General features: G+C 69.6%; 45 protein-coding genes and 1 tRNA gene (1 of these 46 only partly in view). 23 read left to right on the top strand and 23 right to left on the bottom strand.

What is annotated here, in order from left to right; genetic code table 11:
- The 3 genes from V5F61_RS16565 to V5F61_RS16575 form a co-directional block, all read left to right on the top strand.
- Positions 1 to 319, top strand: the 3' portion of a protein-coding gene (locus V5F61_RS16565) for an acyl-CoA thioesterase (protein ID WP_393989830.1). 122 nt of this gene lie to the left of the window's left edge; the window shows 319 of its 441 coding nt (coding positions 123-441); its start codon lies off the left edge, out of view; the stop codon is at positions 317 to 319.
- 101 nt (positions 320 to 420) lie between these two features.
- Positions 421 to 999, top strand: a complete 579-nt coding sequence (locus V5F61_RS16570) for a DUF1214 domain-containing protein (RefSeq protein WP_393989829.1) — start codon at positions 421 to 423, stop codon at positions 997 to 999.
- Complete coding sequence (locus tag V5F61_RS16575; protein ID WP_393989828.1) at positions 996 to 1,646, top strand: DUF1254 domain-containing protein; 651 nt, start codon at positions 996 to 998, stop codon at positions 1,644 to 1,646. Before V5F61_RS16570 ends, V5F61_RS16575 begins: the two co-directional genes overlap by 4 nt.
- Before the next feature lie 149 nt (positions 1,647 to 1,795).
- On the opposite strand, the gene V5F61_RS16580 is transcribed toward V5F61_RS16575, so the two are convergent.
- The 4 genes from V5F61_RS16580 to V5F61_RS16595 form a co-directional block, all read right to left on the bottom strand.
- Positions 1,796 to 2,038: a hypothetical protein gene (locus V5F61_RS16580; protein WP_393989827.1), complete on the bottom strand. Its 243-nt coding sequence runs from the start codon at positions 2,036 to 2,038 to the stop codon at positions 1,796 to 1,798.
- A gap of 191 nt (positions 2,039 to 2,229) precedes the next feature.
- A complete protein-coding gene (locus tag V5F61_RS16585) occupies positions 2,230 to 2,574 on the bottom strand; it encodes a DUF1491 family protein (RefSeq protein ID WP_393989826.1) in 345 nt (114 codons plus the stop codon).
- Positions 2,575 to 2,577: 3 nt separating this feature from the next.
- The gene (locus tag V5F61_RS16590) at positions 2,578 to 3,327 is read right to left on the bottom strand and encodes a peptidoglycan-binding domain-containing protein (RefSeq protein ID WP_393989825.1); all 750 of its coding nucleotides are present in this window, start codon (positions 3,325 to 3,327) and stop codon (positions 2,578 to 2,580) included.
- Positions 3,324 to 4,805, bottom strand: a complete 1,482-nt coding sequence (locus V5F61_RS16595) for a sensor histidine kinase (protein WP_393989824.1) — start codon at positions 4,803 to 4,805, stop codon at positions 3,324 to 3,326. The genes V5F61_RS16590 and V5F61_RS16595 overlap by 4 nt, the downstream gene beginning before the upstream one ends.
- A 292-nt stretch (positions 4,806 to 5,097) precedes the next feature.
- Between V5F61_RS16595 and V5F61_RS16600 the strand changes: the two genes are divergently transcribed.
- From V5F61_RS16600 to V5F61_RS16610, 3 genes are all read left to right on the top strand, one after another.
- Complete coding sequence (locus V5F61_RS16600) at positions 5,098 to 5,505, top strand: DUF5330 domain-containing protein (protein WP_393989823.1); 408 nt, start codon at positions 5,098 to 5,100, stop codon at positions 5,503 to 5,505.
- A 197-nt stretch (positions 5,506 to 5,702) separates the two neighbouring features.
- Complete coding sequence (locus V5F61_RS16605; protein ID WP_393989822.1) at positions 5,703 to 6,128, top strand: SufE family protein; 426 nt, start codon at positions 5,703 to 5,705, stop codon at positions 6,126 to 6,128.
- A 230-nt stretch (positions 6,129 to 6,358) separates the two neighbouring features.
- Positions 6,359 to 7,039: a lysozyme inhibitor LprI family protein gene (locus V5F61_RS16610; RefSeq protein ID WP_393989821.1), complete on the top strand. Its 681-nt coding sequence runs from the start codon at positions 6,359 to 6,361 to the stop codon at positions 7,037 to 7,039.
- Positions 7,040 to 7,149: 110 nt separating this feature from the next.
- On the opposite strand, the gene V5F61_RS16615 is transcribed toward V5F61_RS16610, so the two are convergent.
- The 6 genes from V5F61_RS16615 to V5F61_RS16640 all read right to left on the bottom strand — a co-directional run bounded on the left by V5F61_RS16615 (position 7,150) and on the right by V5F61_RS16640 (position 11,591).
- Entirely contained in the window at positions 7,150 to 7,776 is a 627-nt protein-coding gene (locus V5F61_RS16615) for a 2,3-bisphosphoglycerate-dependent phosphoglycerate mutase (RefSeq protein WP_393989820.1), read from the bottom strand.
- An 18-nt stretch (positions 7,777 to 7,794) separates the two neighbouring features.
- A complete protein-coding gene (gene dapB / locus V5F61_RS16620) occupies positions 7,795 to 8,619 on the bottom strand; it encodes a 4-hydroxy-tetrahydrodipicolinate reductase (protein ID WP_393989819.1) in 825 nt (274 codons plus the stop codon).
- A 31-nt stretch (positions 8,620 to 8,650) separates the two neighbouring features.
- A complete protein-coding gene (locus tag V5F61_RS16625) occupies positions 8,651 to 9,292 on the bottom strand; it encodes a DUF1330 domain-containing protein (protein ID WP_393989818.1) in 642 nt (213 codons plus the stop codon).
- Positions 9,293 to 9,312: 20 nt separating this feature from the next.
- A complete protein-coding gene (gene pyrF / locus V5F61_RS16630; protein ID WP_393989817.1) occupies positions 9,313 to 10,053 on the bottom strand; it encodes an orotidine-5'-phosphate decarboxylase in 741 nt (246 codons plus the stop codon).
- A gap of 140 nt (positions 10,054 to 10,193) precedes the next feature.
- The gene (locus V5F61_RS16635) at positions 10,194 to 10,793 is read right to left on the bottom strand and encodes a class I SAM-dependent methyltransferase (RefSeq protein ID WP_393989816.1); all 600 of its coding nucleotides are present in this window, start codon (positions 10,791 to 10,793) and stop codon (positions 10,194 to 10,196) included.
- Between the two features lie 66 nt (positions 10,794 to 10,859).
- Positions 10,860 to 11,591, bottom strand: a complete 732-nt coding sequence (locus V5F61_RS16640) for a TetR/AcrR family transcriptional regulator (RefSeq protein ID WP_393989815.1) — start codon at positions 11,589 to 11,591, stop codon at positions 10,860 to 10,862.
- A 42-nt stretch (positions 11,592 to 11,633) separates the two neighbouring features.
- Here V5F61_RS16640 and V5F61_RS16645 point away from each other — a divergent pair, with 42 nt between their 5' ends.
- Positions 11,634 to 12,632 (top strand): NAD-dependent epimerase/dehydratase family protein, encoded by a 999-nt coding sequence (locus V5F61_RS16645; protein WP_393989814.1) that lies wholly within the window; start codon positions 11,634 to 11,636, stop codon positions 12,630 to 12,632.
- Between the two features lie 7 nt (positions 12,633 to 12,639).
- On the opposite strand, the gene dnaJ is transcribed toward V5F61_RS16645, so the two are convergent.
- Together dnaJ and dnaK are read right to left on the bottom strand one after the other, a co-directional pair.
- Positions 12,640 to 13,812 carry a molecular chaperone DnaJ gene (dnaJ, locus tag V5F61_RS16650; protein WP_393989813.1) on the bottom strand — a complete coding sequence of 391 codons (1,173 nt, stop codon included), beginning with the start codon at positions 13,810 to 13,812 and terminating at the stop codon, positions 12,640 to 12,642.
- Positions 13,813 to 14,077: 265 nt separating this feature from the next.
- Complete coding sequence (dnaK, locus tag V5F61_RS16655) at positions 14,078 to 15,979, bottom strand: molecular chaperone DnaK (RefSeq protein ID WP_393989812.1); 1,902 nt, start codon at positions 15,977 to 15,979, stop codon at positions 14,078 to 14,080.
- Positions 15,980 to 16,201: 222 nt separating this feature from the next.
- Here dnaK and pncA point away from each other — a divergent pair, with 222 nt between their 5' ends.
- Positions 16,202 to 16,873 carry a bifunctional nicotinamidase/pyrazinamidase gene (gene pncA / locus V5F61_RS16660; RefSeq protein WP_393989811.1) on the top strand — a complete coding sequence of 224 codons (672 nt, stop codon included), beginning with the start codon at positions 16,202 to 16,204 and terminating at the stop codon, positions 16,871 to 16,873.
- Between the two features lie 125 nt (positions 16,874 to 16,998).
- Here the strand turns inward: pncA and V5F61_RS16665 are convergent, their stop codons facing one another.
- The gene (locus V5F61_RS16665) at positions 16,999 to 17,379 is read right to left on the bottom strand and encodes a VOC family protein (RefSeq protein WP_393989810.1); all 381 of its coding nucleotides are present in this window, start codon (positions 17,377 to 17,379) and stop codon (positions 16,999 to 17,001) included.
- A 131-nt stretch (positions 17,380 to 17,510) separates the two neighbouring features.
- Between V5F61_RS16665 and V5F61_RS16670 the strand changes: the two genes are divergently transcribed.
- Positions 17,511 to 18,134, top strand: coding sequence for an alpha-ketoglutarate-dependent dioxygenase AlkB (locus tag V5F61_RS16670; protein ID WP_393989809.1), 624 nt, complete (start codon positions 17,511 to 17,513; stop codon positions 18,132 to 18,134).
- Positions 18,135 to 18,256: 122 nt separating this feature from the next.
- Positions 18,257 to 19,219 carry a hypothetical protein gene (locus tag V5F61_RS16675; RefSeq protein WP_393989808.1) on the top strand — a complete coding sequence of 321 codons (963 nt, stop codon included), beginning with the start codon at positions 18,257 to 18,259 and terminating at the stop codon, positions 19,217 to 19,219.
- A 124-nt stretch (positions 19,220 to 19,343) separates the two neighbouring features.
- Here the strand turns inward: V5F61_RS16675 and V5F61_RS16680 are convergent, their stop codons facing one another.
- The 5 genes from V5F61_RS16680 to V5F61_RS16700 all read right to left on the bottom strand — a co-directional run bounded on the left by V5F61_RS16680 (position 19,344) and on the right by V5F61_RS16700 (position 27,771).
- Positions 19,344 to 20,693 carry a protoglobin domain-containing protein gene (locus tag V5F61_RS16680; protein WP_393989807.1) on the bottom strand — a complete coding sequence of 450 codons (1,350 nt, stop codon included), beginning with the start codon at positions 20,691 to 20,693 and terminating at the stop codon, positions 19,344 to 19,346.
- Between the two features lie 611 nt (positions 20,694 to 21,304).
- A complete protein-coding gene (gene hypF, locus V5F61_RS16685) occupies positions 21,305 to 23,959 on the bottom strand; it encodes a carbamoyltransferase HypF (RefSeq protein ID WP_393989806.1) in 2,655 nt (884 codons plus the stop codon).
- Position 23,960: 1 nt separating this feature from the next.
- Positions 23,961 to 25,415: a nickel-dependent hydrogenase large subunit gene (locus tag V5F61_RS16690; protein ID WP_393989805.1), complete on the bottom strand. Its 1,455-nt coding sequence runs from the start codon at positions 25,413 to 25,415 to the stop codon at positions 23,961 to 23,963.
- Positions 25,412 to 26,422, bottom strand: coding sequence for an NADH-quinone oxidoreductase subunit B family protein (locus tag V5F61_RS16695; RefSeq protein ID WP_393989804.1), 1,011 nt, complete (start codon positions 26,420 to 26,422; stop codon positions 25,412 to 25,414). The genes V5F61_RS16690 and V5F61_RS16695 overlap by 4 nt, the downstream gene beginning before the upstream one ends.
- Complete coding sequence (locus V5F61_RS16700; RefSeq protein ID WP_393989803.1) at positions 26,419 to 27,771, bottom strand: sensor histidine kinase; 1,353 nt, start codon at positions 27,769 to 27,771, stop codon at positions 26,419 to 26,421. Before V5F61_RS16700 ends, V5F61_RS16695 begins: the two co-directional genes overlap by 4 nt.
- 156 nt (positions 27,772 to 27,927) lie before the next feature.
- On the opposite strand from V5F61_RS16700, the gene rsmI reads away from it, so the two are divergent.
- The 4 genes from rsmI to V5F61_RS16720 all read left to right on the top strand — a co-directional run bounded on the left by rsmI (position 27,928) and on the right by V5F61_RS16720 (position 30,852).
- Positions 27,928 to 28,905, top strand: a complete 978-nt coding sequence (gene rsmI, locus V5F61_RS16705) for a 16S rRNA (cytidine(1402)-2'-O)-methyltransferase (RefSeq protein ID WP_393989802.1) — start codon at positions 27,928 to 27,930, stop codon at positions 28,903 to 28,905.
- Complete coding sequence (locus V5F61_RS16710; protein ID WP_393989801.1) at positions 28,898 to 29,281, top strand: YraN family protein; 384 nt, start codon at positions 28,898 to 28,900, stop codon at positions 29,279 to 29,281. The genes rsmI and V5F61_RS16710 overlap by 8 nt, the downstream gene beginning before the upstream one ends.
- 100 nt (positions 29,282 to 29,381) lie before the next feature.
- Positions 29,382 to 30,326 carry a glutathione synthase gene (gene gshB, locus V5F61_RS16715; RefSeq protein ID WP_393989800.1) on the top strand — a complete coding sequence of 315 codons (945 nt, stop codon included), beginning with the start codon at positions 29,382 to 29,384 and terminating at the stop codon, positions 30,324 to 30,326.
- Positions 30,327 to 30,354: 28 nt separating this feature from the next.
- On the top strand, positions 30,355 to 30,852 hold the full coding sequence (locus V5F61_RS16720) for a PepSY domain-containing protein (RefSeq protein WP_393989799.1): 498 nt from the start codon (positions 30,355 to 30,357) through the stop codon (positions 30,850 to 30,852).
- Between the two features lie 24 nt (positions 30,853 to 30,876).
- Here the strand turns inward: V5F61_RS16720 and V5F61_RS16725 are convergent, their stop codons facing one another.
- Both V5F61_RS16725 and V5F61_RS16730 read right to left on the bottom strand, forming a co-directional pair.
- On the bottom strand, positions 30,877 to 31,659 hold the full coding sequence (locus V5F61_RS16725) for a class I SAM-dependent methyltransferase (protein ID WP_393989798.1): 783 nt from the start codon (positions 31,657 to 31,659) through the stop codon (positions 30,877 to 30,879).
- 151 nt (positions 31,660 to 31,810) lie between these two features.
- Positions 31,811 to 33,124, bottom strand: a complete 1,314-nt coding sequence (locus tag V5F61_RS16730; RefSeq protein WP_393989797.1) for an MFS transporter — start codon at positions 33,122 to 33,124, stop codon at positions 31,811 to 31,813.
- A 216-nt stretch (positions 33,125 to 33,340) separates the two neighbouring features.
- On the opposite strand from V5F61_RS16730, the gene V5F61_RS16735 reads away from it, so the two are divergent.
- From V5F61_RS16735 to V5F61_RS16745, 3 genes are all read left to right on the top strand, one after another.
- Positions 33,341 to 34,873, top strand: a complete 1,533-nt coding sequence (locus tag V5F61_RS16735; protein ID WP_393989796.1) for a YifB family Mg chelatase-like AAA ATPase — start codon at positions 33,341 to 33,343, stop codon at positions 34,871 to 34,873.
- A 345-nt stretch (positions 34,874 to 35,218) separates the two neighbouring features.
- Entirely contained in the window at positions 35,219 to 36,133 is a 915-nt protein-coding gene (locus V5F61_RS16740) for a helix-turn-helix domain-containing protein (protein ID WP_393989795.1), read from the top strand.
- A 304-nt stretch (positions 36,134 to 36,437) separates the two neighbouring features.
- Positions 36,438 to 36,524 (top strand) — tRNA-Leu (locus V5F61_RS16745).
- Positions 36,525 to 37,008: 484 nt separating this feature from the next.
- Here the strand turns inward: V5F61_RS16745 and V5F61_RS16750 are convergent.
- Entirely contained in the window at positions 37,009 to 38,352 is a 1,344-nt protein-coding gene (locus V5F61_RS16750) for an NAD(P)-binding domain-containing protein (RefSeq protein ID WP_393989794.1), read from the bottom strand.
- 531 nt (positions 38,353 to 38,883) lie between these two features.
- Between V5F61_RS16750 and V5F61_RS16755 the strand changes: the two genes are divergently transcribed.
- Positions 38,884 to 39,609, top strand: a complete 726-nt coding sequence (locus V5F61_RS16755) for a FadR/GntR family transcriptional regulator (protein WP_393989793.1) — start codon at positions 38,884 to 38,886, stop codon at positions 39,607 to 39,609.
- Here the strand turns inward: V5F61_RS16755 and V5F61_RS16760 are convergent.
- Positions 39,593 to 40,879, bottom strand: coding sequence for an ABC transporter substrate-binding protein (locus V5F61_RS16760; RefSeq protein ID WP_394104056.1), 1,287 nt, complete (start codon positions 40,877 to 40,879; stop codon positions 39,593 to 39,595). The genes V5F61_RS16755 and V5F61_RS16760 overlap by 17 nt on opposite strands.
- Before the next feature lie 297 nt (positions 40,880 to 41,176).
- Positions 41,177 to 41,554 (bottom strand): hypothetical protein, encoded by a 378-nt coding sequence (locus V5F61_RS16765; RefSeq protein WP_393989791.1) that lies wholly within the window; start codon positions 41,552 to 41,554, stop codon positions 41,177 to 41,179.
- 33 nt (positions 41,555 to 41,587) lie between these two features.
- Here V5F61_RS16765 and V5F61_RS16770 point away from each other — a divergent pair, with 33 nt between their 5' ends.
- The 5 genes from V5F61_RS16770 to V5F61_RS16790 all read left to right on the top strand — a co-directional run.
- Positions 41,588 to 41,944, top strand: coding sequence for a hypothetical protein (locus tag V5F61_RS16770; RefSeq protein WP_393989790.1), 357 nt, complete (start codon positions 41,588 to 41,590; stop codon positions 41,942 to 41,944).
- Between the two features lie 274 nt (positions 41,945 to 42,218).
- Positions 42,219 to 43,574 (top strand): tyrosine-type recombinase/integrase, encoded by a 1,356-nt coding sequence (locus V5F61_RS16775; RefSeq protein ID WP_393989789.1) that lies wholly within the window; start codon positions 42,219 to 42,221, stop codon positions 43,572 to 43,574.
- Between the two features lie 352 nt (positions 43,575 to 43,926).
- Positions 43,927 to 44,445, top strand: a complete 519-nt coding sequence (locus tag V5F61_RS16780) for a helix-turn-helix domain-containing protein (protein ID WP_393989788.1) — start codon at positions 43,927 to 43,929, stop codon at positions 44,443 to 44,445.
- Between the two features lie 90 nt (positions 44,446 to 44,535).
- Positions 44,536 to 45,255 (top strand): Abi family protein, encoded by a 720-nt coding sequence (locus V5F61_RS16785; RefSeq protein ID WP_393989787.1) that lies wholly within the window; start codon positions 44,536 to 44,538, stop codon positions 45,253 to 45,255.
- A gap of 261 nt (positions 45,256 to 45,516) precedes the next feature.
- Positions 45,517 to 45,749, top strand: a 233-nt coding sequence (locus V5F61_RS16790) for a transposase (RefSeq protein ID WP_393989786.1), incomplete at its 3' end; no start/stop codon positions are given.

Here is a 45,749-nt window from a genome sequence, read left to right on the forward strand (position 1 = left end):
CTTCTCCAGTTACCTGGAGACCGGCCGCTCGCAGATGCTCATCGGCCCCGGCCACCGGGCGGCGCCGGAGGGCTTCTCCTTCGTGATCGTGCGCCTGGTGCTGGACTACCGAGCCGAGATCATCTGGCCGGGCACGGTGGATATCGGCACCCGCGTGTCCAGCCTCGGCCGCAGCTCGGCGGGCATCGTCCAGGGGCTGTTCCAGGACGGCAAGTGCGTCGCCACGGCCGACACCGTGCTGGTGCTGTTCGACCCGCTCGCCCGCCGCGCCGCGGAGCTGCCGCCGGAAAGCCGCGCCTTCCTGTCGCAATACATGTGAGGAGGCGGCCGCCGGGCGGCGCGCCCTTTGCCCCGCCGCGATTGTGCTCTACTTAAGGGCGTCGTGCCTCCTCCGGAAGGAGGCGTAGCCGGAACGGTGCCGTGCGCCTTTTGCCTCTCGCCTTCACCCTTCTCGTCGCCATCGTGCTCGGGCTGGGGGTGACCCTGTTCATGGTCACCCATTCGCGCGGCCTGGACATGGTCGAGGCCGGGCCCTGGAGGGGCTGGCCGCGCTCCGGCACCGTGAAGGCCGACCCCTATGCCCGCGCCGCCGTCGCCCGCTCCGGCGAGCTGCCGCTGGAGTTGGCGGATGGCCTCATCTTCCTCGCCACCACCGACGACAAGGGCCAGCCCATCGACGGGCGCTGCGAGACCCGCATCACCGGCCGGCTGCCCCAGGCGCGGCTGTGGACCCTCTCTCTGATGGACGAGGAAGGCCGCTTCATTCCCAACGATGCGGAACGCTACGGCCTCACCAGCGCCGAGGCGCTCTACAATGCCGACGGCACGCTGGAGGTGCGCCTTTCCCCCCGCGCGCGGCCGGGCAACTGGCTGCCCACGGGCGCGCGCGGACGGCTGCAGGTGGCGCTCCGGCTCTATGACGCGCCGTTCTCCTTCGCGTCGGGCGCGGGGGATGCTACCACCGTGCTGCCGCATATCGCGCAGGAGGCCTGCCCGTGAGCCTGTTCGATACCTTCAGCCTGCGCCTGCCCCCGCGCGGCCCGGCGGGCCGGCGCAACCGCGGCTGGCTCGCCCGTCAGCTGGCGCGCGTCAACTGGCTGTGGCCGGCGGGGCTGCTGCTGCCCATCGCCATGGCGCTGGTGCTGGCGGGCATCGCGCACATCGTGTCCATCCTCGCCATGCCGTCGCTGGCGGAAAACAACGCCTTCGCGCGCCTGTCCGAGATCGCCGACAGCAATGAGATGAAACTGCTGGCGGATCCCTCGCCCAGCGCGGCGGCTCTGCCCATGCAGGACCCGGCCTTCATCTCTGCCGTGTGCCTCTACGATCTCAACGACAAGCCGCTGAAGGTGCGGGTGCCGGCCACGGCAGATTATACCTCCGTGTCCTTCTATACGGACCAGGGGCTCGCCTTCTACGCTCTCTCCGACCAGGCCGCGGGCAAGGTGATCGAGCTCGACCTCATGAACGCCGACCAGAAAGCCGCCCTGCCCGAGGACGAGGAAATCACGGCGGCGGACCGGCTGGTGATCGAATCGCCCTCCGAGGAAGGCATCGTGCTGGTGCGGGCCCATGTGCCCCAGCGCGGCATGCGCGAGATGGTGCGCCGGCAGCTCGAAGCCGCGAGCTGCGCCCCGGCCGGCTAATGCCTCCGCGGGGGATGCCTCCCGGCGTGATGTCTCTGCGGAATGATCCTATGCCGACAGGCGCCGCGCCCGCGCGGCCGCGCCATGCGTCGCTCTCGGCCCCGTTCATGCACGCAGCCGCCCGTCCGTGCCGGCACGCCGGCGACGTCTCAGTGGCGGCGGCCGGCCGGTCCCGCCCCGCGCGGCGCGCGAGTGGAGCGGACGAGATCGAGGCATACCGGTACGCCGGCTCCCGCCGGCCGTGGCGCATTGCCGGGAACATCGGCGTGGCGCTCAATCCGCACCACCGGCAGGATGACGATCTTCGGTCCGGAGAGTTCTTCCCTTCGGCCTACGGTGGCGGCCCGCGCCGCCATGTCCCGCGCCGAGGGAAACGCTATGACAGTGCTCATGCCCCTGGTCCTCCAGTGCGACAGCCATGACCACAACGTCGATCGCGCCCTTATGGTTTCACGAAGCTTAACGGCTCGTTAACAATCCCCCTGCGGCGGCTCCGTCGAAGATCCGGACGCATGGCTCGCAGGCATGAATCAGCCTGCAGACGCCAGCCGGAGCCGCATAGCGATCAAGGACGAAAGCGTCCTCACGGCGTCATGAGATCCAGGAAATGGCGGCCCTGGCGGTCCTCGATCTCCACCAGCCAGAGATCCGGGTCGAAACGAATCTCTTTGACCATGCGCGCGTCGGCCTCCGCCTCGGGGCTGCCGGGCGGCACCAGCACGCGGAACAGGCGATCGGCGGGCATGGCCTCGTCGAAGGCGGTCTGGGGCGCGGGCCCGTAGAGGGCGGCGGTGCCGTCCATGGGCGTGACCTTCACGAATACCGCGCCCGCCTCCTCGACGCCGCGCCGCGCGATCACGCCGAACGCGCCCTCCACCTGGGCACGCCGCAGCAAGGCGGAAACGAAGATGCCGCTCTTGAGACGCATGGCTCAGTTGATCGCAAGGCCGGAGATGAGGCTGAGCTCGCGCACCAGGGCCTCGCTCACCTCGCCGTCCACAGGCAGCCGTCGGTCGCGCTCGAAACGTCGGATGGTCTCGCGCGTCTCCAGGCTCAGCGCGCCGGTGGCCTTGAGCGGGCCGTAGCCGAGCTTCGAGAGCGCGCGCTGCACGGCCGCCACCCGCGCCGAGGCGGGCACATCCGCCGGCGGGCGGATGGCATCGGCGGAGCCGGGCACCGTCATGGGGCCGGTGGCGGCGAGCGGGCCAACCTTCAGCGGCGGGCGCAGGCTCGAGACCGGCCGCGGCGCGGCGATGGCACCGGCCGCTGCCTCGTCCGCGCTCACGGGCTTGAGCTGGGTGGTCATTCCGGTGACGGAAGTCTTGGAGGCGAGGTAGCCCAGCGCGCCGTTGGTCTCGCCGCCGGCACCGCGGGGGCCGGGGTTCGCCTGCGGCAGCGGTGCCGAGAGGGGGATGGAGGTGCTGTGCACCGCCTTGCCCTTGTCGCCACCAGCGGCGGCACCGGCCACACCCGGCGCCGTGAGGGCGGCATGCTGCGGCGGCGCCTGCATCAGCAGGGCGTTCGCCGCCACGGCACCGCCGGCCGCCACCACCACCGCCGCCACCAGGACATCGAGTACCCGCAGCCGGTTGCCGCCGCGCGGCGGCGGCGCCGCGAACAGCCCGGAGGCGGCGCCGAGGGAAGGAGCGGCGGAAAGCGCCGGCGCGGTATCGAGCTTCATGCCATCCTCCTGGCGCGGGACTCGGCGGCGCGGCGCACGGGGAAGGCGGCGACCACCTCCCCCTCCCGCCCCTCGCCGCGCGCGGGGTCTTGGGCCGCGGCGCCGGCGGGCGCGAGCGGCAGTGTCACGGTGACGGTGGTGCCCCGTCCGGGCGCGCTGTCCACCCGGAAGGTGCCGTCATGCAGCTTCACGAGCCCCTTCACCACCGCGAGGCCAAGGCCGCTGCCGCGGGCGCGCTGCGCCACCTCGCCGGTCTGGAAGAAGGGCTCGCCCAGGCGGGCCACGTCCTCCGGCCGCATGCCGGGTCCGGTGTCGCGCACGCGGAGCGACAGGCGCCCCTCGCGGCGGCGGGCGGTGAGCTGCACCCGCCCGCCCTCGGGCGTGAACTTCACGGCGTTGGACAGGAGATTGAGCACGATCTGCCGCAGCGCGCGGCGGTCGGCGCGCACCTGCGGCAGCGCCGGGGCCACCAGGGTGCGCACTGCCACGCTCTTGCGCGCGGCGTCGAGACCCACCATCTCGCCGCAACCGGCCACCAGCTCGGCCATGTCGATGGACTCCGGCTCCAGCGCATAGGCGCCGGCCTCGACACGTGAGAGGTCGAGGATGTCGTTGACGAGCCCCAGCAGATGCTGGCCGCTCTCGTGGATGATGCGCGCGTATTCCGCCTTGCGCGCCTCGTCGAGGGGCGCGCCGGTGTCGGTCGCCAGCAGCTCGGAGAAGCCGAGGATGGCGTTGAGGGGCGTGCGCAGCTCGTGGCTCATGGCGGCGAGGAAGCGGCTCTTGGCGGCGTTCGCCTCCTCCGCGTCGGCGCGGGCGCGGGCCTCCTCCTCCACCTTCTGGGAGGAAACCTTCATCTCCCGCCAGATGAGCCGCGCCCGGCCCTCGGGGGCCGGCAGGCAGCGCAGCTCCAGCGGCAGGAAGGCGCTGCCGGCGGCCTCGGCCGCGCAGCACAGGCGCACATCGCAGGCCACGGGCCGGCGCTCCTGCGCCGCCACCCGCACCGCGGACATGAAGGCCGGCCGGTCCGCCACCAGAACCCGCCCGAACAGGCCCGGCCCCTTCAGCGCCTCGCGCGGGGTGTGGGCGAATGCGCCGCTCTGGCTTTCCACGCGCACCAGGTCGCCCTGGGCATCGTGCAGGCTCACCAGCACCGCGCCGGCGTTGAGCTCGGCCGCGGAAACGCCGCGCGCGGCGCGCGCCACGCCCGCCGCCATGGCCGCGAGCGCCCCGCACAGGAGCCCCGCCGCCAGCAGGGAGAGGGCATCGCCCGGCTCGCCCGCGAACAAGCCCGCGGTCTGGGCGACGAGCACGACGCCCGCGCTCGCCAGCGCCACGGTCCCGAGCACGCCCAGCACCACCGCCATCACCCGCCCGAGCACCGCAAGGCGCGGCAGGCCCTCGGCCTCGGCCTGCGACGCGGCGGCAGGCGCGAAAGCGATATCGCCAAACCCCTCGAAACCGCGTGGCCGCACCATGTTCCTCTCAACCGCCGGCAGGGGAGCGAACGGCCCCCCGTTGTGTCGTGGAATGGACGCACTCTGGCACGCGAGGCTTTAAGCGAACGCTAAGCCCGGATGCGCCGGCCGGGCCGAGCGTTAACGATGTCTTGAAAAGACGTGGGGCGCGAAGGGCCACGGGCCGCCTGCGCGGTGGTATGTTCGCCATGCGTGCGGCATCGGGCACGAAAGGGACCGCGAGGCGGCCTTCCGCCGCTCCGGCCCGCCGGCCGGGCGATAGGATCGGACCGCATGATCTGAAGAGGGCGCCATGTTCTTCCTGCTGCGTATGGCCTTCTGGATCTCCCTCGTGCTCCTGCTGCTCCCTCTCGGCCTGAAGGGGACCAGCGGGCAGGATGTGAGCGTGTTCGACGCCTTTGGCGCGGCGCAGGCCCTGGTGGCCGACGCCCGCGGCTTCTGCGACCGCCAGCCCGAGGCCTGTGCCGTGGGCGGGCAGATGGTGACCCATCTCGCGGAGAAGGCGCAGGCGGGTGCCAAGTGGATCTCCGACACCCTGGCCGCGCACGAGGGCGCCCCCGTCCCCGCCGCCGAGGCGCCCGCCGCCAGTGGGCAGGCCCTCACGCCGCAGGACCTTGCTCCCGGCTGGGGCGGCGGCGAGAAGGTGCAGCCGGCGGCCGCGCCCCAGGGCGTCCCCGTGCCCGCCAAGCGGCCGAGCTGACGCGCCTGCCCTCCACGTCCGGCGCCCTTCCTTCCCTCCTCTCCCATAGCCGCGTGGTGCAGGCCGCGCGGAGGTTCCTTTTGCCCCGCCGGGGCCATCGCGATATGCTGGATGATGCATTGCATCGCACGCCGCCCCGCGGCGCCCATTGCTCGACCATCCACAGGCCCGGCGCATTGGACGAAGGGACCGATTTCATGACCACCAAGGACGACCTGATCTCCGATTTCGAATTCCTGGACAATTGGGAAGATCGCTACCGCCACGTCATCGAGCTGGGCAAGGCGCTGCCGCCCTTCCCCGAAGCCGAGCGCAACGAGACCAACAAGGTGCAGGGCTGCGCCAGCCAGGTGTGGCTCATCGGCGCCCTGAAGACGACGCCCAAGGGCACCGTTCTGGAATTCCAGGGGGATTCCGACGCCCATATCGTCAAAGGCCTGGTGGCGGTGCTGCTCACCCTCGTTTCCGGTCACAGCCCCCAGGAGATCCTGGAAACCGACATACTCGGCATCTTCCGCCAGATCGGGCTCGAAGGGCACCTGACGCCCCAGCGCTCCAACGGTCTGAGGTCCATGGTGGAGCGCATCCGAGGCCACGCGCGCGCGGCCCTTGCCACCGCCTGATCCCGACGACGACGGGCGCCGAGCACATTGGTGCCCGCGCCCGGTTTCCGCTCCGCCCCCCTCGCCCGCCCGGCCGCGATGATGCTATCCACGCGGCTCGGCCGCAGCGGCGCCTGCGCGCCGTCACCGGACGGGGGAGGACAAGCCGTGCACCATCCGCCCTGCTTCCCCTTGTCCGGCCCCACATGGCAGCGGTGGCTGGGGCCGTCCGGCCCCGAACTGGCGGCGCGATGAGCGGGGCTGCGATGGACGAGAGCGCCGGCCGGCGCCGGGCCATGCGCGGAAGGCGGCGGTGGGCCCTGGGCCTCGGCGCCATCGCCCTGGCGGCGTGCCCGCTCCTGGCGCTTGCGCTGCGATCACCGGTGGCGACTGGCCCAGCGCCCGCCCTGGCGCCCGGCGTCATCGCCCGGCAGGCCGCGCCGGTGGGGCTGGAGACCGAGGCGCCCCCCTCTTCGGAAGCCACGCCCTCCTCCGCCGTGCCGGCCGGCCCCTGCCCGCCTGATGCCGTTCCCGCGGACCAGCGCAGCCGCTGCCTGCATGAAACCATCCGTGCCAGTGAACAGGCGCTGGAAGCTGGCATGGCAAGCGCCCTGCGCGCCATTGATGCGCGCTCGGATCTCGCCCCGGTGCAGCGCAACCGCTGGAAGGACCTGCTGGAGGAGGCCCAGTCGCGCTTTCGCCTCTACCGCAACTTCGACTGCCAGAGCGTCGCCCCCTTCGAGGGCCGGCGCGGGATCGGCAATTTCGAGGAGCGGGCCCTGTGCCTCATTGGCGCCAACACGCGCCGGGCGGAGGCGCTCGCCGCCCGCTACCCGCCCCCGGTCGCCGCATCCGCGGGGGCCGCCCCGGCGGACGGCCCGCAACCCCGGCCCGCCACCTGGACCCATCCTTCCCCGCCGCCGCTCGACTGAGCCCCGTCAGGGCATCCGGCGGCGATACGGGAGGCCGAAATGAAAACGTCCCCGCGCCTGACGCAGGCGCGGGGACGCACATGACCATGACAGCGAAACGCGCCCGGGCCTCAGGCGGCCACGAGGTCCTGCTTCTCGGCCACCGTGGAATCGGCGTTGAGGCGGTAGACGATGGGCGCGCCGGTGGCGAGCTCACGCTTCAGGATGCTGTCGGGCGTGTGCCGCTCCAGCACCATGATGAGGGCGCGCAGCGAATTGCCATGGGCGGTCACCAGGGTGCGGTTGCCGCGCAGCACGCTCGGCAGGATCTCCTGCACGTAATAAGGCAGCACGCGGGCCACCGTGTCGCGCAGGCTCTCGCCGCCGGGCGGGGGCACGTCGTAGGAGCGGCGCCAGGCACGCACCTGCTCCTCGCCCCACTTGGCGCGGGCGTCGTCCTTGTTGAGGCCGGAGAGGTCGCCATAGTCGCGCTCGTTGAGGGCGAGGTTCCGCACCGGCTCCAGCGCGCCCTGGCCCATCTCCCCCAGGATGAGGGCGCAGGTGGTCTGGGCGCGGGTGAGGCCGGAGGTGAAGGCGGCGTCGAACACGAGGCCCTGCGCCTTGAGCAGGGCGCCGGCGCGCTTGGCTTCCATTACGCCCTGCTCGGTCAGCGCCGGATCGCGCCAGCCGGTGAACAGGTTCTTGAGATTCCACTCGCTCTGTCCGTGGCGGACGAGCACGAGGATACGGTCGGACATCAAAAGCTCCGAAGGCGTTCAGAAGTCGGAAAGGCCGAGCACGTCGGCCATGGAATAAAGGCCCGGCGCGCGTCCCTTCACCCAGCGCGCCGCCACCAGCGCGCCGTGGGCGAAGATCATGCGATCCTCAGCCTTGTGAACCAGCTCGATGCGCTCGGCGGGCCCCGCGAAGATGACCGCGTGCTCGCCCACCACCGAGCCGCCGCGCAGGCTGGCGAAGCCGATGGCTCCGCTCTTGCGCGCGCCGGTCTGCCCGTCGCGGCCGCGTTCGGACCATGCGTCGAGATCGCGCTGGCGGCCCGCGGCCGCGGCCTCGCCCAGCAGCAGAGCCGTGCCGGAAGGAGCATCCACCTTCTTGTTGTGGTGCATCTCCAGGATCTCGATGTCAAAGCTCTCGTCGAGGGTGGCCGCCACCCGCCGGGTGAGCGCCGCCAACAGGTTGACGCCGAGACTCATGTTGCCGGACTTCACCACCGGAATGCGCCGCGCGGCCTCCACCAGCACCGCCTGGTCGGCGGCGGAAAAGCCGGTGGTACCGATCACCATGGCCACCCCCGCCTGGGCCGCCGCGCCGGCGAGCCGCACGGAGGCGGCGGGGGAGGAAAAATCCACCACCACATCGGCATGGGCAAGCGCAGCGGCGAGGCCTTCGGCATCGCTCGCCACCGGAAGGCCGAGGGCGGGCAGGCCCGCCACCACCCCCAGGTCGGCACCGATATGGTCGCTGCCGGCGTGCTCAAGGCCGCCGGCCAACGCCAGCCCCTTCTGCTCGCTGATGGCCTTGACCAGGGCGCGGCCCATGCGGCCGCCCGCTCCGGCGATGACAATGCGCAGGTCGCTCACGGGCATGCTCCCAGGAAAAATGCCGGCACGCTCACAGCGAAGGCTGCTTGCCGGCATGGCCGGAAATGATGATGAGGTCGCCCTCGGCCGCCAGCTTCCGGCGGGCGAAGGCCTGCTGATAGGCGAAGGAGTGGTAGCACGCCTTCGCGCTGGCGAGGTCGGGGAAGGCGATGACAATGTATTGAGAGCGCCCCTTGCCCTCGACCACGGTGCTGCGGCCGCCGCGCGCCAGGAACCAGCCGCCGAATTCGGCCAGCGCCTTCACGTTGGCGGTGCGATAGGCCTCGTAGGCGGCCGGGTCGGTCACGTCCATGCGCACCATCCAGTAGCCGCGGGGAAACTGGGGGGTGCTTTCGGCGGGCGGCTCGGCGCCCGGCTGCTCGCCGTCATAGCCTTCGACGATCGCGAGGTCGGTGATGGCGCAATCGCCCCGCAGCGCGGCGACGCGCTGGTATTCCGGAGAGCGGTAGGCGTCGAGCGCCTCCTCGTAGGAGGGCCATTCCACCAGCACGTTGCGGTGGCGCTTGATGCCCTCCATGTGCTCGAAATCGCCGCCCGCGACCAGGAACCGGGCCTTGTGCCCGGCCAGGAAGGTCACGTTGGCGTGGGCATAAGTGATGAAATCGACCGGGTCGATCACGTCCACATTGATGAACCAATATCCCTTGGCCATGCCTAGCCCCCTCTCCCTCATCACGCCCCGGCGAGCTCGGACAGGATCTGCACCGCCGCTTCCCGCGGATCGGGCGCGGCGATGATCGGCCGTCCGACCACGATCATGTCCGCCCCGGCGGCCACCGCCTCGGCCGGGCTCGCGATACGCTTCTGGTCGCCCACGGCAGCCCCGCGCGGGCGCACGCCCGGCGTGACGACGAGGCCGTCGGGCCCGAGCACGGAGCGCACCATGGCCGCATCTGTAGGCGCGCAGATGACGCCGGCTACCCCGGCCGCGCGCGCGTCACCCGCGCGGCGGCGCACGGTCTCGCTCACGCCGGCGGCATAGCCGGCGGCGGCGAGGTCGGCGTCGTCATAGGAGGTGAGAACGGTCACGCCCAACACCTTCAGCGGGCTGCCGGCGGCCCCGCGGGCAGCGGCGGCCAGCGTCTGCGGATAGGCGTGAACAGTGAGGAGGCTGATGCCGCGCGCGGCGGCGGCAGCGGTCGCGCGCTCCACCGTATTGCCGATGTCGTGCAGCTTCAGGTCCAGGAACACTTTCTTGCCGGAGCCGATGAGGTCGGCGGCGAGATCGAGCCCGCCGGCGATGGTGAGCTCCAGCCCGATCTTGTAGAAGGAGACGTCGTCGCCGAGCTGCCACACCAGCGCTTCGGCGGCGCCCACGTTGGCATAGTCGAGGGCCACGATGAGGCGCTCGCGCGCCGCGGCGAGGCCGGCCCCGCCGCCCTGCTGATCCTCGCCTGAAAGCGCTGCGCTCATGGCCTCTCCTCAATGGCGCCGGCGGGCCCCGCGCGGCGGGACGCCGCCGCGTCGCCCGATCCTTCTACCGGCTTCAGGAGGCGTAGCCGCCGAAACGGCGGGAGGCAAGGTGCCACGCCGGAAATCCGGCGCGCATGGCCTCAGGGCCGGTGATAGACCCACACGCGCGCCGGCGGGATGTTCATCCACACCCGCGGCGAAACCTTGCCCTCGATCCGCCCCGGCACCAGCGGCACGGGAGTGACCACCGCATAGGTGAACTGGACGAAGGGCGCGCCGGGCACTGAAAGGTCGAACGCCTCGTTGACCATCCGGTGGCGCTCGGGCTGGGGCATGGTGAACAGCGGCAGCGAGGAAATGGTGCCCACCGCCTTGCCGGGGAGCTGGTCACCCAGGGTCTTGCGCATGGCGTAGGCATCGCCGTGAATGACCGTGACGCCAGGGTAGCGGCGGCGCAGCAGGGCGCAGAACTCGGGATTGTACTCGATCAGGAACAGCCGCTCGGGAGCGAACCCGCGCGCGAGCAGCGCCTTGGTGACCGGCCCCGTGCCCGGCCCGAGTTCGATCACCGGGCCGTCCTGGCGGGGATCGAGATAGCTCACCATCATCTTGGCGAGGCCGGGGCTGGAGGGGGAGACCGCACCGGTCTTCAGCGGGTTGCGAAACCACGACTGCAGGAAGCGTACCCCGTCCAGTCCCGGCTTGAAGGCGGTTTTGCGCGGCTCTCGGGAATGCAGCATCAGTGGCACCTCTGGCGCCCGGTCATCGAAGGAATGTCAGGCGATTAGACGGGAAAGGGGCAATGGTCAAGGCTGGCTCCCGCGGCGCAGCACCCCATGAAGCAGGCTGTCGAGCGCCGATTCCAGGAGCTGCTCCTCCGGCAGATGCAGGAAAGCCGAGCAGGTGAGGCGGAGGCTGACGATGCCGTGCAGCAGCACCCACAGGTTGATGGTGAGCGCCGCCACGTCGCTTTCCGCGCGCAGGCGTCCCGCCGCGGCCAGCTCACCGAACACCCCAGCCAGAAGCGCGAAGGCGGAAGCCCCCGCCTCGTCCTTGCCGCCGAGAGCGCTGGCCGCGAAACCGGGCTCCATGAAGATCAGGCGGTAGGTTTCCGGCTCCTCGCGACCGAAGGCGATATAGGCCCGCCCCAGCGCCCCGAGCCGCGCCAGCGGGTCCTTCTCCGCCGCCGCGCGCTCGAGCCGGGCATGAAGGGAGCGCATGCCAGCCCCGCCCAGCTCGCGGGCGATGGCCTCCCGATTTTCGAAGTGCAGGTAGAGCGCCGCCGGCGAATAACCCACCTCGGTGGCGATGCGCCGCATGGTAAGTGCAGGAAACCCCTCCTCCAGCACGATATGCCGCGCCGCCGCCAGGATACGCGCACGCGCGTCTTCCTTACGCCGGGCGCGCGGGCTCAGGCACGTTACCGCCGGGTCGCACGCAGGAAGCTCGCTCGGCAGGGCTTCGTTTGCCGCCGGCTCCTTCGGCAGGCTCTCCTTCACAAAAGGCTCCTCGGGCAGCTTGACTTGAACGCCGTTCATATTATGAACAGTGTTCAGTGAACGTTGTTCAGGAGCCTGTTTATGCCTGCCGCCGCCCTCATGCAAGCCGATGCTCCCGCCCCTCTCGCGCGCACCGCCCTTCTGGGCGCCACCGGAGCCATCGGCGCCAGCATCGCCGCGGCCCTGTCCGCCGCCGGCACGCCCTTCGTCGCGGTGGGCCGCGATGCTTCCGCCCTCGCCGCCCGCTTCGGCAGCTTCACCGGCGCCGAGGCACGGGCCTGGGACCCCGCCGACGTGGCCGGCATCCGCGCCGCCGTGCGCGGCATGGACACGCTCGTCTACCTCGTGGGCGTGCCCTACGACTCCTTCCACCTCCACCCCGAGCTGATGCGCCGCACGCTGGAGGCGGCGGAGGCGGAGGGCGTGCGCCGGCTGCTGCTCATCGGCACCGCCTATCCCTTCGGACGTCCGCGCGCGGCGCGGGTGGACGAGAACCACCCGCGCGAGCCGCACACCTTCAAGGGGCGCATGCGCAGGGAACAGGAGGATCTGGTGATGGAGGCGGGCGCGCGCGGCCGCATCGCCACCACCATCCTGCGCCTGCCGGATTTCTACGGGCCGGGGGTGGAACGCAGCTTCCTCGCCGATATCTTCGCCGCCGCCGCGAGCGGACGCCGGGCCAAGGTGGTGGGGCCCATCGACCGCCCCCATGAATTCGTCTTCGTGCCGGACGTGGGGCCGGTGGTGCGCGCGCTGCTGGAAACCGGGGGCGCGCTCGCTCCCGCCTACAACCTCGGCGGGGCGGGGACCATCACAGTGCGGGCAGTCGCCGAGCAGGCATTCATGCTGGCGCGGCGCAACCCCAGCCTGTTCGTGGCGAACAAGACCATGCTGCGCCTCGCCGGGCTGTTCGACCCCGTGATGCGCGAGCTGGTGGAGATGCACTACCTGGTGAGTGACCCGGTCATCTTCGACGATACCGCGCTCGAAGCGCGCATCGGGCCGATCCGCAAGACGTCCTACGCGGAGGGGATCGCCCTCTCCATGGACGAAGCCCGGCGCGCCCGGCGCCGGGCCTGACAGGCGCTCAGGCGCCCTCGCCGGTGGTTCCGGTGGCGCTGCCGGTCGCGCCCTGGAAGAACTCCTTCACCTTGGCGAAGAAGCCGGTGGACTCCGGGTGGGTCTCGCCCGAGCACTCCTGGTCGAACTCCGCGAGCAGCTCCTTCTGGCGCTTGGTGAGCTTCTGCGGGGTTTCCACCACCACCTGCACATACATGTCGCCGAAGTTGCGCGTGCGCAGGATGGGCATGCCCTTGCCGGTGAGACGGAAACGTTTCTGCGACTGGGTGCCCTCGGGGATCTTCACCTTGGTCTTGTCGCCGTCGATGGTGGGCACCTCCACCTGCCCGCCGAGGGCGGCCGTGACCATGGAGATGGGCACGCGGCAGTAGAGGTCCGCCCCCTCGCGCTGGAAGAAGGGGTGCGGCTCCAGCGAGAGGAAGATGTAGAGATCGCCCGCCGGCCCGCCGCGCACGCCGGCCTCACCCTCGCCGCCGAGGCGGATGCGGGTGCCGTCCTCGACGCCGGCCGGGATCTGCACCGAGAGCGTGCGCTCGCGCGTCACGCGGCCCGCGCCGCCGCAGGCGCCGCACGGGTCCTCGATGACGGAACCGCGCCCCTGGCAGCTCGGGCAGGTGCGCTCCAGGGTGAAGAAGCCCTGGGCATGGCGGATCTTGCCGGCGCCGCCGCAGGTGCGGCAGGCCTTGGGCGCGGTGCCCGGCTTGGCGCCGGAGCCGTTGCACGCCTCGCAGGTGATGGAGGTGGGAATCTTGATCTGCGCGGCCTTGCCGGAGAACGCCTCCTCCAGCGTGATCTCCATATTGTAGCGCAGGTCCGCCCCGCGCCCGCGCGCCTGGCCGGAGCGCGCGCCACCGCCGCCGCCGCGCCCCATGGCGCCGCCGAACAGGTCGTCGAAGATGTCTGCGAAGGAGGAGGCGAAATCGGAGCCGAAGCCGGGGCCCGCCCCGCCGCCGTTCTCGAAGGCGGCATGGCCGAAGCGGTCATAGGCTGCGCGCTTCTGCGGGTCCTTGAGGATCTCGTAGGCCTCGTTGACCTCCTTGAAGCGGATTTCCGCATCCGCATCGTCCTGGTTGCGGTCCGGGTGCCACTTCATGGCCAGCTTGCGGTAGGAGGCCTTGAGCACCGTTTCGTCGGCGCCGCGGTCGCAACCGAGAATCTCGTAAAAATCGCGCTTGGCCATGCTCACTCTTCACCCGCCGCAACCGGCACTGGGCCGCGGTCCGTCCCACAGGTCCGCCGAGCCGCGATGCGGGCGGGGCGGAGGCGGGCAGGCGCCGGAGCAGGGCGCCGCGAACCGGCGGTCACGTTCTCATCTGTCGCTGCGGCCCGGCGCCGGTCGAAGCACGGGGCGGCACAGGGGCCCTGCCGCAGCGGTTGAAACAACAGTCCCCGCCCCTTTCGAGGGGCGGGGCGGTGGCGGGCGCGAGCGCCCGCCATTTCCTTCGTCAGGCCGACTTCTTCTTGTCGTCGTCCACCTCGGTGAACTCGGCGTCCACCACGTCGTCCTGGGGCTTGGAGGCGCCCGCCTCCTCGCCACCGCCCTGCTGGGCCGCATACATGGCCTCGCCGAGCTTGAGGGAGGCCTGCGCCAGGGTCTGGGTCTTAGCCTCGATGGCCTCGACATCCTCGCCCGAGAGCACGCCCTTCAGGTCCGCGATGGCGCTCTCGATGGCGCCCTTCTCGGTGGCGCCGATCTTGGTGCCGTGCTCGGAGAGCGCCTTCTCGGTGGAGTGCACCAGCGCCTCGCCGTGGTTCTTGGCTTCCGCCAGGGCCTTGCGCTTCTTGTCGTCGGCCGCGTGGGCCTCGGCGTCCTTCACCATCTTCTCGATGTCGGCGTCATTCAGGCCGCCCGAGGCCTGGATGCGGATCTGCTGCTCCTTGCCGGTGCCCTTGTCCTTGGCGGAGACCTGCACGATGCCGTTGGCATCGATGTCGAAGGTCACCTCCACCTGCGGCACGCCGCGGGGCGCCGGCGGGATGCCGACGAGGTCGAACTGGCCGAGGATCTTGTTGTCCGCCGCCATCTCGCGCTCACCCTGGAACACGCGGATGGTCACCGCGGTCTGTCCATCTTCCGCCGTGGAGAACACCTGGCTCTTCTTGGTGGGGATGGTGGTGTTGCGATCGATGAGGCGGGTGAACACGCCGCCGAGGGTCTCGATGCCCAGCGACAGCGGGGTCACGTCGAGCAGCAGCACGTCCTTCACGTCGCCCTGGAGCACGCCCGCCTGGATGGCGGCGCCGATGGCGACCACCTCATCCGGGTTGACGCCCTTGTGGGGCTCCTTGCCAAAGAACTGCTTCACCACTTCCTGGACCTTGGGCATGCGGGTCATGCCACCCACCAGCACCACCTCGTCGATCTGCCCGGCGGAAAGCCCGGCATCCTTGAGGGCGAGCCGGCAGGGCTCGATGGTGCGCTGGATGAGCTCCTCCACCAGCGCCTCGAACTTGGCACGGGTGAGCTTCATGGTCAGGTGCTTCGGCCCGGAGGCGTCGGCGGTGATGAAGGGCAGGTTGATCTCGGTCTGCGCGGCGGACGAGAGCTCGATCTTGGCCTTCTCGGCGGCTTCCTTCAGCCGCTGAAGGGCGAGCTTGTCGCCGCGCAGGTCGATGCCCTGCTCCTTCTTGAACTCGTCGGCCAGGTAGTTCACCAGCCGCATGTCGAAGTCTTCGCCGCCGAGGAAGGTGTCGCCGTTGGTGGACTTCACCTCGAACACGCCATCGCCGATCTCCAGCACCGACACGTCGAACGTGCCGCCGCCGAGGTCATAGACCGCGATGGTGCCGGCCGACTTCTTGTCGAGGCCATAGGCGAGCGCGGCCGCGGTGGGCTCGTTGATGATGCGCAGCACCTCAAGGCCGGCGATCTTGCCGGCGTCCTTGGTGGCCTGGCGCTGAGCGTCGTTGAAGTAAGCGGGGACGGTGATGACCGCCTTCTCCACCTTCTCGCCCAGGTACGACTCGGCGGTCTCCTTCATCTTCTGCAGGATGAAGGCGGAGATCTGCGAGGGCGAATACTTCTTGCCGTCGGCCTCCACCCACGCGTCGCCATTGTCGGCGCGCACGATGTGGTAGGGCACGAGGCCCTTGTCCTTGGCCACGGTGGGATCATCGAAGCGGCGGCCGATGAGGCGCTTCACCGCGAAGAAGGTGCGCTCCGGATTGGTGACGCCCTGGCGCTTCGCGGGCTGGCCGACGAGGCGCTCGCCATCCTCCGTGAAGGCGACGATGGACGGCGTGGTGCGCGCGCCCTCGGCGTTCTCGATGACTTTCGGGGACGAGCCCTCCATCACCGCAACGCACGAATTGGTGGTGCCGAGGTCGATACCGATGATCTTGGCCATATAGTTTCTCCTTGCCGGCAGACCGGCCGGGCCCTTGCGGCACCCGCCTGGGACGGCCGCGGGCCCCTCCCGCAACCAGTCCGCCGGCCCCCTTTCGCTTGAAATTGGGGTTCGTCGCGAAAACGACGATCGAGGCGGATATAGGGGGGGTGATTTGGCGCCGCAAGGCGTGGTAGCAGGCCGATGCGCCCTTTTTCACGCTCCCGCGAGGATGATGCCCCGATGCCGCCCGCGTCCGCTTCCCGCCCCGGCGGAATCCCGCCCCGCGCCGCCACCGACCGCTCCGTTCTCCTCGCCGTGGACCTGCAGGTGGACTTCCTGCCGGGCGGTGCCCTGGCGGTGCCCGGCGGCCACGAGGTGGTGCCCCTCGCCAATCACGCCGCGCTCTCCTTCCGCAATGTCGTGCTGACCCAGGACTGGCACCCGGCGGACCATGTCTCCTTCGCCGCCCGCCATCCCGGCAAGGCACCCGGCGACACCATCGCCCTGCCCTATGGCGAGCAGATGCTGTGGCCGGTCCACTGCGTGCAGGACAGCATCGGCGCCCGCTTCGCCACCCGGCTGGAGATTCCCCACGCCCAGCTCATCATCCGCAAGGGCCATCACCGGGACATCGACAGCTACTCCACCTTCTACGAGGCGGACCGCACCACGCCCACCGGCCTCACCGGCTACCTGCGCGAGCGGGGCATCGACACGGTGTACCTCATGGGCCTTGCCACCGATTTCTGCGTGGCGTGGTCGGCAGTGGACGCGGCACGGCACGGCTTCACCACCTATGTGGTGGAGGACGCCTGCCGGGCGATCGACGTGAACGGCTCCCTCGCCCGTGCCTGGGCGCAGATGAACGACGCCGGCGTCAGGCGCGTCCGCCTCGACGAGATCGCGGCCTGACGTCCTCGGCCCCCGACCGGCGCCGCGTGGTGTTCAACCGCGGGGCCGCATCGCCCGAACGCCGCGCAGGCTTGACCGAAGGCCCCTCGAAAAGGCAAGGGCCTCCGGCATGAGTACCGGCGCGATCACATTTCGACAGCGGTCATCCAGCCCATGGCGGCGCCGGTGGCATCGGTGACGATGGCGATGCGCCCCACGCCGGGAATCTCGAACGGCGGGCGGATCACGTGGCCGCCGTTCTCCTCCAGCAGCTTCAGCCGGGTGTCGAGGTTGTCCACGTTGATGTAGGGAAACCAGTGGGGCGGAACCTCGGGCGGCAGGATATCGGTCTTGTCCATGAGGCCGGCCACGGGCTCCTCGCCCAGGTGGGCGACGTAATAGCTGTGGGGTCCGTCGGTCGGCATCTCGGTGAACGACCAGCCGAGCGTGGCGGAATAGAAGGCCTTGGCCTTCTCCACGTCGTCGGTCATCAGCTCGTTCCAATAGAATTTGCCGTGCTGGGCCATGGGCGTGTTCCTCCTTGTGACCATTCCCCTCTTTACAGCATCGCGGCACCGGCGGCTTCTCCCCATTTCGAGCCTCCACGGGCACGTGTAAGCTCCCCGGCCAGTCGATGCCCCACCCACCGGAGGACGCCGTGGCTGCAGGTCTCGCGCTCGCGCCCGGCGCGCTCTGGTTTCCCGGCGCCTTCGGCCCGGCGGAGCAGGAAGCATTGCTGGCCGATGTCCGCGCGGTGCTGGCGCAGGCGCCGCTGTTCACGCCCACCATGCCGCGCACCGGCCAGGGCTTTTCCGTGCGCATGAGCAATTGCGGGCCGCTCGGCTGGGTCTCCGATGCGGCCGGTTATCGCTACCAGCCGTTCCACCCCGATACCCGCGCCCCCTGGCCGCCCCTGCCCGCGCAGCTGCAGGAAGCCTATGCCCGCTTCGGTGACCACCGCGCCCCGGCCGAGGCCTGCCTCATCAATTACTACGCCCCCGACGCCCGCATGAGTCTGCATCAGGACCGCGACGAGGCGGACCTCACCGCGCCCGTGGTCTCCATCTCCCTGGGCGATACCGCCCTGTTCCGCCTGGGCGGCGCCGCACGCTCCGGGCCCACGCGCTCCATCCGCCTCGCCTCGGGCGACGTGTTCGTGCTGTCCGGGGAGAGCCGCCTCGCCTTCCATGGGGTGGACCGTATCCTCGGCGGCTCTTCGCGGCTGCTGGCGGAGGGCGGGCGCTTCAACCTCACCCTGCGGCGCGTCACCTGCCCCGCCTGAGCGGCGGGCGCGTGGGGCCGGCGGATGGCGGGCCCACGCCATTCGTGCCACCCTGACGCGAAATCCCGCCAGGCCGATTCGCCCCGTCCGCGCGGCCGGCCGCCTGAAGTGGAGCCTTTCCCATGCTTCGTGGCCTGCTGCGCCGTGGCCCCAAGGGGCTTGCCGCCCTCAGCCTCTCGGCCCTGATGCTCGCGTTCACCGCAGCGACCGCTCTCGCGGGGGAGGTGCTGTTTCCGCGCGGCGCCGTCGTGGGGCTCGCCCCGCCCGCCGGCATGGTGGAAAGCGCCACCTTCTCCGGCTTCGAGGACCGCGCCCGCAACGCCTCCATCCTGATCGTGGACATGCCGGCGGAAGCCTACGATCAGCTCGAGAAGGGCTTCACCGACGAGGCCCTCGCGGCCAAGGGCATCACGGTGGAATCCCGCGGGCCCCTCACGCTCCAGGGCGCCAAGGGCTACCTCGTCACCGGCACGCAGACCGCCGGCCCCTTCCGTGTGCGCAAGTGGATCCTGCTGGCCGGCAATGACATCGCCACCGCCCTCGTCACCGCGCAGGTGGCGGAGACCGACGCCGCCGCCTTTCCCGATGCCGACGTGCGCGCCGCCCTCGCCACCCTTGCCTTCCGCTCGCCGGAGGCCCAGGTGGCGGCGCTGCCCTTCACCCTCACCGACCTCGCCGGCTTCCGCGTGGTGCGCACCTTCGGCGGCGCCACGGTGATGCTCACCGATGGCCCGAAGAATGTGGTCGAGGGGGCGGAGCAGCCCTATTTCGTGGTGTCCGTGGCCCCCGGCGCCCCGCGCGAGGACGAGCGGCGCCAGTTCGCCCTGCGCGCCCTCGCCACCCTTTCGGGGCTGAAGGACGTGCGCCTGGAACGGGCCGAGCCGCTGCGCATCTCGCAGATTCCCGGCTTCGAGGTCATGGCCCAGGCGGTGGACGCCAAGACCGGCGAGCCGGTGAAAATCGTGCAGTGGCTGCGCTTCGGCCAGACCGGCCACATGCGCATGGTAGGCATCGCCAAGCTCGACGCCTTCCCGGAAGCCTATACCCGCTTCCGCGCCATCCGCGACGGCATCGACGCACGTTAGGGCGTTTTCCGCACACGCGACACTCCGGCGCACGGTCGTCGCTCCCGATCCTTGCGAGCGCCCCTGTTCTGGCGAACCGTGCCCGTTTCGCCAGAACACATCCTCAACGTACGCCCGCCCGCGCTCAGGCCACCTTGATGTCGGCGAGGAACTTGTGCACCTCGCCGTTCAGCACGTCGAGCTGGCGAGCGAGGTCGGAGGCCGCCGCGAACACCCGCGTGGCCGCGCTGTTCGATTCGGTCATGGCGTGGGTCACGCGGTTGATGCTGGAAGACACTTCCATGGTGCCCTGGGAGGCGTCATGGATGTTCCGCGCGATCTCGCGGGTGGCATTGTCCTGCTGGCGCACGGCGGCGGCGATGGATTCGGTGACCTTGTCGATGGTGCCGATGGTGCTGGAAATACCCTCGATGGTGATGAGGGTGGCGTCCGTGTCAGCCTGGACCGTCTCGATCTGGGAACGGATGTCGGCGGTGGCCTTGCCGGTCTGCTCGGCGAGCTGCTTGACCTCATCCGCCACCACGGCGAAGCCGCGCCCCGCCTCGCCGGCATGGGCGGCCTCGATGGTGGCGTTCAAAGCGAGCAGGTTGGTCTTGCCCGCGATCTCGCTGATGAGGCCGACGATGCTGCCGATGCGGCCGGTGGCCTCGGCCAGCGTCTTCACCTTCTCGCTCGCCTGACCCACGTCGGCCACCGCGCGGGAGGAGACCTCGGTGGACTGGACCACCTGACGGCTGATCTCCCGCACCGATGCGGACAGCTCCTCGGTGGCGGCGGCAACCGTCGCCACATTGTTGGAGGCCTGCTCGGAAGCGACCGCCACCGACTGGGAACGGGTGGAGGTTTCCTCCACGAAGCGCGTCATGCCCTGAGCGGTGGCGTGCAGGTCCGCCACCGAGGACGACACCAGCGACACCACCGAGCCCACGGAGGCCTCGAACGACTGGGCGAGGCGCGTGAGGGTCGCCTGCCGGTCGCGCAGGCCGGCCTGCAGATAGACGTGGATGGCGAGATCCATGTCGAGGATCGCCACCCGGATCACCGCAGTCTGGAGCTTCAGAGCGTGCTCCGCCTTGCGCCGCGCGAACAGGGTGCGGCCGATATCGCCGCCGATGGCCGCCACCAGATGGCTGATGAGGAAGCTGTAGCCGCCGATATACCAATGGGGATCGAGGCCGAGCTTGTTGTGCATCTCGCCGATGCGCGTAACGGAAGCTTCGTACTCCTGGTCGAACCGCGCATCCAGGATCACGCCCCAATGGGTGATCTGCATACTCTTCGCACGCTTCATCTGCTCGGGACCGCCGAAGAAGCGCCGTGTCTCGGGCAAGGCGCCCACATGCGCGTAAAACCGGTCGAGAACTTCATCCAGGAGATGGAGAACTTCTTCCTTTGACGACTTCAGCAACGAGACAGTTTCTGCATCGATAAGATTGAAATTCAACCTGTCGTGCATATTCAGATCGGACGACATATCAATCCTCACCCCGCCTCACCACCGGCAGGAAAACGAAACACGATTTCTTTCAATTCACGACACTGCCCGACGCCGGGCGCAAGACGGACCACGGCGCAGAACAAAACACTCCAGCGCCAACGCAATAAACATGATGAGGCGCGGAAGCATAAACTTAGCACACCCTCCGGACGTTTCAATATGCTTAGCCGCCAGACCATGGCGACCTATACTTCCCCCTCATCACGAATGGGATACCCGAACGCACGCAACCTCCGGTCGCCACACAGGGCAGCGGCAGGAAACACTAAGACATCTGCGAGATACTCATCATGAGGACGCGCCCTTCGTGCGCTGGAGCCCGCTTGCCGCTCACTGCAACCCTGGAATTTTCACAGATCTCACAACACCATATACATTGTATGCAATTCACTCCGAAGGAAGTCCGGCCACCGGCAGCGTTATTCCCCGGCGAGGCCAGCAATGCCCTCCGCCCGTTGCCAGCAATGCCATGACGTTACGCGTTCAAATACATTTCGTCACCCGTCAATAGGGCGTCCCCAGGGTGCGGCCAGAAAACTCCACGTATACTGTCGCCCACGCACTCATACCTGCGGCCACCACATGCCCTACGCCATGAGCCGCGCAGCCGCCACCACGGCCTGGCCCAGGGCCAGGCCGCCATCGCCCGCCGGCACCTGCTCCGGCGAAAGCACCCGCAGCCCGTGGCCGGCGAGGCGCCCTTCCACCTCCGCCAGCAGCAGGGCATTCTGGAACACCCCGCCCGAGAGGGCGACCGCGCCGATACCCGCCCGCCGCGCCTCCCGCGCCGCCATGTCGGTGAAGACCTGGGCGAGGCCGCGATGGAAGGCGCCGGACATGGCACCCACCGGCCGCCCGGCCGCATGGTCCGCGAGCAGCGCCTGCCACAGCGGCGTTGGGTCGATTTCCAGAACACCTTCCAGCGCGCGCACGGCGAAGGGATAGGGCGCTGCCGTGATGTCGGCGCAGGCTTCCAGGGCCATGGCCGCCTCGCCCTCATGGCTGAGCCGCTCCGGCGCGAGGCCGAGCAGGGCCGCTACCGCATCGAACAGCCGGCCGGCGGAGTGGGCCGGGGGCGCGTTGAGCCCCTTGTCCGCCATGGCCCTGAGGGTGGCCGCCGGCCGCCCCCCGAACAGGGCTGCAAGGGCAGGGTCGCCATCCACCGCACGCCGGCCGACGGCACGATCGAGATGGGCGAGCAGCACGCGCCAGGGCTCCCGGCTCGCGGCATCGCCCCCCATCAGCGGAATGGCCGAGAGGCTCCCCGCGCGCCGTGCGGCGACATAATCCCCCACCAGGATCTCGGCCCCGCGCAGAACCCCATCCGCGCCGAGGCCGAGCCCGTCGAGCACCAGACCCACCACCGGCCCGTCGCCGCGCCGCCAGCCGGCCTCGGCCATGGCGGCGGCCATGTGGGCGTGGTGGTGCGCCACCCCCGCCAGCGGCACGCCGAGCGCCTCGGCCCGCGCCGCGCCCACCCGCGTCGCGCGGTAGCCCGGGTGGAGGTCCACCGCCACCGCGGCCGGGGCATGGGCGAACAGGGCGGCATAGTCGCGCAGGGCGACCTCGAAGGCGTCGATTGTGTCCGGCGCGTCGAGATCACCCAGATGGTGAGACAGCAGCGCCTTCGCCCCATGAGTGAGGCAGATGGCGCTCTTCAGCTCGCCACCGAGGGCGAGCACCGGCGGCGCCCCGGCAAAATCCTCCGGCAGGGCGAGCGGCATAGGCGCGAGTCCCCGCCCCCGGCGCAGCACCCGCATGCGCCCGGCCACGAGGCGCACCACGCTGTCGTCGAGCCGCCGGGCGATGGGCCGGTCGTGCATGAGGAAGCCGTCCACGATCCCGGCGAGGCCCGCGCGCGCGTCCTCCGTCTCGATCGCCTGCGGCGCGCCGGCCCTGTTGCCGGAAGTCATCACCAGCGGCCGCCCCGCGGCCTCCAGCAGCAGATGGTGGAGCGGGCTGTAGGGCAGCATCACCCCCACATGCCGCTGGCCGGGCGCGATGGCGGGCGCCAAGGCCCCCGGGGTCCTCACCTCCAGCAGCACGATGGGCGCGGAGGGCGCGGCGAGCGCCTCGGCCTCCGCCGGGCCGATGGTGCAGATGCGGGCCGCCATCTCGCGCGTGGCCATCACCGCGAGCGGCTTCGCGGGGCGGTGCTTGCGGCGGCGCAGCTCGGCCACCGCCCCGGCATCGGTGGCGTCGCAGGCGATGTGGAAGCCTCCGATGCCCTTCACCGCGAGAATGGCGCCCCGGCGCAGCAGGGCAGCGGCGGCGTTGATGGAGTCCGCATCCCGAATATGCGCGGTGGCGGCGGCCGGGCGGGCGCTCGGTTCCGCAACCGGAAGCACGGGAGCGCCGAGCGGCGTGCGCGGCAGAGCCTCCGGCATCACGCCAGGAAGTGGACCCTGAGCTCCCCGCGCTCCCGCATGTCCGGCCACGCTCGCCTCCGGCCCGGTCCCGGGAGGCACTGTTGCGCCCGTGATCGGCCGGCGTGCCGATGGCTGGCGATGTGGCGATGGCGGCCCCGCGGCCAGATCAGGCCCCCCCGCGGCCGGGCCGGTGCCGACCGACGCCCCGCGAGCGGCCGAAGCACCATAAGACAGCGGCACGGCGCCGCCCCGCCCGCCTGCGGGATTGCCGCCCGGCGCGCCCTCCGTCCCCTCCAGCCACACGCGCGGGCCGCAGCGGGGGCAGGCGATGGGCTGGGCGTGGAAGCGCCGGTCGGCCGGGTTCTCATATTCCGCCGCGCACTGCGCGCACATGGCGAAGGCGGCCATGGTGGTCGCCGGCCGGTCGTAGGGCAGGCCGGCGACGATGGAGAAGCGCGGCCCGCAATCGGTGCAGTTGGTGAAGGCGTAGCGGAAGCGGCGCGCCTTCGGATCAGCCATCTCGGCAAGGCAGGCCGGGCAGGTGGCGACATCCGGCGCCACCCCGGCGGAAACCGTGCCGGCCCCGCTCGTGAGAATGCGGAAGTCCTCTTCCCCCGGCAGGGGCGCCGGCGTGCGGGAGAGCTGCTCCACCCGCGCCAGCGGCGGCGCCTCGGCCCTGAGCGCGGCAGCGAAGGCGTCAAGCACGGCGCGCGCTCCCGCCGCCTGGATCACCACCCGGTCCCCCACATTGCGCACGTGGCCGACGAGCCCCAGGCGCCGCGCCAGGCGGTAGACGAAGGGGCGGAAGCCCACCCCCTGGACGATGCCGGAGACGGTGATCTCCTCCGCTTCCCGCCCGCGCACGTCCACCACCTCAATGCACCGTGCAGACCATGCAGGGGTCGAACGAGCGCACGATGTGCTGCACGCTCACCGGCGTGGTCTCGCCCTGGCGCACGGGCGCGCCCGCCAGCGCCGCCTCCAACGGGCCGGGCACGCCGGCGGCATCGCGCGGGGAGAAGTTCCAGGTGGTGGGAGCGATGATCTGGTAGCGGGCGATGCGGCCACGCTCCACCACCAACCAGTGGCCGAGAGCGCCGCGCGCCGCCTCGGTGAGGCCGAAGGCGCGGCCCTCCTGCGGCAGCGCCCCCAGCGCGCACCAGGGCTCTGTGGGCGCGAGCGCGCGCACCCAGTCCGCCATGGCGAGGAGGGTGCGGGCGGTCTCCAGCAGGCGGGCCACCACCCGCGCCCGCACGCTCGCCCCCTCCCGCGCGACGAGGGCGCGGGCGAGGGGATGGCCATCCACCACCTGCCGGGCGAGGGCGCCGGTTTCGAACGGCCGGCCGGAAAGGCGCGGCGCCTTGCACCAGGTGTAGCCGGTCTCGTCCTCTGCATCGGGAAAGGTGGAGCCCTCGAACGGCGGATGGGGCGCCGCGCGCCCCTCCATGCGGGCGAAGGTGTGGTCCTCGGTGATGGCGTCCACGTGGAGCGCGCCCGGCCGCCCCTCGGAGAAGGTGCCGGCGGCATAGAGCCGCCCCTCGTCCTGCGGGTAGGCGCCGTAGGAGAGGAAGCGGTCGTAGGCGCGGCCCATGCGGTCGAGGCCGAGATCGGCGGAGATCGTGAGGAACAGGGCAAGGTCCCCCGCCCGCCCTTCCGCCCAGCGCTCCAGCTCCTCGACGCCGGAGAGGGCGGCGACCTCCTCCAGCGGCGCGGCGAACAGGTGCTCCTCCAGGGCCGCGCGCACGGCGGAGAGGGTGGCGAGAAGGCGCATCTGGTCGCGCGCATCGGCGCTGCGGCTCACCCCGCCGGGCTGGAGCGCCAGGGTGTGCGGCCAACGCCCGGCCAGGAGCCCCATCACGTGAAGCAGGCCCGCGCGGGTCTGCAGCGCGCGCGCCACGCTCGCCCCCCGCGCCGCCTTGAAGCGCCGTTCCGCCTCCATGAACCAGGGGCGGTCCTCATAGATGGCGCGGGCGAAGTCCGGCATGAAGAAGACATGGAAATGGGTGAGATGGTCGGCCAAATTCTCGGTGGCAACCATGAGGTTGGTGGCGATGCGCCCGTTGCGGGTGGGCATGAGGCCCTGAAGCTCTGCCAGTGCCAGCGCCGCCGCGTGGGACTGCGACACCGAGCAGATGCCGCAGATACGCGGCGCGATCACCAGCGCGTCACGCGGGTCGCGCCCTTCCAGGATGCGCTCGAAGCCGCGGAACAGGGGCGAGGAGACATAGGCGGCGCGCACGGCGCCATCGGCGATGTCGAGGCGCACCTCAAGGTCGCCTTCCACCCGGTTGAAGGGACCGACGACGAGACGGGTCAGCGTGTCTCTCATCTCTTCTTGATGTCCCGCACCATGGGCGGCGTCAGCACGTGATCGGCCGTGGCGTTGCGGCGCAGGCGCTCGGGCGTCGCGGCCTTGGCGAGGGAGGAGAGGGCGATGAACCACGCCTTCGGCATGTCCGTGGGCAGGCCCACGGGGATGCCGCCGATCTTCGGCGTCTCCAGGAAGGCGTGGCCCGGCTCCTCGAACTCCGGCGCCGTGCAGTTGATGCAGGCGTAGCCGCCCCGCGTGCAGGAGCCCTCGCCGTTCCACAGGCGGGTGTTGCAGTCGGCGTGGGCCTGGGTGCCCAGGCACCCCAGGTGCTCCATCATGCAGCCGAGGTCACTCATCTTCTCGGCGCTGGCCTTGTATTCGTAATATTCGTTGCGCGGGCAGCCATGGTGCACCAGGTGATCGGCGTAGAAGCGCGGCCGCCCGTAAACGTCGAGATCATCAGGCCCCATGAGGCCGGCGGACAGCAGCATCAGCGTCTCCGTGACCCAGTTGGGATGGGTCGGGCAGCCCGCCACGTTCACGACTGGCAGCCCGCCGGTGGCGCGGAAGTCCGCCCCCAGCGCCCCGCCCTTCCGCCGCCCGTCATATTGCAGGCCGCAGGCGTCGGCGGGGTTGACCCCGGCGGCGGTCACCCCGCCATAGGCCGCGCAGGTGCCCACCGCCACCACGTGGCGCGCCACGCCGGCGAGCGCCCGCGCCCACTCCAGCATGGGCCGGCCGGTGCCGGCGAGGATGTGGAAGCGCCCGGTGCCGTTCGGCCCGCGCAGCAGCGCGCCTTCCACGCACAGGGCATCGAGCACGACCTCGCCCGCCAGGATGGCCTCGAACAGGGCCACCGCCTCGGTCCCCGTCTCCTCCGAGAGGGTGGGGTGCCAGAGAATGCGGATGCCGGCCCCGGCCAGGGTCGTCAGCAGGTCCGGCGCCTCGGCGCAGAGCAGCGACATGGTGCAGCCGCCGCAGCCGCCCGACTGCAGCCAGAGGATGTTGAAGGGAGCGCTCGTCATCGCGCGTTCCGCCCCGCCGACCGCGGAAGGGTGAGGGTGGCCACCGCGCCGCCGCCGGGGGCGTTCTCCACGGTGAGGCGACCCTCGTGCTCCTCCACGATGCGGTAGCAGATGGCGAGCCCGAGCCCCGTGCCCTTGCCCACCGGCTTGGTGGTGAAGAAAGGATCGAACACGCGGCCAAGCACCTCCGGCGGCAGGCCGGGCCCGCTGTCGCGCACCTCCAGCACCACCGCGTCGGCGGTGCGGCTGCCGTGGATGTCGAGGCGCGGCGCGGGCCGCCCCTCCATGGCGTCGATGGCGTTCTGCACCAGGTTCATCACCACCTGGTGGATGTGGCCGGGGTGGCCGACAGTGTCGAACCCCTCCGGCAGGTCCACGCGGGTTTCCAGGTCCGGCATCTGCGATTTCGCCACCCAGTCCACCGCCGAGCGCGCCACCGCGGCGAGGTCGAACGGCTCGCGGGCCTCCCGTCGATCGGAGGAGAAGCGGCGCAGGTCCGCCACGATGTCGCGCACGCGCTCGGCCCCCTCCAGCATGCCGGCGAAGGCGGAGGGGATGTCGGCGAGGGTGCGGTCCACCCGCAGCTCCGCGCGCGCCGCGGCGGCCGCTGCCGGGCCGCCCGCATGAACCGCGTCGAGATAGGCCATCAGCCGGTCCACGTAGCGCTTGAGGGCATGGGCGTTGCCGTAGACGAAGGAGATGGGATTGTTCAGCTCGTGCGCCACCCCGGCCACCAGCCGGCCCAGGGAGGCCATCTTCTCGGAGTGGACGAGCTGCTGCTGGGTCCGCTTCAGGTGCTCGTGGGCGCTGGCGAGGTCGGAATAGGCCTGCTTCAGCTCGCCGATGGGCCGCCCCACCAGCACGATGCCCACCGCCCGCCCGCGCGGATCGAACCTCAGGGCGCCGTTCACGGCCACCGGCTCCGGCCCCTCGGGGGTGGCGAGGAAGAATTCGCGGTCCACGATGCGGGCGCGGCTCGCCATGGTGGCGAGCACATCGGCGGCGCTGGTGGGCGATGCAGGGGCGATGAGAGCGGCGAGCGGCCGCCCCACCAGCGCCTCGGCATGCTGGCCGAAGGCCCGCTCGGCGGCGCGGTTCACCTGCTCGACCCGCCCGGAAAGGTCACAGGCGACCAGCACGTCCGTCATGGCGCCGAGCACGCCGGCGATGAAGCCCTGGGCCTCCTCCAGCGCGGCGTTCTTGGCCTCCAGCTCCACCTGCTGGCTCACCAGCTCGGCATAGGCCTCGTCCATCTTCTGAATGACGGAGATCCAGGCCTGATCGGCCTCGGCCGCGCCGAGGTCACCCGGCAGCTCGCCCTCCCCAGCGAAGGACGGGAGCGGAGGCATCAGCGGAACGTCCTCCCCCGCGGGCATGGCGTGTCCTCAAGCGTTGCGGTTCCAGGCGCGGCGCGCACGGCGGCATGCTAATCCCGGCCATCCCCCCGGCGCAACGGCGGTCGCGAGGCGCTCCCATTCGCGCCCGTCCGGCGCTATGGTCGTGCCATGAGCACCATCGCCCCCCCGCACGCACGCGCCGCCGCCGGCAGCGACCATCCGCGCACCTTCCTCCTCGGCACCGCCACCGTCACGGCGCCGGGACTGGCGGGCGGCCTGCACGTGGTGGCGACCCCCATCGGCAACCTCGGCGACATCACCATCCGCGCCCTGGAGACGCTGGCCGCGGCGGACGTCATCGCCTGCGAGGACACCCGCGTCTCCCGCCGCCTGCTGGACCGCTACGCGATCCGCACCCCGCTCATGGCCTATCACGACCACAACGGCGCCAGCGCCCGGCCGAAGCTGCTGGCGCGGCTCGCGGCCGGGGAACGGGTGGCGCTGATCTCCGATGCCGGCACGCCGCTGGTGTCCGATCCCGGCTTCAAGCTGGTGGTGGAGGCGGCGGCCGAAGGGCACACGGTGCACCCCCTGCCCGGCGCCTCCGCGCTGCTGGCGGCGCTGGTGGCCGCCGGCCTGCCCACCGACTGCTTCCTGTTCGACGGCTTCCTGCCGCCCAAGGCCGGGCAGCGGCGCAACCGCATCACGGCCCTGGCCCAGGTGCCGGCCACCCTGGTCTTCTATGAAAGCGGGCCGCGCCTCGCCGAGAGCCTCTCGGACCTCGCTTCCGTCCTGGGCCCCCGCCGCGCGGCCGTGTGCAGGGAGCTGACCAAGACCTTCGAGGAAGTGCGGCGGGGCGACCTGCCCGCCCTCGCCGCCCATTATGCCGCCGTCGACGCCCCGAAGGGCGAGATCGTGCTGGTGGTGGGCCCGCCGCTGGAGGAAGCGGCCGGCGACGACGCCGTGGACGCGGCGCTTGCCCGCGCCCTGGGCGAAGCCTCGCTGAAGGATGCGGTGGCCGCCGTCGCGACCATGACCGGCCGGCCGAAGCGCGAGGTCTACGCCCGCGCCCTGGCCCTCACCGAGGGGCGGCACGCCCCGAACCCCGACGCCCCGGCCCACGACACCCCCGACAGCGATGCCTGAACCGGGCCCCGTCCCCCGCACGCCGGCCCAGCGCGCCGCTCATGCCCGCGGCCTCGCGGCGGAGGCGCGCGCCGCCCGCCTGCTGGAGGCGCTGGGCTTCGCCATCCTCGCCCGGCGCGCCCGCACCCAGGCCGGCGAGATCGACCTCATCGCCCGGCGCGACGACCTCCTGGTGTTCTGCGAGGTGAAGCGGCGCGCCAGCCTCGCGGCGGCGGCGGAATCCCTTGAGCCCCGCCAGCAGCGGCGCATCGCCGCCGCGGCCGAGGCCTGGCTTTCCGATCAGGCCGAGCTTGCGGGCCTTTTCATGCGCTTCGACGCCATCCTGGTGGCGGGCGAGGCCGCGGAGCACCTGCCCGGCGCCTTCGAGGCGGGATGAGGCGCGAGGTGACGCGCGTGAGCTGGCGGGCGGCAGCGCCGCGCTATAGATAGAGGCAGAGAGGCCCCGGACAGCACCGCGCGGGCCGCCGGAGATTGCCATGACCCTTCAGGTCGCGGTCCAGATGGACCATATCGCCACCATCAACGTGGCCGGCGATTCCACCTTCGCCCTGCTGCTGGAGGCCCAGCGGCGCGGCCATGCGCTGTTCCACTACACGCCCGACCGCCTCGCCATGCGCGACGGCGTCGTCTACGCCACGATCGAGACCCTGAGCGTGAAGGACGAGGCCGGCGCCCATTTCGTGCTGGGGGAGAAGCGGCGCGTCGCCCTTTCGGAGATGGACGTGGTGCTGCTGCGCCAGGACCCGCCCTTCGACATGGCCTACGTGACCACCACCCACCTGCTGGAGCGCATCCACCCCGGGACCCTGGTGGTGAACGACCCCGCCCATGTGCGCAACGCGCCGGAGAAGATCTTCGTCACCCACTTCCCGGAGCTGATGCCGCCGACGCTCATCACCCGCGACCTCGACGAGATCAAGGCCTTCCGCGCCGAGCATGGCGACGTGGTGATGAAGCCGCTCTACGGCAACGGCGGCGCCGCCGTGTTCCGCCTCACCGCCGACGACCTCAACTTCGGCTCGCTCTACGACCTGTTCTCCACCACCTTCCGCGAGCCCTGGGTGATCCAGCGCTTCCTGCCCCAGGTGAAGCACGGCGACAAGCGCATCATCCTGGTGGACGGCGAGGCGGCCGGCGCCGTGAACCGGGTGCCGAACGAAGGGGACCTGCGCTCCAACATGGTGCGCGGCGGCGCCGCCCGGCCCACCGACCTCACCGACCGGGAGCTGGAGATCTGCGCCCGCATCGGGCCCTCGCTCAAGGCCATGGGCCTCCTCTTCGTGGGCATCGACGTGATCGACGGCAACCTCACCGAGATCAACGTCACCTCCCCCACCGGCCTGCGCGCCATCAAGCGCCTCGGCGGGCCCGACATCGCCGTCCAGATCTGGGATCGGATCGAGGAGAAGCGCGGCGCCTGAGCGCCCCGCCACCGCCGGAGGGAACCCCATGGGACACGCCAAGACCCGCAGCGCCCTGACGACACGCCACGCCTCGAAGGCGCGCCTCGCCCTGCCCCTCGCGCTCGCGCTCTTCGCCGCCCCGGCGCTGGCGCAGACCCCGCCCGAGGCGCAGTGGCGCCCGGCCTCGGAGATCGCCACCCATCTCGCCGAGAACGGCTTCCGCGTGATGAAGCTGGACCGCGAGCATGACGGCTACGAGGCCGACCTCATCGACCGCCAGGGCAACCGGGTGGAGGCGCGGGTGAACCCGGTCACGGCCGAGCTGGTGAGCACCAAGTCCGAAGGCCGCGCCGGGCCGGTGCACGAGCAGTGGCTCACCCTCGCCCAGGTGGCCCGCCACCTGGAGGGCAAGGGCTTCACCGTGCGCAAGATCGAGACCGAGGCCAGCGGCTACGAGGCCGACCTCACCGACCGCGGGGGCGCGCGGACCGAAGCGAAGATCGACCCCATGAGCGGGGAGATCCTCGCCTCCAAGCCCGACTGACGCCCTGCCGGCGTGCGGGACGCCTCAGGCCGCCCGCGCCACCAGGGTCAGCGTATCCACGGTGAAGCTGCCGTCGGGCTCGATCTCGAAATGGCGAGCCACATCCGCGCTCGCCCCCTGCTGGAGGCTGCGGATCGCATCCACATGCAGCGCGCTGGTGCGGATGCGCGCCACCCAGGAGGAGAACTCCAGCCTGAGCCGGTGCTCGCGCGCCTCCTCCACCACGAAGCCGGCGGCGGCGAGGTGCGCCGCCCATTCGGGCCGTGAGAAGTCTCGCCCGTGGGAGGGATCACGCAGCAGCTCCACCGCCTGGAGGAAGGTGTCGGCCACCGCCCAGACCGGCGCCGCCACGTCCATGAACACCGCCCGGCCGCCGGCCTTCAACACGCGGCGCGCCTCGCTGAGGCCGCCGTGCAGGCTGCGCCAGTGGTGGGCGCTGTAGCGCGAGGCCACGGCATCGAAGCTCCCGTCGGCGAAGGGCAGCGCCTCTGCCACGCCGCGCGCGGTGGCGATATTGCCGAGCCCGCGGCGCGACGCCTCCGCCGACACCGCCTCGAGCATGGCGCCGGAAAGGTCATAGGCCACCGCCTCCCTGACGAACGGCGCGGCGGTGAAGCTCACATGGCCGCCGCCACAGCCGAGATCGAGCAACCTTTCGGGCCGCTCGCGCTCCAGGAGGGCGGAAAGGGCCGCGAGATCCGGCCCCTGCGCATGCACGGCGCTCGCCACATAGGCCGAAGCCTGCGGCCCGAACTGCTGCGCCACCAGGTCCGCGAGACTGGCGGCGCGCGGGGTGTCCTCGGTCATGGCGTGTCCTCCCTCTTGCCTCAGCACCAGTGCCAAACGCGGCACCCTTGGGCAACCTGCCGCAACGGCAGATCCGGTTTGCCGCCGGGTGGCACCTTCGCAAGCCTGCGCGGTGCCCAAGCGCTCTCCGGCGCTGGCCGAAGACGGAACCTCAGGCGGCAGCCACGCGGTCCCGGTCCGGGTGGTGGAAGGCGAGCACCAGCACCACGGAGGAGGCGCCGAGGGCGGCCATCAGCCAGAAGCCGTCATCGAACGAGCCGCGCAGGTGCAGCACCCAGCCCGTGAGCGCCGGCGCGAGGAAGCCCGCCACGGCGAAAGCGAAGTCCATGATGCCGAGGGCGGTGGCCGCCCGTTGCGGCACGATGTCCACGTTCACCGCATAATAAGCCGCGTTGGCGCCCATGGAGGCGGCCACCGCCACCGTGATGCAGGCCACAGCCAGCGGCAGGCTGACGCCGAACGCCACCGGCACCACCGCCGCAGCCGCCACCAGCTGCGTGCCCGCGATGAGGTAGGAGCGCGCCACCCTGAGCCGCCCGGTGGTCTTCAGCAGGTGGTCCGACCAGTGGCCGAACGCCCACAGCACCGCCGCCGCCGCCAGCCACGGCAGCACCGTGAAGGCGCCGACCGTGGTGAGATCGAGCCCGTAGACCTGGTGCAGGTAGCTCGGCAGCCAGGTCATGAAGAAAAACAGGAAGTAGCCGAAGACGAAAAACGCCCAGTAGTTCACCAGCAGGGTGGGATTGGTCAGCAGCAGCCGCGCAATTCCGCGCCCGCCGACAGGGGCATCCTGCGCCTCGTGCGCGCCCGCGCCATGCCTGCCCGCCTCGTGCGCGCCGGAAGCCGGCGCCCCCGCGCGAATGTGCGCAAGCTCCTCCGCGTTCACATGGGGAGAACCGGCGGGATCGTTCCGGAACAGCACCAGCCACAGCGGCACCCAGACCACCGAGATCAGGAACAGCACGCCGAAGGTCCAGCGCCAGTCCAGCAGCGCCAGGAGCTGGGTGACGATGGGGCCGCCGATGGCAAGGGCCAGCGGCACCGACACCAGCGCATAGCCCAGGGCGCTCGCCTGCTCCTGGGGCGGCAGCCAGCGGCTCACGGCACCCGTCAGCGCGGGAAAGTTCGGCCCCTCGGCCACGCCCAGCAGCACACGCGCCGCATAGAGCGCGGCGAAGCCCGTGGCCGCGCCGGTGAGGCCGATGGAGAAGCTCCACAACACCGCCGCCACCGCCAGCACGCCGCGCGCCCCCCACCGGTCCACCGCGATGCCCCCGAGGAGGGTTGTCAACGCATAGCCGATGCCGAAGGCGCCAAGAATGGTGCCCGCGTCCAGCTTGGAAAGCCCGAGCGCCTGCTCCATCAGCGGGATCGCGTAAGAGATGGCCGCCCGGTCGACATAATTCACCACCGTGATGGCGAACAGGAGCAGGACCACCACGAACCGGAAACGTGTCGCCGCCATTGCGGGCCTCCTCTGCGGGCCTTCTCGTCCCGGCCCGATCCTAGACCCTTTCGGCCCATCTCGGGCAATGCGGTGCGCGACAAGCCTGCGCGCCGGCGAAATTCCGCGCGCATCCCTGCCGTCATGCCGGAGATCGCCTTGTTCATACTCCGTTCTTGCTCCGGGCACATCCGTTCGATAGGATTTGCAATCTACGGCTGAACATGGGGTGCAGCGGTGATTCAGCGGGTGGCGACGGTGGCGTTCCAGGGGGTGGAGGCGCGCCCCGTGGATGTGCAGGTGCATGTGGCGGCAGGCCTGCCCGCCTTCACCATCGTCGGCCTGCCGGATAAGGCCGTGACGGAGGCCAAGGAGCGGGTGCGCGCGGCGCTGATCGCCTCCGGCCTCGCGCTGCCGGCCCGGCGCATCACCATCAATCTCGCCCCCGCCGACCTGCCGAAGGAAGGCTCCCACTACGACCTTCCCATCGCGCTCGGGCTCATGGCCGCCATCGGCGCCATTCCGGCCGATGCGCTGGCGGGCTTCACGGTGGTGGGCGAACTGGCGCTCGACGGCACCATCGCCGCCGTGGCCGGGGTGCTGCCGGCGGCCATCGGCGCCAATGCACGCGGCCACGGGCTGGTGTGCCCAGCACCCTGCGGAGCCGAGGCCGCCTGGGCCAGCCCCGAGATGGAGATTCTCGCCCCCGCCACTCTGCTCGAGCTCGCCAACCACATGAGCGGGCGCCAGGCCCTCGCCCGGCCCGAGCCGCTCATGCGCACGGACGGCCCCGCCGCCCTCGACCTTCGGGACGTGAAGGGCCAGGAGACCGCCAAGCGGGCCATCGAGGTGGCCGCCGCCGGCGGCCACAATCTCCTGTTCATCGGCCCGCCGGGTGCGGGCAAGTCCATGCTGGCGCAGCGCCTGCCTTCCATCCTGCCGCCGCTCGCGCCGGTGGAGATGCTGGATGTCTCCATGATCGCCTCGGTGGCCGGCGCCATCGGGGACGGCGGGCTGGTCAGCCGGCGCCCGTTCCGCGCCCCGCACCATTCCGCCAGCATGGCGGCGATGGTGGGCGGCGGCGCCAAGGCCCGGCCCGGCGAGGTCTCCCTTGCCCACAACGGCGTCCTCTTCCTCGATGAACTGCCGGAATTCTCGCCCCAGGTGCTCGATTCCCTGCGCCAGCCGCTGGAAACGGGCGAGGTGCTGATCGCCCGGGCCAACAACCGGGTCACCTACCCCGCCCGGTTCCAGCTCGTCGCCGCCATGAACCCCTGCCGCTGCGGCCATGCCGGAGAGCCCGGCTACACCTGCAAGCGCGGCCCGCGCTGCGCGGACGAATACCAGGCCCGCCTTTCCGGCCCCTTCCTCGACCGCATCGACATCCACCTGGAAGTGCCGGCCGTAAGCGCCGCCGACCTTGTTCTTCCCGCACCGGCGGAAGGCTCGCGGGAGGTGGCGGCGCGGGTAGCGCTGGCGCGGCAACTGCAGGCGGAGCGCTACGCCGCCCTCGGCCGGCCGGACGTGCGGACCAATGCGGAGGCATCCGGCCCGCTGCTCGAAGCCGTGGCCCAGCCGGATGCCGCCGGTGCCGCCCTGCTGCGCGACGCCGCCGACGCCATGCGCCTCACCGCCCGCGGCTATCACCGCGTATTGAAGGTGGCGCGCACCCTGGCGGATCTCGATGGCGCGGACGGCGTGGGCCGGCGCCATCTCGCGGAAGCGCTGGCCTACCGGGCCGCCGCCGAGCGCCCACGTGCCGCAGCCTGACACCGACCGGAGCGCATGCCTGCCTGCTCGGAATGGTGCGGGCGAGCCACCCCAACGCGGCCATTGATCGCCGGGGCGGAGGAGATACGATGGCAGCGCCAGCTACCACCGCGCAGACGGCGGACGCGCACCGGACAGGCGGCATTTCGCGTGTCGAGATCGTAATTTACTGCGTCCTGAAGTCGAGATAACACGAACCCCTCTCCTTCCGCGCGATCGGAGCGAGAAGTACGCACAGCATGGCGGCGGAACATGACGCCCAGAGTCGAGCCCCCCCTCCCTCCCCTCCTCTTCGGGAACAGGGAGAGAGTCCGGATCCGCTCCGTCCTGCAGATGCAGGAACAGGTGCAGCACGCCCTGGGCTGGAGCGCCGAATATGATGCGCTCGACGACCCCTCGGCCTTCGCCACGCAGCAGTCTTCTGTCACGGTCAACGGCATGCGGGTCACAGCCCTCGCGCATACGCCCATCCGCACCCGCGTCGATTCCGACGAATTCTCGTTCTTCATGCCGGTGGATGGCGGCGCCATCGAGTCCGTGGTCAACGGCGAGCGGGTCCGGTGCGACCCCATGCGTACGGCGCTTCTCGCCCCTGAAGGAGAGCGCATCGGCACAGGCCGCTCCCGCTCCATCGTCGTCGCGGTCCTGGAAAAACCGCGCCTGCTTTCGACCGCCCGCGCCATGCTGCGCGACGACGAGGCAGGGCTCGACCTCCAGCGGCCCAGCATCCTGCCGCTCGCGGCGGGGCCCATGAACTTCGATCTCCTGCTGCGCAGCGCCTGCCGGGCCTTTGATGCCTGCAGCATGAATCCCGTAGCCGCCGCCGCGCTGGCGGTCGACGACACCCTCTACCGCACCATTTGCGCGATGCTGTTGCGTGAGCGCCTCTTCGCCGAGGCCATGCCCTCCGTCACCCGCAGCGGCATCGACGCCGGCCTGGACCTGGCGTGCGAGTACATCCTCGCCAATCTCGGCGGCCGCATCAGCATGACGGACCTGGAGCGCATCAGCGGCCTGTCCACGCGCACCTTGCAATACGCCTTCCAGAAGCGCTTCGGCTGCACTCCCGTCACCTGGATCCGGAACGAGCGGCTGACCGCTGCCCGCGCCCTGCTGCTCGCGGCCGACGAGAAGACCACGGTAACCGATGCAGCGCTGGCTTTCGGCTTCTCCAACCTCGGCAATTTCTCCAGATATTATTCCGACAAGTTCGGCGAATACCCCTCCCAGACCCTCGCCGACGCCCGCGCACGAATGTAGCGCGCGGCTGCGCACCGAGCGGGACGGACCCCACCCAAAAGCAGACACGAGCACCCCGCCGAGAGCTTCGCCGCACCGCCGACGGGAAAGCGGGCTGGCGATCAGCCGCGGGGTATCGTATAGGAGCCCGGCGCAGCTTCCGCGCGGCGCGACAATGCAGGCGCGGCAGGACCGGTGGATGCGCGGCTCGCCCGCGACGGGTTGGAAACGGCATGTTTCAACAGGTCGCAGGTGGTGAAGGAAAAGGTTCGGGCCAACGAAGGTCGACAGGCGCAAAACGCCTCGGCCCCTCAGCGGCAAGAGTGCGGGCGTGGCGGAACTGGTAGACGCAGCGGACTCAAAATCCGCCGTCCTTACGGATATGTCGGTTCGAGTCCGACCGCCCGCACCATTCCTTCGTGACAAATAAGAACGCCGTGCGGGACGTCCAAGGCGTGCACATGCGCGGATTGGTCCCTTGCCGATGCGTCCCCTGAAGCTGGCCGACGTATTTTCTCAGCAGCGCGCCCGGGGCGGAGGCTCTTGGTGGCTCTGCATCAGGCAAGCGGCAGGATGTGCCGTTCGGTCGGTCGGCATTTCGCATCCCAATATCAAGCGTCCGCCCCGGCCCGCGGGAAATCACCGCAGTTCCGGACCTCGGTGACGCGGAGGGAAAGCACCTCGAGCTCGCCACGATCTTACATCTGCGGCAGGTGCACGCCGCCCTCAAGCACGCCCTGCCCGCAGCCGGGCTCGCTGTCTGGGCGCGTGCCCGGGGCGCACGGACTATTGATGCCTCAAGAGAATGCGCCGCTCATGCGAAAGCCCCGCGAGCGGGCTCGCGGGGCTCTTGGAAACATCCGTCCGGCCTCGGCTGGGGACCGAGGCCGGTGCCGTCAGTTCTTCAGGTACGCCTCCATGGAATCGTCCAGGGCGTCCTTCCAGGGGGTGTGGTGCACCGGCGCCATGGTGCCGGTGATGAGCGAGCGGTAGGAGTTATTGCGGAAGCCCATGATGTCTTCCACCTTGTGCTTCTTCCACTCGAAGAAGGCTTCGCAGGCTCCGTCCACGTTGAAGCTGGGATAGTCGGTGTCGGCGATCAGCTCCTTCACATAGTCGCCCTGATACTTGATGGCGTACTTCACCTCTCCCGAGGCATCCTCGCGGGCCACGCGCTCGGCCACGTCGGCAAGGAGCACTTCCTTGTCGGCGGGCACGGTGATGCGGCCAAGGATGATGTCGCGCACATACCAGGCCTGTGCGTCGAACATGTTGAAGGTGAACCATTGGTCCTGCATTCCGAGATAGAACATCTTCGGATTGTGGACGTAGACCACGCCCTTGTAGAGGTCGTTTGTCGCGAGGCGGTTCGCGGTCTTCAGGCGCAGGTCGTCGGGCAGGAACGGGAAATAGTGCTTGTAGCCGGTGCACAGGACAATGGCATCCACATCCTTGGTGGTGCCATCCTTGAAGTAGGCAGTCTTGCCATCCACCTTCACCAGCGCGGGCTTTTCTTCCCAGTTCCCGGGCCACTTGAAGCCCATGGGCGCGGTGCGGAAGGCGGTGGTGATGGACTTCGCGCCATACTTCCAGCACTGGGAGCCGATGTCTTCGGCCGAATAGGACGCGCCCACCAGCAGCACGTCCTTGCCGGCAAATTCGCGCGCGTCGCGGAAGTCGTGGGCGTGAACGATACGGCCGCTGAAATGCTCGAAGCCGGGGAATTCCGGCGTGTTCGGGCTGGAGAAGTGGCCGGAGGCGCACACCACGTGGTCGAAGCGCTCCTTGTAGACCCGGTCGTTGACCATGTCATGCACGGTCACAGTGAAGTCGTCGGCGTCCTTGTCGTAATCGATCCAGCGGATCACCGAGGAGAAGCGGATCCAGTCGCGCACGCCAGCCTTGATGACGCGGCCCTCGATATAATCGAACATCACCTCGCGCGGGGGATAAGAGGCAATCTGCTTGCCGAAATGCTCCTCGAACGAATAGTCGGCGAATTCGAGGCCCTCCTTGGGGCCATTGGTCCAAAGGTAGCGGTACATGGAGCAATGGACCGGCTCTCCATTCTCGTCCACGCCCGTACGCCACGTATAGTTCCACAGGCCGCCCCAGTTCGCCTGCTTCTCGAAGCAGACGATCTCCGGAATCTCGGCGCCCTTCTTGGCGGCGGACTGGAACGCCCGCAGCTGCGCCAAGCCAGACGGACCCGCGCCGATGACGGCAACGCGTTTGCTCATTCCCCTCTCCTCTATTCGGTCTGGACCAGTTTTTAGAACCGGTTCTTTCGGCTTGAACCAGTCTGGACATTACCGCATTCGCCGGACGTGTCGACGGGCAGCGGCCTTTTCCGCTGGCGAAAATATGGGCGAAGACAGTATAAATCATAGGCGATACTGGCGTTAGCAGAGGCAACTGGGGCTAAACTGGTATATTCGCGCCCACAGTCGGCGCCGGTCGCTCGAAGACGCATCGAACGTCCCCGGCGTATCGCGGTGAGGAAAGCTGCGGGCCCGCAGCCTCCGGAGAAGCGTGATGGCAACAAGAAGGACTGCCTTTGCTGCAGAATCGCGCCACAGCCGGCCACCGCAACCATGGCCTGAGCCGCCAGAGCCCCTTCATGGGCATATATTTTTCTGCTGAAGAAAAAGGCACCGCCGCATGCGGTCCGCGCGCAGGCGTCGCGCGGGCGACGATCTGGATTTTCGCCCCCCATCCGGCCTAAGAAGCCCCAGCGACCTTCCGCAGGGACCACACAGAGGACCTTAATCGTGGCCATATCTCCCCGCCGGACCGCCTCGGGCGTTCACGCCGAGCCCGTCGTCGGCGCCACGGTTCAATATGTCCTGGACACGCTGATGCTGCGGATCACCTCCCAGGAATACGGGGTGGACGAGCGCCTGCCCTCCGAGCGGCAGCTCGCCCAGGACCTCGGGGTGGCGCGCAACACGGTGCGCGAGGCCCTGGACCAGCTGGAGGAGCGCGGGCTGATCCGCCGTCGCGCCGGCTCCGGCTCGTTCGTGACCTATGACCCCAACGGCGCCGCCGATTCCGTTTCGGCGGTGGCGTCCGAGACCGGCCCGCTCCAGCTGCAGGTGGTGCGCTCCATCCTGGAGCCGGAGATGGTGCGCCTCGCCATCATCACCATGTCGCCGCGCCAGATCGAGGCGCTGGGCGAGATCCTCTCGCAGATGGAGGCGGTGCAGACCGACGCCATCGCCTTCGTGCGGCTGGAGGAGGAGTTCCACCGCCAGATCGCGGCCGGCACCGGCAATCCCCTGCTCATCGCCTGCTACAACCTGGTGATCGACGCGCGCCACCAGTCCTTCCGCGCCGCCATGTACCGGCGCCACCTCACGCCCAATCGTATCGCCGCCTACCAGCGCGGCTACAACGCGCTGTTCAACGCCATCGCTGCGCGCGACGTGGAGGAGGCGAGCGAATTCATGAAGCTCGCCCTGATCGAGGATCAGAAGCTGCTCATGCAGGAAGACTGAGCGCCGCCGGCCGCGCTGCCAGCCGCTGCTGCCAGGACTGCCCGAGCTCCGCGAGGTGGCGCAGCAGGGTCGGCGTGTGGCGGTCCAGCCACGCGGGCACCGAGCCGAACTCCATGATCCGCGCCCGTCCCTCGCGGATGGACACCACCGGCCAGCGCCCCACCAGCACGTTGTCGATGCCGTAGAGCTCGTTTCCCCACCAGCGCGCGGGGCCGAAGGCATGGGACATCTGCCGCCCCCGCTTCATGGCGGCCAGCACCGAGACCGGCTCGGTGGTATCGGCCCGCTCCACCGCATTGTGCCAGAGATCCAGCATGGAGGCGTATTCCCAGCTCACCGCGCTCCAGCTGCCGGGAAACCGCGCATTGTAGGCATCGAAGAAGGCCTTCGGCCGGTGGAAGAAGAAGGTGGTGTCGGTCAGCTCAGGGTCGTCGAAATCGGGAAACTGGAAGGTGAAGCGCTCCATGAAGCGGGCGGACGTGCGCGCGATCATGCGCGGGTAGTCGTCGCCGGTGCTGGAGAGCATCTGTCCCGCGAAGCCGCGGGCATGGGCGGCTTCAGTCAGCGCCTGGGTCATGGGCGGGGTGGAGGAGCACCAGCAGCAGATGTCCGGCGCCTCCGCCAGCATGGCGTCTACGATCCCCTCCGCCTCCGTAGTTTCGTGTGCGTAGCGGATCTCTTTCACCACCTCATGGCCGGCAACCTCGAAGGCCGCGCGGTAAACCGCGAGCGAGGGCAGGCCCAGGCTGTCCGCCTGGCTGCAGAGGGCGACGCGGCGCGCCGCGGGAAAGCTGCGGGCCAGCCAGTCCACCCCCGTGACATTGAACAGCGGGTGCACCTCGGCCGGAGCGATAAGATAGGGCGTGTCGGGCGAGAGGTCCGAGGGCAGCAGGGTGGCCACCAGCACGCGCCGCCGCATGAGCTGGTGCAGCACCGGCGCGAAGCTGTCGCCGCCCAGGGTGAGGACCAGCCGCACGCGCTGGCGCTCCACCATGTCGCGGGCGGCGGCGATGGTCTCCTGCGGGCTGCGCGCGCTGTCGTGGGCGATGATCTCCACCCGATGGCGCTTGCCGGCCACCATCATGCCGCCATGCTCGTTGATCCAGTCGATCCAGATGCGGCAGCCGTCGAGCCCCGGCTCGCCCCAGCACGCCTCGGGCCCCGACAGCGGCGTGAGCACGCCGATGCGCACCGGCGCCCGGTTCTGCGCGTCGAGGCGCGGAAGCGCGCCCGTGACGGCAAGGCGCTGCGCGAAGGATGAGGCGGTCATGCCCCATCTATAGCGGCGCGCCCCGCGCTTCAGATGCCTCAAATAGCGCCATCCCCCGCCGCTGAAAGCGGCGTCCGCGGCTCACCGGCCATGGGCCCGCAAACCGGCCCTCTCGAACGGCAGTGATGGAACGGCGGGACGCCGCCTGCCCCCGGCAAGCCGACACAGGTGGGAGCGCCATGAGCGAAGCGAGGCGGAATGATCATCCGTCAAAAAGGGGGGGGGAGCCGCTCTGCGTTCCGTCTCGACGGGGCTGGTGCGGCCGAACAGATCCCCTCATGCTTTGGTCCCGGCAGCTCAGAAGCGATGGCGGACGCCCTTGGTTTTCATGGCCTGGATGAAGCTCTCCAGGGGCGCATTGTCCCAGGAATCCTCCTTGCCGCTCAGGGATGGGGCGGTGCCTGCGGTCGCGAGGACCCCGGCGGCGCATTGGGCCGCGGCGCGGGCGGCGGATCGGAGCCGGTGCCGGCCTCCGGAGCTTGGCCGCCTGGGCGAGCGCCGCCGCGCGATCTGCGTATGCAGGGTCTCACGCATGGCCCAGCCAGCCAGCTTGCGGATGGCACCGGCAGCGGGAGGTTGATCGGCAACGTCGAGAAGAGGCTCACGGGCGCGCTGTCCGGCGGCACTGTCGGCAGGCACGCGAGAGGACGCCATACCGGGGACGGCGGCGAGCACGACCCCGCCCGCGTAGCGCACCGGGGCGAGTGTGTGGCCGACAAGGAAGCGACCTCGCACGTCGGCATCGGCACCCTGGACGCGATCCAGCAAGGCAAGAGGGGCGATGCGAACGGCGATCCGATGGGCAACCGGGGCATGGCCGGGCGGCCTTGCGCTGCCGAGGAGACAGCCGGCGGCGCCGGCCCCAGCATCAGCTCTCACCTGTCCATCGACGCGCGCGGGTCGAACATGACGGCGGACCAGTTTCGAGTGGGGTTCGCGCTGCCGGAGAATAATCGCGTGGCAATGAAACCCGTGCCGGACGTCGTCAAGAAAGCCCGGTCGCGGATGAAACAGGCGGACGACCCACAGGTCCAGGCCCGCTTTCCCGCTGGGATTTGTCGGTGACTTGGGATTTCGCGGCGACTTGGCCTTAGGCGCTAAGTCTTTGATTTAATGGCGCGCCGGGGAAGATTCGAACTCCCGACCCCCAGATTCGTAGTTCAGAAATGGCCCTTCGCCATGGCATCCGCCTGCCCTTCTAACTTTCCTTGTGTCATAATAACATATTGATTATCATTTTATAATCGTATCAGAGCGCGTTCTGGCGAATTTCAACTGCCAAACCTTTCGATCCGCCAAAACCGTTTCAAAAACCGTTTCAAAAAATAGGGGCTACGCCATGGCCGAACTGCGCTTCCAGATCAACGACAAGGCCATCGAGCGCCTCCCTCCGCCCGAGAACGGACGCTACATTGTCCGGGACACCGAGCTGAAGGGGTTCTTTCTCGTCGTCGGAGCTCGCAAAAAGACCTTCACCATCCAGGGCGACCTTAGGGAAGAGGGAAAGCGCGCGGCGACCATCCGGGTCGCAATCGGCGACACTTCGGAAATGTCGACGCGCGCCGCGCGGGCGGTGGCGAAGGAATATCTGGCGCAGATCAGCCGGGGGCAGCATCCCAAGAGCGAAGGGCGGACTGCCAAGGCGACGACGGCCGCCGCACTCGAAGCACCAGAGGCTCCCAAGATCGTCGGCATCACACTTCGAGCGGCGTGGGAGCGCTACAAGATCTCCATGGTTCGTAAGAACCGAAGCGAGCGCACCATCGAGAGTTATCGCGATCACATTGAGCGCATCTTTGCAGAGTGGCTGGACACGCCGCTGATCGAGCTCGGCAATGACCCGGCGAAGGTGGCCGCGAAGCATGACGCGATCACCGAAGAGAAGGGCCCCTACATAGCCAATGGCAGCATGCGGACGCTTCGGGCCGTGTACAACCACGCCCGCAAGACCAACCGGGAGCTACCCGCCGACAATCCCGTCGGAAGCATCGACTGGAATGGCGAGAAGCGTCGCGATACCGGTATGGGCCTCGCGGACCTGAAGGGCTGGTTTCTCGAATTGGCCGCGATCGACAACCCCATTCGACGAGAGTTTCACCTGTTCACTTTGCTTTCCGCATGCCGGCCTGCGGCGCTCAAGGAAGCCAAGGTCTCACACATTAATCTGCGCCGACGCGTGTTGCACGTCCCCAAGCCCAAGGGAGGCGCCGACCGCGCCTTCGATATCCCGCTCTCGCGGCAAATGATCATGTGCCTCACGCGGGCAATGCGCTTTGGCCGCCTGATGCACCCATTCGAGGCTCGGGAGTGGATCTTCCCTGCCGACAGCGCCAATGGCCATCTTTCCGAGCAGAAGGAAGACCGCGAGACGCTGTCGAAATGGGGCAACGACCTGCGTCAGACCTTCCGCACGATTGCTACGCCGGCCGGCGTTTCCGAACTGGACGCCAGGATGCTGATGAACCACTCCATCCCCGGCGTGAATGCAGGGTACATCACCCGTCATAAGCTTTTGGAGGATCACTTGCGCGCCCAGCAGCAGGCCGTCAGCTCTCTGGTCTTCGGTACGCTAGGAGATGCGGTCTCCAAAGAGGAGAAACTCGCCTCTTGGCTCGGGCTGGGAGCCACGCAGCGCACCATCCGTTGCGCTGAGGAGGCATTCAAGAAGCGCGAGGTGGTGGTGGCTCACCGGTGATTTTCCGCTACCGAAAGGCCAACGCGACAAACTCCCTCACGGGACGCCGACTCCGGGTTCGTGAGGCCCGACCAAGGTCTCTGGTATCACGACATCAAGCGACAAACCCGAGCGATAGCGAAAATTGGCCTACCCCACCGGACATCCAAGACCAGTCCCGGCGGATACTCGTTTATCCGCAGTCGCATTTCGTCAGATTATCAGGAGTGTCCTTCTTTAGGAGACACTCTTGTCTCCAGACTTACGGACACCTGCGTCCTGCAGGACTAGTCAAAAATGACTGGTGGTGATGCCTTGTTTCCCGCGTCAGCAAAGGGCATTTGTAGCTCGTCAGCCGACTAGGAACACTACCGTGACCACCCAAACGCAACAACCTCCGACCGGCGCACCGACCACTCCTCCGGTCAAGGGCGCGCAGAAGGCCTCAGTCGAAAAATGGGGCAAGGAGGTCATGGAGCTGGGCTTCTGCGTCGTGCCCTCGTTGCTGTTGCGGGCCCAGCGACGCCTGAACCTCAACCCGACCCAGCTCGCCGTCCTCCTCCAGCTCTGCGACTTCTGGTGGGACAAGGAGCGCAAGCCCTTCCCTAGCAAGGAGACGCTGTCCCAGCGCCTGAGCCTCAGCGAGCGTCAGGTCCAACGCTACATCGCCGAACTTGAGCAGGAAGGCCTGGTTCGCCGCATCGAGCGGCGCGCGAGCAATGGCGGCAAGCTCAGCAATACCTACGATCTTTCGGGCCTCGTACGACGTCTGCAGGCGATCGAGCCAGAATTCCGGCAGGTCGAGGAAGAAACGAAGGCTGCCCGGAAGGCGGTCGCCAAGCGCGGTTACAGGCCCTCAGGCCCGGCACCAGCAAAACAGGCGTCGGCGTGACACTGGCGGATGCAGATATGCCGTCCAGAAAAGCTGAGCCCCGGGCGCATGCCAACGGCAGAGGCGGACCCAGGGCTTACGGAGGAGAATATGGGTGAGCGGGGGGCAGTAGTCAAGAATGCCTTCTCCTATACCGATGCCGTGATCGACGCCCTGGAGACGTCTCTGTCTCCGGAGCGGATGGCGACATATGTCCGGAAGGCCAGCGGAGACAGGGAGAAGGCCGTTCGGCTCTATACATGGAACACTGCGGTCAGCGCCGCATTTTATGGTCCTCTTCAGGGACTCGAGATCGCGTTGCGCAACGCCATGCACCGGGAACTGGCCCGAAAATACGGCGAAGATTGGTACGACAATCCAGCGGCGGGGTTGGATGCCCGAACGCTGTCAAGACTCTCTGCGGCCCGATCTGACCTTCAACGCGACGGCTATGCTGATGACCCACCTCACATGGTTGCCGTGCTTTCATTCGGGTTTTGGGTCGCGCTCCTCGGCTTGGGCGGCCGACTCCCCGCTGGCAGTAAGGCGAACTACGACATGACCATATGGCGCGCTGGCGTGTTCCGAGCATTTCCGAACGCCCGCCTCAGCCGTAAGGCTGCCCATGGTCCTCTCGACTATCTGCGCACCTTTCGCAACCGCATCGCCCACCATGAGCCGATCCTCGATCGCCACCTCGCAGCGGACTATGCCTCCCTTTTGCAGATTGCAGGCTGGATCAGCCATGACACCAGGGTCTGGATCGAGCATCATAGCCGTGTTCCCGTGGTCCTTGCTCTATCGCCGGACGATCCTCGTCTGATGTTCTGACACCGACGTGAGGCACAGAGCGCGACATCAGTGACGAGACTTCCGATGCAGAGCGATCGCCGCGACTTCTTCACCGCGGTCCAGGTGGTCAACCAGAACTGATGGGGTTGTGGATGCCCCCCATCAGTTCACATTGTCCGTTGGCTGCAGTGTCGTTAGGGAAGACAATTGTGTTTTCGGTGACCTCAGCCAACGCCACCCTGAACCGCCCCTAGATTCCTGGACGCCTTCTTCCCTAAATTTTGAGGCAAGGAGGCCCCGATGGGCAAAGCGAACTTCACCGAGGACTTCAAGCGCGACGCGGTCGTTCAGATCACCGAGCGGGGCTATCCAGTTGCGGAAGTGGCTGCGCGGCTGGGGATCAGCAAGTACTCGCTCTACGAGTGGAGGAAACGGTACGGCAAGCCTGCCGCCGTGGCCCGCGATGACGATCAGGCCGCGGAGGTCCGCCGGCTGAAGCGCGAGTTGCAGCGCGTGACGGAGGAGCGTGACAT

It is taken from the genome of Xanthobacter sediminis (assembly GCF_043195015.1).
Classification (GTDB): domain Bacteria; phylum Pseudomonadota; class Alphaproteobacteria; order Rhizobiales; family Xanthobacteraceae; genus Xanthobacter.

What these genes read in the sequence shown, in the direction of transcription:
- V5F61_RS16580 (WP_393989827.1), bottom strand. Translation starts at nt 2,038, where the DNA reads ATGAGCACTGTCATAGCGTTTCCCTCGGCGCGGGACATGGCGGCGCGG.
- V5F61_RS16585 (WP_393989826.1), bottom strand. Translation starts at nt 2,574, where the DNA reads ATGCGTCTCAAGAGCGGCATCTTCGTTTCCGCCTTGCTGCGGCGTGCC.
- V5F61_RS16590 (WP_393989825.1), bottom strand. Translation starts at nt 3,327, where the DNA reads ATGAAGCTCGATACCGCGCCGGCGCTTTCCGCCGCTCCTTCCCTCGGC.
- V5F61_RS16595 (WP_393989824.1), bottom strand. Translation starts at nt 4,805, where the DNA reads ATGGTGCGGCCACGCGGTTTCGAGGGGTTTGGCGATATCGCTTTCGCG.
- V5F61_RS16600 (WP_393989823.1), top strand. Translation starts at nt 5,098, where the DNA reads ATGTTCTTCCTGCTGCGTATGGCCTTCTGGATCTCCCTCGTGCTCCTG.
- V5F61_RS16605 (WP_393989822.1), top strand. Translation starts at nt 5,703, where the DNA reads ATGACCACCAAGGACGACCTGATCTCCGATTTCGAATTCCTGGACAAT.
- V5F61_RS16610 (WP_393989821.1), top strand. Translation starts at nt 6,359, where the DNA reads ATGAGCGGGGCTGCGATGGACGAGAGCGCCGGCCGGCGCCGGGCCATG.
- V5F61_RS16615 (WP_393989820.1), bottom strand. Translation starts at nt 7,776, where the DNA reads ATGTCCGACCGTATCCTCGTGCTCGTCCGCCACGGACAGAGCGAGTGG.
- V5F61_RS16625 (WP_393989818.1), bottom strand. Translation starts at nt 9,292, where the DNA reads ATGGCCAAGGGATATTGGTTCATCAATGTGGACGTGATCGACCCGGTC.
- pyrF (WP_393989817.1), bottom strand. Translation starts at nt 10,053, where the DNA reads ATGAGCGCAGCGCTTTCAGGCGAGGATCAGCAGGGCGGCGGGGCCGGC.
- V5F61_RS16635 (WP_393989816.1), bottom strand. Translation starts at nt 10,793, where the DNA reads ATGCTGCATTCCCGAGAGCCGCGCAAAACCGCCTTCAAGCCGGGACTG.
- V5F61_RS16640 (WP_393989815.1), bottom strand. Translation starts at nt 11,591, where the DNA reads ATGAACGGCGTTCAAGTCAAGCTGCCCGAGGAGCCTTTTGTGAAGGAG.
- V5F61_RS16645 (WP_393989814.1), top strand. Translation starts at nt 11,634, where the DNA reads ATGCCTGCCGCCGCCCTCATGCAAGCCGATGCTCCCGCCCCTCTCGCG.
- dnaJ (WP_393989813.1), bottom strand. Translation starts at nt 13,812, where the DNA reads ATGGCCAAGCGCGATTTTTACGAGATTCTCGGTTGCGACCGCGGCGCC.
- dnaK (WP_393989812.1), bottom strand. Translation starts at nt 15,979, where the DNA reads ATGGCCAAGATCATCGGTATCGACCTCGGCACCACCAATTCGTGCGTT.
- pncA (WP_393989811.1), top strand. Translation starts at nt 16,202, where the DNA reads ATGCCGCCCGCGTCCGCTTCCCGCCCCGGCGGAATCCCGCCCCGCGCC.
- V5F61_RS16665 (WP_393989810.1), bottom strand. Translation starts at nt 17,379, where the DNA reads ATGGCCCAGCACGGCAAATTCTATTGGAACGAGCTGATGACCGACGAC.
- V5F61_RS16675 (WP_393989808.1), top strand. Translation starts at nt 18,257, where the DNA reads ATGCTTCGTGGCCTGCTGCGCCGTGGCCCCAAGGGGCTTGCCGCCCTC.
- V5F61_RS16680 (WP_393989807.1), bottom strand. Translation starts at nt 20,693, where the DNA reads ATGTCGTCCGATCTGAATATGCACGACAGGTTGAATTTCAATCTTATC.
- V5F61_RS16690 (WP_393989805.1), bottom strand. Translation starts at nt 25,415, where the DNA reads ATGAGAGACACGCTGACCCGTCTCGTCGTCGGTCCCTTCAACCGGGTG.
- V5F61_RS16695 (WP_393989804.1), bottom strand. Translation starts at nt 26,422, where the DNA reads ATGACGAGCGCTCCCTTCAACATCCTCTGGCTGCAGTCGGGCGGCTGC.
- V5F61_RS16700 (WP_393989803.1), bottom strand. Translation starts at nt 27,771, where the DNA reads ATGCCTCCGCTCCCGTCCTTCGCTGGGGAGGGCGAGCTGCCGGGTGAC.
- rsmI (WP_393989802.1), top strand. Translation starts at nt 27,928, where the DNA reads ATGAGCACCATCGCCCCCCCGCACGCACGCGCCGCCGCCGGCAGCGAC.
- V5F61_RS16710 (WP_393989801.1), top strand. Translation starts at nt 28,898, where the DNA reads ATGCCTGAACCGGGCCCCGTCCCCCGCACGCCGGCCCAGCGCGCCGCT.
- gshB (WP_393989800.1), top strand. Translation starts at nt 29,382, where the DNA reads ATGACCCTTCAGGTCGCGGTCCAGATGGACCATATCGCCACCATCAAC.
- V5F61_RS16720 (WP_393989799.1), top strand. Translation starts at nt 30,355, where the DNA reads ATGGGACACGCCAAGACCCGCAGCGCCCTGACGACACGCCACGCCTCG.
- V5F61_RS16725 (WP_393989798.1), bottom strand. Translation starts at nt 31,659, where the DNA reads ATGACCGAGGACACCCCGCGCGCCGCCAGTCTCGCGGACCTGGTGGCG.
- V5F61_RS16730 (WP_393989797.1), bottom strand. Translation starts at nt 33,124, where the DNA reads ATGGCGGCGACACGTTTCCGGTTCGTGGTGGTCCTGCTCCTGTTCGCC.
- V5F61_RS16750 (WP_393989794.1), bottom strand. Translation starts at nt 38,352, where the DNA reads ATGAGCAAACGCGTTGCCGTCATCGGCGCGGGTCCGTCTGGCTTGGCG.
- V5F61_RS16760 (WP_394104056.1), bottom strand. Translation starts at nt 40,879, where the DNA reads ATGACCGCCTCATCCTTCGCGCAGCGCCTTGCCGTCACGGGCGCGCTT.
- V5F61_RS16775 (WP_393989789.1), top strand. Translation starts at nt 42,219, where the DNA reads ATGGCCGAACTGCGCTTCCAGATCAACGACAAGGCCATCGAGCGCCTC.
- V5F61_RS16785 (WP_393989787.1), top strand. Translation starts at nt 44,536, where the DNA reads ATGGGTGAGCGGGGGGCAGTAGTCAAGAATGCCTTCTCCTATACCGAT.